Annotated in this window: 46 protein-coding genes, 3 tRNA genes and 1 pseudogene; 20 read left to right on the top strand and 30 right to left on the bottom strand. The window is 72.0% G+C overall.

The annotated features are described in order from the left end of the window. Positions 1 to 988: pseudogene (locus ABT381_RS13435) on the bottom strand (hypothetical protein); the annotation flags it as partial. A gap of 133 nt (positions 989 to 1121) precedes the next feature. On the opposite strand from ABT381_RS13435, the gene lysA reads away from it, so the two are divergent. Continuing rightward, entirely contained in the window at positions 1122 to 2417 is a 1296-nt protein-coding gene (lysA, locus tag ABT381_RS13430) for a diaminopimelate decarboxylase (RefSeq protein WP_351592395.1), read from the top strand. A gap of 73 nt (positions 2418 to 2490) precedes the next feature. Here lysA and ABT381_RS13425 read toward each other — a convergent pair whose 3' ends face one another. From ABT381_RS13425 to ABT381_RS13405, 5 genes are all read right to left on the bottom strand, one after another. Then, positions 2491 to 3444 carry a DUF6801 domain-containing protein gene (locus ABT381_RS13425; protein ID WP_351592392.1) on the bottom strand — a complete coding sequence of 318 codons (954 nt, stop codon included), beginning with the start codon at positions 3442 to 3444 and terminating at the stop codon, positions 2491 to 2493. Between the two features lie 204 nt (positions 3445 to 3648). Further along, entirely contained in the window at positions 3649 to 6567 is a 2919-nt protein-coding gene (locus tag ABT381_RS13420) for an NACHT domain-containing protein (RefSeq protein WP_351592389.1), read from the bottom strand. An 8-nt stretch (positions 6568 to 6575) separates the two neighbouring features. Continuing rightward, positions 6576 to 6875, bottom strand: a complete 300-nt coding sequence (locus ABT381_RS13415) for a trypco2 family protein (RefSeq protein WP_351592387.1) — start codon at positions 6873 to 6875, stop codon at positions 6576 to 6578. Between the two features lie 129 nt (positions 6876 to 7004). Beyond that, positions 7005 to 7970, bottom strand: a complete 966-nt coding sequence (locus ABT381_RS13410) for a cutinase family protein (RefSeq protein WP_351592384.1) — start codon at positions 7968 to 7970, stop codon at positions 7005 to 7007. Between the two features lie 149 nt (positions 7971 to 8119). Further along, positions 8120 to 8797, bottom strand: coding sequence for a GntR family transcriptional regulator (locus ABT381_RS13405; RefSeq protein ID WP_351592381.1), 678 nt, complete (start codon positions 8795 to 8797; stop codon positions 8120 to 8122). A 114-nt stretch (positions 8798 to 8911) separates the two neighbouring features. Between ABT381_RS13405 and ABT381_RS13400 the strand changes: the two genes are divergently transcribed. From ABT381_RS13400 to ABT381_RS13390, 3 genes are all read left to right on the top strand, one after another. Then, positions 8912 to 10078, top strand: coding sequence for a mandelate racemase/muconate lactonizing enzyme family protein (locus tag ABT381_RS13400; protein ID WP_351592378.1), 1167 nt, complete (start codon positions 8912 to 8914; stop codon positions 10076 to 10078). 169 nt (positions 10079 to 10247) lie between these two features. Then, positions 10248 to 11594, top strand: a complete 1347-nt coding sequence (locus ABT381_RS13395) for a cation:dicarboxylate symporter family transporter (RefSeq protein WP_351592375.1) — start codon at positions 10248 to 10250, stop codon at positions 11592 to 11594. 151 nt (positions 11595 to 11745) lie between these two features. Further along, complete coding sequence (locus tag ABT381_RS13390; RefSeq protein ID WP_351592372.1) at positions 11746 to 12447, top strand: hypothetical protein; 702 nt, start codon at positions 11746 to 11748, stop codon at positions 12445 to 12447. A 67-nt stretch (positions 12448 to 12514) separates the two neighbouring features. Here ABT381_RS13390 and ABT381_RS13385 read toward each other — a convergent pair. The 3 genes from ABT381_RS13385 to ABT381_RS13375 form a co-directional block, all read right to left on the bottom strand. Beyond that, positions 12515 to 12591 (bottom strand) — tRNA-Ile (locus tag ABT381_RS13385). 276 nt (positions 12592 to 12867) lie between these two features. After that, positions 12868 to 12940, bottom strand: a tRNA-Asn gene (locus ABT381_RS13380). Positions 12941 to 12945: 5 nt separating this feature from the next. Next, positions 12946 to 13018: transfer RNA gene (locus tag ABT381_RS13375), tRNA-Asn, on the bottom strand. Between the two features lie 219 nt (positions 13019 to 13237). Between ABT381_RS13375 and ABT381_RS13370 the strand changes: the two genes are divergently transcribed. After that, positions 13238 to 13537 carry a YtxH domain-containing protein gene (locus ABT381_RS13370; protein ID WP_351592369.1) on the top strand — a complete coding sequence of 100 codons (300 nt, stop codon included), beginning with the start codon at positions 13238 to 13240 and terminating at the stop codon, positions 13535 to 13537. A gap of 114 nt (positions 13538 to 13651) precedes the next feature. Beyond that, positions 13652 to 15151 (top strand): FGGY family carbohydrate kinase, encoded by a 1500-nt coding sequence (locus tag ABT381_RS13365; RefSeq protein WP_351592367.1) that lies wholly within the window; start codon positions 13652 to 13654, stop codon positions 15149 to 15151. A gap of 47 nt (positions 15152 to 15198) precedes the next feature. Here ABT381_RS13365 and ABT381_RS13360 read toward each other — a convergent pair whose 3' ends face one another. The 6 genes from ABT381_RS13360 to ABT381_RS13335 form a co-directional block, all read right to left on the bottom strand. Then, positions 15199 to 16413, bottom strand: coding sequence for an RNA polymerase sigma factor (locus ABT381_RS13360; protein ID WP_351592364.1), 1215 nt, complete (start codon positions 16411 to 16413; stop codon positions 15199 to 15201). 115 nt (positions 16414 to 16528) lie between these two features. Then, on the bottom strand, positions 16529 to 18439 hold the full coding sequence (dnaG, locus tag ABT381_RS13355; RefSeq protein ID WP_351592361.1) for a DNA primase: 1911 nt from the start codon (positions 18437 to 18439) through the stop codon (positions 16529 to 16531). A 44-nt stretch (positions 18440 to 18483) separates the two neighbouring features. Beyond that, the gene (locus ABT381_RS13350) at positions 18484 to 18933 is read right to left on the bottom strand and encodes a GNAT family N-acetyltransferase (protein ID WP_351592358.1); all 450 of its coding nucleotides are present in this window, start codon (positions 18931 to 18933) and stop codon (positions 18484 to 18486) included. 10 nt (positions 18934 to 18943) lie between these two features. Beyond that, complete coding sequence (locus tag ABT381_RS13345; protein WP_351592355.1) at positions 18944 to 20209, bottom strand: NAD(P)/FAD-dependent oxidoreductase; 1266 nt, start codon at positions 20207 to 20209, stop codon at positions 18944 to 18946. 167 nt (positions 20210 to 20376) lie between these two features. Then, positions 20377 to 21795: a deoxyguanosinetriphosphate triphosphohydrolase gene (locus ABT381_RS13340; protein WP_351592352.1), complete on the bottom strand. Its 1419-nt coding sequence runs from the start codon at positions 21793 to 21795 to the stop codon at positions 20377 to 20379. Continuing rightward, positions 21792 to 22619, bottom strand: coding sequence for a sirohydrochlorin chelatase (locus tag ABT381_RS13335; protein WP_351592349.1), 828 nt, complete (start codon positions 22617 to 22619; stop codon positions 21792 to 21794). The genes ABT381_RS13340 and ABT381_RS13335 overlap by 4 nt, the downstream gene beginning before the upstream one ends. Positions 22620 to 22838: 219 nt before the next feature. On the opposite strand from ABT381_RS13335, the gene ABT381_RS13330 reads away from it, so the two are divergent. Then, on the top strand, positions 22839 to 24923 hold the full coding sequence (locus tag ABT381_RS13330) for a molybdopterin oxidoreductase family protein (protein ID WP_351592346.1): 2085 nt from the start codon (positions 22839 to 22841) through the stop codon (positions 24921 to 24923). Between the two features lie 29 nt (positions 24924 to 24952). On the opposite strand, the gene ABT381_RS13325 is transcribed toward ABT381_RS13330, so the two are convergent. The 3 genes from ABT381_RS13325 to ABT381_RS13315 all read right to left on the bottom strand — a co-directional run bounded on the left by ABT381_RS13325 (position 24953) and on the right by ABT381_RS13315 (position 27026). Then, positions 24953 to 25408 (bottom strand): MarR family winged helix-turn-helix transcriptional regulator, encoded by a 456-nt coding sequence (locus ABT381_RS13325; RefSeq protein WP_351592343.1) that lies wholly within the window; start codon positions 25406 to 25408, stop codon positions 24953 to 24955. Positions 25409 to 25499: 91 nt separating this feature from the next. Next, positions 25500 to 26507, bottom strand: a complete 1008-nt coding sequence (locus ABT381_RS13320; RefSeq protein WP_351592340.1) for an adenosine deaminase — start codon at positions 26505 to 26507, stop codon at positions 25500 to 25502. Between the two features lie 6 nt (positions 26508 to 26513). Continuing rightward, positions 26514 to 27026 carry a gamma-glutamylcyclotransferase family protein gene (locus ABT381_RS13315; RefSeq protein WP_351592337.1) on the bottom strand — a complete coding sequence of 171 codons (513 nt, stop codon included), beginning with the start codon at positions 27024 to 27026 and terminating at the stop codon, positions 26514 to 26516. A 97-nt stretch (positions 27027 to 27123) separates the two neighbouring features. Between ABT381_RS13315 and ABT381_RS13310 the strand changes: the two genes are divergently transcribed. Then, the gene (locus tag ABT381_RS13310; protein ID WP_351592334.1) at positions 27124 to 27825 is read left to right on the top strand and encodes a SanA/YdcF family protein; all 702 of its coding nucleotides are present in this window, start codon (positions 27124 to 27126) and stop codon (positions 27823 to 27825) included. 19 nt (positions 27826 to 27844) lie between these two features. Here ABT381_RS13310 and cutA read toward each other — a convergent pair whose 3' ends face one another. Then, the gene (gene cutA, locus ABT381_RS13305; protein ID WP_351592331.1) at positions 27845 to 28189 is read right to left on the bottom strand and encodes a divalent-cation tolerance protein CutA; all 345 of its coding nucleotides are present in this window, start codon (positions 28187 to 28189) and stop codon (positions 27845 to 27847) included. A 168-nt stretch (positions 28190 to 28357) separates the two neighbouring features. On the opposite strand from cutA, the gene ABT381_RS13300 reads away from it, so the two are divergent. Continuing rightward, a complete protein-coding gene (locus tag ABT381_RS13300; RefSeq protein ID WP_351592328.1) occupies positions 28358 to 28687 on the top strand; it encodes a cupin domain-containing protein in 330 nt (109 codons plus the stop codon). 101 nt (positions 28688 to 28788) lie between these two features. After that, the gene (locus ABT381_RS13295) at positions 28789 to 29454 is read left to right on the top strand and encodes a hypothetical protein (RefSeq protein ID WP_351592325.1); all 666 of its coding nucleotides are present in this window, start codon (positions 28789 to 28791) and stop codon (positions 29452 to 29454) included. A gap of 70 nt (positions 29455 to 29524) precedes the next feature. On the opposite strand, the gene ABT381_RS13290 is transcribed toward ABT381_RS13295, so the two are convergent. After that, positions 29525 to 30307, bottom strand: a complete 783-nt coding sequence (locus ABT381_RS13290; RefSeq protein WP_351592322.1) for a TSUP family transporter — start codon at positions 30305 to 30307, stop codon at positions 29525 to 29527. Positions 30308 to 30371: 64 nt separating this feature from the next. Here ABT381_RS13290 and ABT381_RS13285 point away from each other — a divergent pair, with 64 nt between their 5' ends. Next, on the top strand, positions 30372 to 31223 hold the full coding sequence (locus ABT381_RS13285) for an aldo/keto reductase (RefSeq protein WP_351592319.1): 852 nt from the start codon (positions 30372 to 30374) through the stop codon (positions 31221 to 31223). A gap of 44 nt (positions 31224 to 31267) precedes the next feature. Here ABT381_RS13285 and ABT381_RS13280 read toward each other — a convergent pair whose 3' ends face one another. Further along, positions 31268 to 32284: an Lrp/AsnC family transcriptional regulator gene (locus ABT381_RS13280; protein ID WP_351592316.1), complete on the bottom strand. Its 1017-nt coding sequence runs from the start codon at positions 32282 to 32284 to the stop codon at positions 31268 to 31270. Positions 32285 to 32461: 177 nt separating this feature from the next. Between ABT381_RS13280 and ABT381_RS13275 the strand changes: the two genes are divergently transcribed. The 6 genes from ABT381_RS13275 to ABT381_RS13250 all read left to right on the top strand — a co-directional run bounded on the left by ABT381_RS13275 (position 32462) and on the right by ABT381_RS13250 (position 40483). Further along, complete coding sequence (locus tag ABT381_RS13275; RefSeq protein ID WP_351592313.1) at positions 32462 to 33790, top strand: MFS transporter; 1329 nt, start codon at positions 32462 to 32464, stop codon at positions 33788 to 33790. Between the two features lie 31 nt (positions 33791 to 33821). Beyond that, positions 33822 to 35015, top strand: coding sequence for a M20 metallopeptidase family protein (locus tag ABT381_RS13270; protein ID WP_351592311.1), 1194 nt, complete (start codon positions 33822 to 33824; stop codon positions 35013 to 35015). A gap of 129 nt (positions 35016 to 35144) precedes the next feature. Continuing rightward, entirely contained in the window at positions 35145 to 36395 is a 1251-nt protein-coding gene (locus tag ABT381_RS13265; protein ID WP_351592308.1) for an NAD(P)/FAD-dependent oxidoreductase, read from the top strand. 2 nt (positions 36396 to 36397) lie between these two features. Next, a complete protein-coding gene (gene nirB / locus ABT381_RS13260) occupies positions 36398 to 39007 on the top strand; it encodes a nitrite reductase large subunit NirB (protein WP_351592305.1) in 2610 nt (869 codons plus the stop codon). Continuing rightward, positions 39004 to 39390 carry a nitrite reductase small subunit NirD gene (nirD, locus tag ABT381_RS13255; RefSeq protein WP_351592302.1) on the top strand — a complete coding sequence of 129 codons (387 nt, stop codon included), beginning with the start codon at positions 39004 to 39006 and terminating at the stop codon, positions 39388 to 39390. Before nirB ends, nirD begins: the two co-directional genes overlap by 4 nt. A 154-nt stretch (positions 39391 to 39544) precedes the next feature. After that, a complete protein-coding gene (locus ABT381_RS13250; protein WP_351592299.1) occupies positions 39545 to 40483 on the top strand; it encodes an oxidoreductase in 939 nt (312 codons plus the stop codon). Here ABT381_RS13250 and ABT381_RS13245 read toward each other — a convergent pair. The 5 genes from ABT381_RS13245 to ABT381_RS13225 form a co-directional block, all read right to left on the bottom strand. Beyond that, complete coding sequence (locus ABT381_RS13245) at positions 40461 to 41846, bottom strand: FAD-binding oxidoreductase (protein ID WP_351592297.1); 1386 nt, start codon at positions 41844 to 41846, stop codon at positions 40461 to 40463. The genes ABT381_RS13250 and ABT381_RS13245 overlap by 23 nt on opposite strands. Next, positions 41827 to 42987 carry a catalase family protein gene (locus ABT381_RS13240; protein WP_351592294.1) on the bottom strand — a complete coding sequence of 387 codons (1161 nt, stop codon included), beginning with the start codon at positions 42985 to 42987 and terminating at the stop codon, positions 41827 to 41829. Before ABT381_RS13240 ends, ABT381_RS13245 begins: the two co-directional genes overlap by 20 nt. Positions 42988 to 43043: 56 nt before the next feature. After that, positions 43044 to 44396 carry a Dyp-type peroxidase gene (locus ABT381_RS13235; protein ID WP_351592291.1) on the bottom strand — a complete coding sequence of 451 codons (1353 nt, stop codon included), beginning with the start codon at positions 44394 to 44396 and terminating at the stop codon, positions 43044 to 43046. A gap of 98 nt (positions 44397 to 44494) precedes the next feature. Next, a complete protein-coding gene (locus ABT381_RS13230) occupies positions 44495 to 45034 on the bottom strand; it encodes a hypothetical protein (RefSeq protein WP_351592288.1) in 540 nt (179 codons plus the stop codon). Positions 45035 to 45250: 216 nt separating this feature from the next. Continuing rightward, on the bottom strand, positions 45251 to 45673 hold the full coding sequence (locus ABT381_RS13225; RefSeq protein ID WP_351592285.1) for an ATP-binding protein: 423 nt from the start codon (positions 45671 to 45673) through the stop codon (positions 45251 to 45253). A gap of 197 nt (positions 45674 to 45870) precedes the next feature. On the opposite strand from ABT381_RS13225, the gene ABT381_RS13220 reads away from it, so the two are divergent. Beyond that, complete coding sequence (locus ABT381_RS13220; RefSeq protein WP_351592282.1) at positions 45871 to 46698, top strand: helix-turn-helix domain-containing protein; 828 nt, start codon at positions 45871 to 45873, stop codon at positions 46696 to 46698. After that, the gene (locus ABT381_RS13215; RefSeq protein ID WP_351592280.1) at positions 46695 to 46880 is read left to right on the top strand and encodes a DUF397 domain-containing protein; all 186 of its coding nucleotides are present in this window, start codon (positions 46695 to 46697) and stop codon (positions 46878 to 46880) included. Before ABT381_RS13220 ends, ABT381_RS13215 begins: the two co-directional genes overlap by 4 nt. Here ABT381_RS13215 and ABT381_RS13210 read toward each other — a convergent pair. Further along, positions 46870 to 47481: a TetR/AcrR family transcriptional regulator gene (locus ABT381_RS13210; RefSeq protein WP_351592278.1), complete on the bottom strand. Its 612-nt coding sequence runs from the start codon at positions 47479 to 47481 to the stop codon at positions 46870 to 46872. The genes ABT381_RS13215 and ABT381_RS13210 overlap by 11 nt on opposite strands. Positions 47482 to 47628: 147 nt before the next feature. On the opposite strand from ABT381_RS13210, the gene ABT381_RS13205 reads away from it, so the two are divergent. Next, the gene (locus ABT381_RS13205; RefSeq protein WP_351592276.1) at positions 47629 to 49221 is read left to right on the top strand and encodes an APC family permease; all 1593 of its coding nucleotides are present in this window, start codon (positions 47629 to 47631) and stop codon (positions 49219 to 49221) included. 31 nt (positions 49222 to 49252) lie between these two features. On the opposite strand, the gene ABT381_RS13200 is transcribed toward ABT381_RS13205, so the two are convergent. The 3 genes from ABT381_RS13200 to ABT381_RS13190 all read right to left on the bottom strand — a co-directional run. After that, a complete protein-coding gene (locus ABT381_RS13200; protein ID WP_351592274.1) occupies positions 49253 to 49513 on the bottom strand; it encodes a hypothetical protein in 261 nt (86 codons plus the stop codon). 72 nt (positions 49514 to 49585) lie between these two features. Next, the gene (locus tag ABT381_RS13195; protein WP_351592272.1) at positions 49586 to 49906 is read right to left on the bottom strand and encodes a hypothetical protein; all 321 of its coding nucleotides are present in this window, start codon (positions 49904 to 49906) and stop codon (positions 49586 to 49588) included. A 169-nt stretch (positions 49907 to 50075) separates the two neighbouring features. Beyond that, a partial coding sequence (locus ABT381_RS13190; protein WP_351592270.1) for an acetate--CoA ligase family protein occupies positions 50076 to 51694 on the bottom strand: 1619 nt, incomplete at its 5' end.

Genomic DNA, 51694 nt, shown 5'->3' with positions numbered 1-51694 from the left:
GCACGGCGCGGAAGGTGTCCCGGCGCAGTCGGCGCTCCGTCTCCGGCGAGTGCAGTGCGCGCAGCAGGTGCGGCGCGGCGAGCCGGGCGGCGTCCTGGAGGGCCGCCGCGGCGTCGTCGGACAGCCCGCCGGCCGGTTCGATCGCCCAGAGCGTGCCGAGCGGCAGCGCCCCGGCCCGTACGGTGACGGCGGCCCGCGCCAACTCGTCGCCCTCGGCCGGGAAGCGGACGACGCCCGGCGCGGCGAGCACCTCGCGGTACTGGCGGCGCTGTTCGGGGATGTCGGGGACCCGGCGCTGGAGGATGCCGCGCTCGCGCAGGGCGTCGATGCGCTGGCCGGGAACCTTGGAGTACGCGACGACGTTCTGGTCCAGGTCCTCGATGGCCACCGAGCCGCCGGCCACGGCCGCGAGGGTGTCGGCGAGCGCGAACAGTTCCTCGCCGCCGGCCGGTGACGCGCCCGCCGCGCCGCCGATCCCGTACGCCGCGAGCGCGCAGCTCAGCTCCGCGTCCACCTGCCGCCACGGCACCGCGTCCCCGGCCGCCAGTACCGCGATCCCGCAGCCGGCCGCCGCCTCGACCAGCCGCGCCGGGTCCTGGCCGCGCTGCTTGACGACGACGGCGGCGAACCCCAGTGCCGCCGCCCGCCGCAGCACCGCGCACGCGTCCGGGTCCGTCACGTCGGTACCGACGAGCAGCAGGACCGCGGCGGGCGAGGGCGGCAGCGGGTCGCCCGGGTCGTGGATCACCGTGCCGCGTACGGGGGCGTCCAGGCCCGCGGGCGCGGCCAGCACCCGCACGAGGACGCCGGGCGCGCCCTCCACGAGCAGCCGCAGCGTGCCGGCGGCCCGCTCCCCCAACGGCCCGCCCGACGCGACGACGGGCCCGGGAACCGCAGGTCCCGACGCGGCGGCCGGCACCGACGCGGGCGCGGCGGCCGACGCGGAGGCAGGCCCGGACGCGGGCCCGGAGGCCGAGCCGGAAGCCACCGTCGTCACCCTTGTCGAATCGGACAACCGGGGCCTCGTTTCCTGCGTCGATCGGCCGGGGTGCCGGCCCGTGCGGGCTGCCACGATAGCCGCGCAGCCCGCCGCCGCAGTGACAGGAGCCGCATCCGTGACCATGACCGCCCGACCGGCCCCGGCCCCCGCCGCCGACCTCGTAGGACTCTTCCCGCCCGGCTCCCACCTGGACCGGGACGGCGAGCTGGTGGTCGGCGGCTGCCGGCTGACCGACCTCGCCGAGCGCTTCGGTACGCCCGCCGTGATCGTCGACGAGGCCGCCCTGCGCGACCGCGCCCGGCAGTACGTACGGGCCCTCGCCGCCCATTGGCCGAACAGCCAAGCCGCCTTCGCCTCCAAGGCGTTCCCCTGCACCGCGGTGATCCGCGTGCTCACCGAGGAGGGGCTGGGGGTCGACGTCGCCGGGGGCGGCGAGCTGGCCGCCGCGCTCGCCGCCGGCGCCGACCCGGCCCGCATCGTCGTGCACGGCAACGCCAAGACCGACGAGGAACTGGCCATGGCCGTCGAGGCGGGCGCCGGGACGGTCGTGGTGGACAACGAGGACGACATCGACCGCCTGGAACGCCTCGTACCCAAGGGCGCCGAGCAGCGCGTCCTGCTCCGCGTCATCCCGGAGGTCGAGGCGGACACGCACGAGGCGATGGCCACCGGGCAGCGCGGCTCCAAGTTCGGCCTGGCGGTCCCGGACGCGGTCCGCGCGGCCGCCCGGCTGCGGGCGAGCGACCGGCTGCGCCTGGAGGGCCTGCACGTCCACGTCGGCTCACAGCTGCTGGACACCGCACCGTTCGCGCGCGCCGTGGAGGCGCTGGGGGCGCTCGGCGAGCTGGGCGAGCACGCGGTGTACGACCTGGGCGGCGGCCTCGGCGTGCGCTACACCTACGACGACCGCCCGCCGAGCATCGAGGAGTACGTCCGCACCCTCACCGACGCGGCCCGCACCCGGCTCCCGGCCACCGCCCGCCTGATCATCGAGCCCGGCCGCTCCCTGGTCGCCGGCGCCGCGCTCACCCTCTACCGCGTGGTGACCGTGAAGCCGGGCCCGCGCACGCTGGTGGCAGTCGACGGCGGCATGGGCGACAACCTGGAGCCGATGCTCTACGGGCAGCGCTTCGAAGCCACGGTCGCCGCGCGCGTGGGCGGCGGCGAGCCCTGCGACCTGGTCGGCCGGCACTGCGAGTCCGGCGACACCCTGATCCGCGACGTCCCGCTGCGCGCTCCCCGGGTCGGCGACGCCATCGCCGTACCGGTCACCGGCGCGTACTGCTACTCCCTCGCCAACAACTACAACGGCGCCCGCCGCCCACCCGTCGTCTTCTGCCACCACGGCACGGCCCGCGAGGTCGTCCGCCGCGAGACGTACGAGGACCTCCTGCGGCGGGACGTACGGGAGGCGTGATGCCCGGACCGCAAGCCCGTGGAACGGGCCAGGAGCGGTGACAGGGCCGAACCCCGCCCAGTTTCCGGGTGGTTCACCGTGCGTCCTTGCGGATGCGGAAGGCGATGGCGAGGGCGACGAGGAGAGCGGCGCCGACGGTGACGGCGCCTGCGGTGAGCAGGACTGGAGTACTGGAGTCCTGGTCGGCGGTCGGAGCGGCGTGCACGGACGGGTCGTCGGTGGGGTCGTCGGAGCGGGCGGCCGAGCCGGGTGTGGTGCCGTTTCCCTTCGCGCTGTCGTCGCTGTGGCGTGCCGGGTCCCGTGCTCCGTGTGCCGCGTCGGCGGGGTCCGATCCGTTGTCGGAGCCGGACGCGGGCGGGCGGCGCGTGCCGTCGTTCGCCGATCCGGCACCCTCCGAGGTGCCGGGCCGGGCGGTGCCGGCGGGGGCCGTACCGTCGCTCCCGCCGCTGTTTCCGTCGTTGTTTCCGGAGGGTGTCGAGCCGGACGGCGCCTTTGACCGAGTGATGTCGAACGACGCCAGTACCGCGTTCTGGCCGGGGTCCAGCGTGCACGGCACCTCGGTCTCGCCCGGGTTCACCTTGCCGTCCGCGTCCTTCGGGACGACATGCAGCGTGAGGTCACCAACGGTGATCTTCGCCTTCCCCGGATGGTGGAAGGTACGCGCCGGTGCGTAGCCGGCGCCCTTGACGTCGAACGGGCCGGACTCCGGGACGCTGGTCCTGGGCACGGTGAACGGCACGACGACCTCGGCGTCGTCCCGGGGCGCGGTCACATGGACCCGCGCGTCCACCCGGCCTTCGACGGTTTTGACGCCGATCCAGTTCAGGCCGCTCGTCCCGGCGCCGCTGACCCGCGACCTCGCGTGGATCGCGAATCGGCGGGTGGGCTTGCCCACCACGGCCGACCTGGTGACGTCCGCGTCGATCGTCACCGCGGCGTGCTGGCTGACCGACTGCAATGAACAGGTGTAGTTCAGCGTGCGGGAGACGGGGGCCGCGGCGGCCGGGCCGGCTCCCGTCGCCCCCACGAGTCCGCCTGTGACCCCTGCGACCGTCACCAAGCCCGCGGCTCCCCGGGCCACTCGGCCGTTCAGGGCGGGACGGCGCCTCCGGCCCGTCCCGATCCCGTACCGGTGGTGCATGCGCTTGCCAGTCGTCATCTTGCCTCCCCCGTTGTACGTGTGTACGTGTGGGCCTATGAGACAGGATGCAACCGCCGTGTACGGGGTTTGTCACTGTCCGGGTCCAGCTTCATCACCGGGCCGGCCGGCGCTCGCGTCACTTACCAACTCAGTTGCTCTTGATGGTGTGTTGGTGCGTTGCTGCTCGCGCGCCGAGTACGTCTGGGCCAAGTGGTCCCGGAGTTCGGCATGCCGGAACTGATAGACCGCACCGGCCTGACGCAGCACACCCCGTTCGCAGGCGTCGTCGAGGAAGGAGATCAGCGCCCAGGGCAGCCGGCCGGTCAGCGGCAGCCAGATGCGTGACAGCGCTACCCACTGCCCCCAGGCGGTGAAGCTGAGCCCGTAGCCGAACCCGCCCGCGAAGGCCGCCTCGACCGCGAAAACCAGGCCGGCCAGGAGCCCGACGACAAGGCCCTCCCCGAGGCCGGGCGCCGGACTGTCCATGAGCCCGACGCCGATTCCGGCCGGAATTCCGAACACCAGCCCCGAGACGAGCATCTGGAAGAGCACGTTCCTGCGGTTCTCGTTCAGCAGGACAGAGGGGCTGACGGTGTCCGTGATCTCGCTGGGGACTTCGAGCCAGGCCATGATCGACAGCACCAGCCCGATCCCGAGCCCGACCACCAGCACGAACAGGACCGCCCCCGCCGGCCCGCCGTCGAGCCCGTCCCCGAGTCCGATCGGCTCGACCACTCCCCTGTCCACGAGTACCAGCGCGAGCGCACCCGGCGTACCGAAGGCGACACCGACCATGAAGCGGCGGAGGAAGCTCCCGCGATTCTCCCGCGTCCTGCTGAAGACCTTCACGCGCACGCGCGACGGCTTCGCCTCGGCGCGCCGGGAAACGAACGCGTAGAGGCAACCGAAGCCGAGGCCGGCCACGAGCCCGTGCAAGAGCCCGACCACGAGCCCCCGTTCGACCGCGAACCCGAGTCCGTAATGCGTCCCGATCAGGTCCACGGGAAGGTTGCCGATCGCGGTCGGCACCCCGAAGGACAGTGCGGCCAGGAAAGCGATCATGAGAATGCGAGCAGGCCGGCTGATGGTGGTGGTGCCCAGCTGCCACCAGGCGAGGTTGTACGTCCTGCGTTGGACGAGGTGTGTGGCGAGATAGCCGAGCCAGTGCTCGGCACGATTCCGGTCCCACTTCCGCCGGCCGCGGTGGCCGGAACCGCGGGAGTCGCCCGCCGGCCCGTCATCGTAGGCGGCGGGCGTGAACGCGGCCAGGAGGTGCTTCCGCAGGGCATCGGGGCCATCGAAGTCAGTGGTGTCCAAGAGATCCGAAGGCTCGCGGCCGGCGGTGTCGCTGTAGATGGTGCGAGCCATCGCGACCATCAGCGGGGTGGTGAACACCTTGGCGAGGTTGTCCGCACCCGGGCTCCGTGGCTGTGCGTGCAGGGCGTCCAGGACGGGTGCCCACACCGTGTTGTGCAGGCCGCCGCCCTCGCCGGGTCGACTGGAGCGAGGCAGGTAGTCGGCGAGGTCGCTCAGGGTCAGGTCGTCCAGCTCCACGACAGCGGCGCCGGTGAGCACGTCGGAGTCCGCCACGGCACGGGCGTACTCCTTGGGGCGGCTGGTCAGCAGGAACGGCAATTTCGTGGCGTTGAGCGAGGTGAGCGCGCGGTCCTGCAACCCCTTCGCGATCTCGTCGAACCCGTCGAAAACAGGCAGCAGCCAGTCCGCGTCGATCAGGGCATGGGCCAGGTCCCGTTCCGGTGCGTCCGGGTCCGGGGCCGCGAGGCCGGGATGGTCGCGTACCAGTTGATCGCGCATCCAGTCGCGCAGGGAGGTGGTCTTCGGGTTCCAGGAGACCAGGCCGAAGATCACCGGTATCCGGCCGGGGACGCGGGCTTCCAGCCAGTCCAGCACGAAGCGCATGGTCAGAATCGTCTTGCCCGACCCGGCCGCGCCGAGCACCACCAGTCGACGGGACGGGATGGACAGATACTTCCGTACGATGCCGCCGAGCCAGCCGGCCAGCGGGAGCGGGCCGGGGTCCGTTCCGGGCGGGGCCTTGCGGATGTTGGCCCAGTGATCGGACACCGGCCTGTCGGTGAGGCGGTAGCGTACGGCGAGCGGACGCGGGTCGTGCACCCTGCGCCGCCGCTCCTCGTCATCCCACTGGCCGTAGACCGCTTCGACGAACTTCCCGGCCGCTGCTCTCAGGTTCGGCTTTTCGGCGGCCCCCAGCAGCTCCGGCAGGCCGACGGGCTGTTGCGGGGCCGAGGAACGCGGAAGCTCGTCGAGTCCGTCGGGATCGAGCGGCAGGCCGGTCAAGTCGGCCAGTTCGCCGATCCGTTCCGGAGTCAGGGACTTGTACCAGAGGCTCACCGGGCTTGCCGTGAGCCTTCCGAGCCCGTCGGACCGCTGGTGCTCACTGATGATCCCGATCAGGCACCCACCGCTCCACACCGCGGCCCCCGACATGCCCTCCCAGGGAGAACGGTTCGGATCGGGGTCGTACTCCGGAGCCTGCAGCCTGGAGATCTCCAAGGTGCCTCGACGCAGGTACGCGAGCGGGTCGGCCTGGCCGAGCGCGTGGTGCGTATCCCGGTACGAGGTGAGCACATCGCTGCCCGGCGACGCGACGCCGCGCCGCAGCCTGAATCTCGGGAAGCCGAGCGCTTCGCAGTCCACCACGCGCGCGACGCGGCCGAACCGCACCGGTGCCGTCTCGGCGGCGTACCCGCCGCCGGCGCTCGGCCCCTCCGCGATCTCCAGCAGCGCGACATCCACAGCGAAGTCCATCCAGACCGGCTCGCCGGGCACCTCCCGTACGCCGCCGTCTTCCATGACGAACCGCACCTGCACGGACGTCGCGTCGCCCACCACATGCGCGGCCGTGAGCACCACCCCCGCGCTCACGCGGTAACCCGATCCGCGCCGGCCCGCGCCCGCGCGGCGCGAGGTGATGATCTGGACCGCTCGCCCGGGCTGGAGCCCCTCGGGCTCCGAAGTCCGGCCCACGGCCGGGTTCACTGCTCGTCGGCCTCAGCCGGACCGGCGACGAACGGCGAGGCGTCGGATCCGCTCAGGGTCGGCTGCAACGTCAGTTTGAGGTGCTGGGTCGACACGGTGCCCCTCGTCGCTTCCGCCCCCGACTCCACGACCCAGAAACGTACTTTGCCTCCCGCCTGCCCCGTCCGCTCCAGCGCGACCGACACCTCCAGCTCGATCGGCCCCAGTTCAAAACGCAGCGCTTCGCCCTCCGCCGCAGTGATCGACTGCTCCAGCTCCTGCCGTAGGTTCCTGATCACATTGGCCAACTCGATCACACCAGGCCCCTTTGCCATACACCCGTCACTGATTACCCAGGACTGTAGGCCGAACGATGCGCCAGCGGCGCCGAGTTGACACAGATCAGCGGGAGTACGTCCGCCGCCGGCTGTCGCGCCGCCGGCCGGTTACGGGAGCCAGGGAAAGCGCGCCAGTCGGCCACGCACGTCGGCGGACAACAGCGGTGCGACCGCCGTGCGGTACCTCTCCGCCGCCTGCCGCGGCCCCGCTTCGGGGTCGTTCCCGGACAGTGCGTCGGGGTCCCCGTTCAAGCTCCGGGCCGGCGCCCCCGAGCGGCAGAGCGGAATCTTCGGTGCCTGGCGGATGAGCTGGTCGCCGCCGCCCGAGACGGCATACGGATCGATGTCGTAATCGTGGTCACCGGTGAAGTATCCGACCACGCCATTGGCGAAGCATGCCGGGTTCCTGATCATGTTCTCGGAGTAGCAGATGCCGTCGTTGGTATGGCAGATCTCCTTGACCGTCAGGTCGCCGAAGCCGCGCGGCCCCTTCATGGTCATGCCGGGCAGGAACGTGGGCAGGTTCGTCTCGATGCCACCGGGGCCGCCGTCCGCACCGGGACGCCGGGGGTCGCCGTAGAGCACTCCGCTGATCCGGTCGTGCGGGACGGCATCGCTGCCGGAGAGGGCGGCCAGCTCGTCGCCGGCGACGAGGGCGCCCTGCGAGTAGCCGGCGATGGTGAGGTGGCTGGCGGGGCACGTGCCGTGGAACTCTTCGACGGCCGCGTCGAGCTTGGCGATGCCTTCGGCCACGGAGTCGTCCAACGACACGGGGTCGCCGGGGTAGGGAGCGATCGACGCCGAGTAGTGGATCTTCGTGTACGCCACGCCTTCGGGGAGCGTGGCGTTGCTGCGGTCGTACACCGTGGCATCGCCGTCGAGATGCCCGCCGACCTCGAAGATCATGGTGCTCGGACAATCGGCCCGAGTCTGTGTCGGGGTCTGCGCCTGCGCCTGTGCCTGTGCTTGTACCTGCGTCGGCGTCTGCGGGGAGGCCGCGACGGCGTGCGGCGCGCTCAGCGCCAAGGCGGGCAGCGCCACGCACATCGCCAGTAACGATCGCGCCTGTCTCATGTGCACCTCGTCTCGAATCCGCCGGGGAGGAACGGGTGTTCCGCCCCCGATGCGCCGCCAAAGCTAGCGTGAGAGAGGTATGGCGAACAGAGGTGTTCGTGAGCGTAGGGGGTTCCTGACAGTGCCGTGACGCGCGTTCCGCGGACGGCTCAGGAGCGCCTCTCGCGTTCCTCGAGCGCGCTGATGGCCGTGGCGGTGAGGCTGTTGGCGATGTGGTCGCGCATGAGCCGCCCGGCCCGGTCCGCCTCCCCATCGACGATCAGGTCGACGAGGCGACGGTGTTCCTCGAGGTCGCGGGTGCGCGGTTCATCGCCGGGCGGCAGGTCGAGGCCGAGGCGGCGGTAGCGGTCGGACTTGTCCCACAGGTCGTCGAGCATCTTGATGAGGACGTCGTTGCGTGAGGCCCGGTAGAGGGTCCGGTGAAAGACGCGGTGGGCGGTGAGGGCGTCCTCGCCCCACTGCCGGGTCACGGGCAGCAGTTGCTCAACCGCCGCACGCATGGCCGCGATGTCCTCTTCGGTGCGGCGCCTGGCGGCGAGTTCGGCCGCTGTGGGGTCGAGGGAGAGGCGGACCTCGAAGAGTTGGCGGGCCTCGTCGGCGGTCATGGTCGACACCCGCACGTCGCGGTGGGTCTCGACGGTGAGCAGCCCCTCGCTGCTGAGGCGCCGGATGGCTTCGCGCAGCGGCGTGATGCTCATGTTCAGGGAGTCGGCGAGGTCGTACTGGGCCAGCCGTGAGCCGGCCGGAAGGCTGCCGGTGAGGATCTGGTCGCGCAGTTCCGCGTAGGCGAGGTCACTCTTGCTGAGGAACATGTTCGGACTTGCCATTGCCCCCTGTGAGTCCCTTCCGGGCTTTCCCGACCCCTTGACACTTCCAGCCTGTTCGCCTCAGCCTAACACCCTCGCAACTTGCAACTTATAAGATACAAGGAGGATGCGGCGATGAAGATCACCAACGTCTACGAGGGTGTCGTCCCGATCAGCTCCTCGATCCGCAACGCGTGGATCGACTTCTCCTCGATGGACTGCTCGATCGTGGCGATCGAGAGCGATGTCATCCGGGACGGCAAGCCGGTGGTCGGCTACGGCTTCAACTCCAACGGCCGCTACAGCGCGGGCGAGATCCTGCGCCGCCGGATCCTCCCCCGCCTGACCGCGGCCGAGCCCGGCAGTCTCCTCGACGAGCAGGGCGACCTCGATCCCGCCAAGGCGTGGGACATCATGATGCGCAACGAGAAGCCGGGCGGTCACGGCGAGCGCTCGGTCGCGGTCGGCGTCGTGGACATGGCGCTGTTCGACCTGGCGGCCAAGATCGCGGAGAAGCCGCTGTACCGCTACCTTTCGGAGCGCCACGGCGACGGTGAGCCCGACGACTCGGTATTCGTCTACGCCGCCGGCGGCTACTACGCCCCCGGCAAGACCCTTGCCGACCTGCGGGCCGAGATGCGTGGCTTCCTCGACCAGGGCTACGACGTGGTCAAGATGAAGATCGGCGGTGCCGACCTGGCCGAGGACCTGCGCCGCATCGAGGCCGTCATCGAGGTTCTGGACGGTGCCGGCTCCCGCCTCGCCGTCGACGTCAACGGCCGCTTCGACCTGGCCACCGCGCTCGAGTACGGGCGGGCCATCGAGCCGTACAACCTGTTCTGGTACGAGGAGATCGGCGACCCGCTGGACTACCACCTCAACGCCACCGTGGCCGAGCACTACGCAGGCCCGATCGCCACCGGCGAGAACCTCTTCTCCCTCCAGGACGCCCGTAACCTGATCCGTTACGGCGGCCTGCGCCCCGACCGCGACACCCTTCAGGTCGACCCCGCGCTGTCGTACGGTCTGACCGAGTACCTGCGCATTCAGGACATGCTCCGGCAGCACGGCTGGTCCTCGCGCCGCTGCATCCCGCACGGCGGCCACCAGTTCTCCCTGCACATCGCCGCCGCCCTCAAGCTCGGCGGCAACGAGTCCTACCCGGGCGAGTTCCAGCCCACCGGCGGTTTCGCCGACGACGCGGTCGTCGAGAAGAGCCGCGTCGGGCTGACCGACATCCCCGGCATCGGCTTCGAGGGCAAGGCCGCCTTCTACAAGGTGCTGCGCGCCCTGCACAGCTGACCCCTCCGCGACGCACCGCGACGCGCCCGCCTCGGTGCGGGCGCCGTCCAGTCGGCGCGGCTCCACCCACGCGCCACGTACGACCCCTGGGACCACGAGCCGCCGAGCGCGGCCCCGGCCCCTTACGGAACAGGGCTACACAAGATCGTCGTGCAAGGGAGCACCAACGATGACATCCACTGCCGCCGCCGGCCCACCCCAGCGGTCGAGGCTCAACCGTCTGCTGCGTGAGCTGTGGTTCCAGGTCGTCCTGGCCGCCGTCCTCGGCATCGCCGTGGGACTGGCCGCACCGGGATTCGGCGAGGCGCTCAAGCCGCTCAACGACTGGTTCATCGCTCTGGTCAAGATGATCGTGATCCCGGTCGTCTTCTGCGTGGTCACCACCGGCATCGCCGCCATGGACAACCTGCGCAAGGCGGGCCGCATCGGCGTCAAGGCGATCGGCTACTTCCTCGTACTGTCGCTGGTCTCGATGCTCATCGGCCTGGTGGTCGCCAACATCTTCCACCCCGGCTCCGGCCTCGACGTGGACCCCTCGACGCTGCGGGCCGAGGACGTCCCCGAGACCGCCACCGAACACGCCACCTTCACCGGTTTCGTCTCCTCCCTCATACCGACCTCACTGCTGGGCGCGATCACCGGCGACGCGATCCTGTCCGCGCTCATGGTCTCCATCGTCTTCGGCGTGGCCCTGAACATGGCCGGCGAGGACGGTGCCCCGCTCACCCGCGGCATCAAGGCGCTGTCGGACGTCGTGTTCCGCATCGTCGGCTGGGTCATGCGCCTGGCCCCGGTGGGCACGTTCGGCGCCCTGGCCACGGTGGTGGCCACCTACGGCGCCGAGAGCCTCAAGCAACTCGCCTACCTGATCATCCTGTTCACCGCGACCTGCGTCCTCTACGTCCTCGTCGTCCTCGGCGCCGTCATGCGCGCCTGCCGCCTGAGCCTGTTCGGCCTGATGCGCTTCCTCAAGGCCGAACTGCTCGTCGCGCTCAGCACCTGCTCCAGCGAAGCGGTCCTGCCGCAGCTCGTGCGCAAGCTGGAGACCCTCGGCATCGGACGGCCGGTGGTCGGCATCGTCATCCCCTCCGGGTTCTCCTTCAACCTGGACGGATCCGCCGTCTACCTCACGATGGCCTCCCTGTTCCTGGCCCAGGCCATGGGCATCGATCTGTCCTGGCAGCAGCAGCTCGTCATGGTCGGCGTCATGATGCTCACCAGCAAGGGCACCGCGGGCATCGCCGGCGGCGCGTTCATCGTGCTGGCGAGCACCGTCACCGCCGTCGGCCACATCCCACTGGCCGCCCTCTCGCTGATCGTCGGCATCGACCGCATCCTCAACGAGGGCCGCGTCTTCATCAACGTCCTCGGCAACGCGGTGGCCACCATCGTGATCGGCAAGTGGGAGAACGACTTCGACGCCGAACGCGCGCACGCCGTGCTCCACCCGGGCAAGACCCCGCCACCGCCGCCGCCGGCCCCGCTCGACACCACCAAGGTCGGCGCCGACAGCTGACCGGCCGGCCGATGGGGCGCGTGGCTTCTTCCCCCTGCTCACACCCGCGTTAGCCGGTCGTTAGCGGAGCACCAGCTCCGCGATAGTGGCCCCGATCAGAGTGGGTGACGTACCGAGAGACAACGCCACCGACTGCCCCGGGGAACCCGAAATGAGCTCCAGCACCACTCGCCGCACCGCCCGTCGTCGCGCTCTGCGCATTGCCGCCGCGGCCCTGACCGCAGCCGCCGGCCTCACCCTGACCGCCTGCTCCGGCTCGGACGCCGCCGACGCGAAGTCCGCGGGCCACACGAGCACGAGCGCAGCCGCCACCAAGTCCACCACCAAGGGCGGGTCCGGAGGACAGAGCTCCGATGCCGAGATCGGCACCGAGTCGGGCGCCGCAGCCAAGCCGTCGGGCAGCAAGCAGGCCACCGGAGGTGGCGAGACGGCATCCCCGGTCCGCACCCAGCGCTTGGCGGACGGCATCAGCAAGGCCGAGATCTACAAGCTCGACTCCCAGCACTACCGCGCCAAGATCGTCGCCCGCGGTTCGGTCGTGGCCACGATGGAGACGACGGGCCAGGACGCCGACGCCGGGCTCGACGCCAACGACATGTTCGTCGTGCTCACGATGGGCGGCGAGGTCCATTCCTGGATGGGCGGGGGGCACCAGGGACCGGGCACCTTCAAGCTCGCGGGCGGCTGGACGGCCAAGGTCACGAAGGTCGGCGAGCTGCGGTACCGCGCGCAGATCATCGGCTCCGAGGGCGTGGCCGCCACTCTGGAGACGAAGGGGCACGACGCCGGGGTCGACGCCAACGGCGTGTACATCGTGCTCAGCAACGGCGGCGTGATCAGCGCCCACGAGTAAATGACCGACCACCACGCGCCTGGGCGGGGCTCCCTCGCCCAATGCGCAGGTCAGATCGATTTTGCTGTGGTGGGGCGGGTGGGACTCGAACCCACGGCCGACGGATTATGAGTCCGCTGCTCTAACCGGCTGAGCTACCGCCCCCGTCACGGCGCGCCGCGCACATTTGTGCGCGCCGTCTGCCGCAGCATAGCCGCTCATACGATCTGCTGCCCGTGAGGGTGGGCGTCGAGCGCGGAGCGGTCCGCCGCGTGCGATCGTGAAGACTGCGATCACCCACTGTTCGGTTCCACCCAGAGGATCACTCTTTGGAGTGGTCCGAGTGTTCGATTCCCAGCGGGGTCCGAGCGGCTTCCGAGCGAGGTGCCCAGCGGGGTCCCGGGCACGAAAAAGGACCCCTCGCGGGGCCCTCTTCCTCTGCTCCCCCGACTGGACTCGAACCAGTAACCCTCCGGTTAACAGCCGAATGCTCTGCCAATTGAGCTACAGGGGACTGCGCTCCCCCGACTGGACTCGAACCAGTAACCTGCCGGTTAACAGCCGGCTGCTCTGCCAATTGAGCTACAGGGGATTGCTCTGTGTGCCACGAATGCACTCCGGTCCGGGCTTCCGGACGGCGTGCGCTCGCTGCGACACATACATTAGCGCAAGCAGGGGGGTGCTTTGCCAATCGGTATGCCCATGGGTGATCACCCGGGCCCCGGGTACCGGTGAGAGCAGTACAGCCAGCGGCTCGCCGCTTCGACGGGAAGTACCCGGGAGCGGGACCGACAGACAGAGAGGTGGAGCGATGCGCTACCGGCTCACGTTCATCGCGGGACTGGCCATCGGATACGTGCTCGGCACCCGGGCCGGGCGGGAGCGGTACGAACAGCTGCGCAAGAGCGCGCAGCGGGTCGCGCAGAACCCCGCCGTCCGCAACACCGCCGAGTCCGCCGCGCAGACCGGCCGGCAGGCCGCGAACAAGGCGTACGACGCGGTATCGGCCAAGGTCGGCGACAAGATTCCGAACTCCGTCCAGGACCGCGTCCGTTCGCTGCGCGAGCAGCGTTCCGGCACGGAGGACGACTGGGGCACCAGCAACACCTAGCGTGCCGCGCCGGGCGGACCCGGCCGGACCCGCCGGTCTCCCCGGCCGCCGCGGCGCGGCCCCGGGGAGACCGGCTTTCCGTACCCGCCCCCGCATGCGGCATCATCAGGCCCTATGGGGATAGTCGCCGGGTTGGACAGCTCGTCCGCAAGCACACGCATCGTCGTCTGCGACACCGAAACGGGTGCCGTCGTCAGGCAGGGGTACGCCCCGCATCCCGACGGGAAGGGGCCCGACGTCGATCCGCAGACGTGGCTGATGTCACTCGGCGACGCGGCCGCCGGCGGGCTCCTGGAGGGTGTACAGGCCATCGGGGTCTCGGCGCAGCAGCACGGCCTGCTGCCGCTGGACACGGACGGGGCGCTGGTCCGGCCGGCCCTGATGGGCAATGACAAGCGGGCGCAGAGCGCGGCGGCCGACCTGATCGACGCGCTCGGGGGGCGCTCGGCGTGGGCGCAGGACGTGGGTTCCGTACCGCACGCCGCGCAGCCGGTGGCGAAGCTGCGCTGGCTGGCGCGCGCGGAGCCCGAGCACGCCGCCCGCGTGGCCGAGATCCTGCAGCCGCACGACTGGCTGGTCTGGCAGCTGCTGGGGCGGCCCGCGCGGCGCACGACGGACCGGGGCGGCGCCTCGGGCACCGGCTTCTGGTCGGCGGCGAGCGGCGCGTACCGCCCGGACCTGGTCGAGCTGGCGCTCGGGCACCAGGTGCGGCTCCCCGAGGTACTGGGCCCGGCCGACGCGGCCGGGGTGACGCCGGAGGGGCTGCTGATCTCCGCCGGTACGGGCGAGACGATGGCCGCCGCCTTCGGGCTGGGCGTGGGGACCGGCGACGCCGTGGTGTCGCTGGGCGCCTCCGGGTCGGTCTTCGGCATCCACCACGAGGCGCTGGCGGACTCCACCGGCACGATCACCTCCTTCGCCGACGCCACCGGCATGCACCTGCCGGTCGTCCACACGAGCAACGCCGTACGGGTGCTGCGCGGCATGGCCGAGGCGCTGGGCACGGATCTGGAGGGCCTGTCCGACCTGGCGCTGAAGTCGACGCCGGGCTCGTACGGGATGGTGCTGCTGCCGTACCTGGAGGGCGAGCGCACCCCGAATCTGCCGCACACCGCGGGCTCGCTGCACGGGCTGCGGCGGGAGAGCATGAAGCCCGAGCACATGGCGCGGGCCGCGTTCGAAGGCATGCTGTGCGGGCTCGCGGACGCGCTGGACGTACTGCGCGGCCGGGGCGTGCCGGTGCGCAGAGTGTTCCTGCTGGGTGCCGCCGCCGAGCTGGGCGCCGTACAGGCCGCCGCGCCCGCGCTGTTGGGCGCGCAGGTCGTGGTGCCGCAGCCGGCGGACTACGCGGCGGTGGGCGCGGCCCGGCAGGCGGCGTGGGCGCTGGGCGTCGCGCACGGCACGCACACGACCCAGGAGCCCCCGCGCTGGCCGGCCGCCGCCTGCCAGGTCTTCGAGCCGGGCGACGAGCTGGCCGTGGGGCAGGCGGTGCGGCAGCAGTACGCCTCGGTACGGGAGGAGACCCACCCGGGCGCGTTCGAGGAGGCGACGGGCGGCCAGGAGACGACAGGGAACCCGGAGGCCGCCGAGAGCCAGGAGGCCGCCGAAGGCTGAGGGCCGCGGCAGGCGCCCGGCCCCGGGGGCACGGACCGGACCGGCCCTCAGTCGAGGTAGCCGCGCAGCTGGTCGGCGAAGGCGTGGTCGCGGAGCTTGTTCAGGGTCTTGGACTCGATCTGGCGGATGCGTTCGCGGGTCACGCCGAAGATGCGGCCTATCTCCTCCAGCGTGCGTGGCCGGCCGTCGGCCAGGCCGTACCGGAGCTGGACGACCTTGCGCTCGCGCTCGCCGAGGGTGGAGAGCACCGCTTCGAGGTGCTCGCGCAGCAGCAGGAAGGCGGCGGACTCCACGGGGGACGCGGCGTCGCCGTCCTCGATGAGGTCGCCGAGCGCGACGTCGTCCTCCTCGCCGACCGGGGCGTGCAGCGAGACCGGCTCCTGGGCGAGCCGCAGCACCTCGCTGACCCGCTCCTCGGGCAGGTCCAGCTGGGCGGCGACCTCTTGGGGGGTCGGTTCGTAGCCGCGCTCCTGGAGCATCCGGCGCTGGACCCGTACGACGCGGTTGATCAGCTCGACGACGTGCACCGGCACCCGGATCGTGCGGGCCTGGTCGGCGAGCGCGCGGGACATGGCCTGGCGGATCCACCACGTCGCGTACGTGGAGAACTTGTAGCCGCGGGCGTAGTCGAACTTCTCGACCGCGCGGATCAGTCCGAGGTTCCCCTCCTGTACGAGGTCGAGCATGGTCAGGCCCCGGCCGACGTACCGCTTGGCGACCGAGACGACCAGGCGCAGATTCGCCTCGATCAGGCGGCGCTTGGCCATCCGGCCCAGTACCACCAGCTTGTCGAGGTCGAGCGCCAGCTGGGAGTCCAGGTCGGGGGTGCCCGCGAGCTTCGCCTCGGCGAACAGGCCGGCTTCCACGCGGCGGGCCAGCTCGACCTCCTCGGCCGCGCTGAGCAGCGGGATGCGGCCGATCTCCCGGAGGTACTGCCGGAAGAGGTCGGAGGACGGGCCGCCCGCCTCGGGCCTGGACCGCCGCTCCGGCGGCGGCTCGGGTGCCGGGTCGGGCTCTTCGGACAGCATCTCGGGGGCGGGCGGCTCGGCCTGCTGGGGCACGGTGGCGGCCGCGGCGGCCGGCGCGTCGGCGAGGCTCCGTGTCTGCACGGGGGCGACCTCCAGGGTGATCGCTGCTGAGGCGGCACAAAGGTCGGGTACGGCTGCGGCCGAGCCGCCGTCCGTCCCGTACATCAGAAGCGGGTTGGCGTCGGGCTCCGGCTCTGTGCGTCCGGATCCGTCGCGCTCCGAGGACTCTGGCACCGTTCTCAGTGTGGAGTACGACACACTCCCGCCACGAGGGGCGTGCGGTGACTTTTTGCCTTCAGTGGGTGACCGGGTGATTACACAGAACGAGCCGGTCCGGTCGCGGGGCGGCTCAGAGGGCCGCGGCGCCGCGCTCGCGGAGGGCCTGGGCGTACTGCTCCAGCACCCAGAGCTCCTGCTGCAGGGCGGTGTACTGCTCGCCGCCGGTGCGCGGGTCGTGGCGCTGCAGGGCGCCGTGGATCTCGCCGCAGCGCTGCCGGACGGCGGCCAGCCGGACGGCGACGAGCTGCACGCCCGCGTACAGCTCGTCCGGATCGCGACGGGTGTGCAGCGGCTCGACGGCCAGCTCCGTGACCATCGAGCGGACCGTGTCGTCGGGCGCGGCCTCGCGGACGCGGGTGAGGAAGCCGGCGTCCGCGGCGGCCGTGCCGCCGGCGTCCTCGATGCAGCGGCGGACCACGGCGTACGGCGGCGCGGTGAACTCGTCGACGCCGTACGCGTCGAACGTCGGGGCCACCAGGTCGGGGCGCTGCAGGGCGAGCTTGAGCAGCTCGCGCTCGACGCGGTGCGCCGGGCTGCGGAGGTTCAGCGCGGGGCCCCGGGGGGCCTCGGGCGCGGTGGGCTGCGCGGGCTCGGTGCCGCGCCGCTGCGGCCTGCCCTGGCCGCCCGCCTCCCGGGCGTCCCGGCCGCGCTCGCGGGCCCAGCGGGCCAGCTGGGAGACCCGGCGGACCACGAACTGGGTGTCCAGGATGCCGAGCAGCCCGGCCAGCTGGACGGCGCTCTCGTGCTGGATGGAGCTGTTCTTGATGTTGGCGACGATGGGCGCGGCCTCGTCCAGGGCAGCGGCCCGGCCGACCGGGGTGGCGAGGTTGTGCCGGGCGACGAGCTGGCGCAGCGCGAACTCGAAGAGCGGCGTACGGGACTCCACCAGGTCGGCGACGGCCTCGTCGCCCTTGGCGAGGCGCAGCTCACAGGGGTCCATGCCGCCGGGCGTGATCGCGATGGAGGTCTCGGCGGCGAACTTCTGGTCGTCCTCGAAGGCGCGCAGCGCCGCCTTCTGGCCCGCCGCGTCGCCGTCGAAGGTGAAGACGACCTCGGAGCCGCTGTTGTCCATCAGCAGCCGGCGGAGGATCTTGATGTGGCCCTCGCCGAAGGACGTGCCGCAGGTCGCGATGGCGCTGCGGACGCCGGCCAGGTGGCAGGCCATGACGTCGGTGTAGCCCTCGACCACCACCGCGCGGTTCCCCTTGGCGATCTCCTTCTTGGCGAGGTCGATGCCGTACAGCACGTGGGACTTGCGGTAGATCGGGGTCTCGGGGGTGTTGAGGTACTTCGGGCCGTTGTCGTCGTCGCGGAGCTTGCGGGCGCCGAAGCCGACGACCTCGCCCGCGATGTCGCGGATGGGCCACATCAGGCGGCCGCGGAAGCGGTCGATGGGGCCGCGGCGGCCGTCCTGGGAGAGGCCGGAGAGGATCAGCTCCTTGTCCGTGAAGCCGCGGCCGCGCAGGAAGCGGGTGAGGTGGTCCCAGCCGGCCGGGCTGTAGCCCACGCCGAAGTGCTGGGCCGCGGCCTGGTCGAAGCCGCGCTCGGCGAGGAACTTCCGGCCGATCTCGGCCTCGGGGCTGTCCAGCTGGTCGATGTAGAACTGCGCGGCGGCCTTGTGCGCCTCGACGAGGCGGGTCCGCTCGCCCTGCTGGCGCCCGGGGGCGTACCCGCCCTCTTCGTACCGCAGGGTGATGCCGGCCTGGGAGGCGAGCCGCTCGATGGTCTCGGCGAAGGAGAGGTGGTCGACCTTCATGACGAAGTCGACGGTGTCGCCGCCCTCCTGGCAGCCGAAGCAGTGGTACAGCCCCTTGGCGGGGCTGACGTGGAACGAGGGGGACTTCTCGTCGTGGAAGGGGCACAGGCCCTTCAGATTGCCGCCGCCGGCGTTCCGGAGCTGGAGGTACTCGGACACGACGGCATCGATCGGGACCGCGTCCCGGACCGCCCGCACGTCGTCATCGTTGATCCTGCCTGCCACGCGAGAATTCTACGGGGAACCAGTGACAGTCCCCGGCCCGCTCCTCAGCCCGCGGCGATCTTGAGGACGAAGCGGTGATGCGCGCCACTCGGCGCGATCTCGAAGGTCTCGCCGTCCGTGGTGAAGCCCATCCGCTTGTAGAAGCCGCGGGCGGCCACCCGGCCGTTGCACCACACGCGCTCGGCGCCGCGCCGGGCGGCCTCCTCGACGCCGGCGCGCAGCACGGCGGCCCCGAAGCCCCGCCCGCGCGCCTCGGGCGAGCTGGCCATGCCCCGGAAGCGGTACGCGGGAACGGCCTCCTCGCCCGGCACCGGGTCGGGGAAGAAGGTCGCGCAGGCCGCCACGGCGTCCCCGTCGTAGGCCGCCATGTGGAAGACGCCGGGGTCCGCGTCCTCCGGGTACAGCGCGGCCTCTGCGGGCAGCCCGGGGCGGAGCACCGACCTGCGCAGGTCGAAGATCTCCGCCCGCGGGACCGCGTTCGTACGGATCGCCATGGGGCGCACGCTACGCGAGGAACGACTCCAGCGGCACGGTCGGGTCGGCCAGCGCCTCCGCGTCCAGGGGGCGCCCGGAGCGGATGATGGCCTGGAGCGGCTCGGTGACGTCCCACACATTCACGTTCATCGCGGCGAGCAGCCGGCCGCCGGCGTCCAGCCAGCAGGCGATGAACTCGCGCTTGCCGACGTCACCGCGGAGGACGACCTGCGCGTAGGAGCCCGGTGGCGCGTATCCCGAGTACTCCATGCCGACGTCGTACTGGTCGGAGAAGAAGTACGGGACGCGGTCGTAGCTGACCTCCTGGCCGAGCATGGCGCGGGCCGCCGCGGGGCCGCCGTTGAGCGCGTTGGCCCAGTGCTCCACGCGCAGCCGGGTGTCCAGGACCGGGTGCGCGGCCGCGGCCACGTCGCCCGCCGCGAAGATGTGCGGGTCGGACGTGCGCAGCGAGGCGTCCACGACGATGCCGCCGCCCTGTGCGCGGTCCACGAGGGCGAGCCCGGCCTGCTCGGCGAGGGCGGTGCGCGGCGCGGCGCCGATCGCGGCGAGCACGTCGTGCGCCGGGTGCTCCTCGCCGTCGTCGGTCTGCGCGGCCAGGACCACGCCGTCCTGGCCGGTGATCTCGGTGAGCTGGGCCCCGAAGTGGAAGCGGACGCCGTGCTCGCGGTGCAGGTCGGCGAAGATCCCGCCGAGCTCGGGGCCGAGCACGCCGAACAGCGGGGTCGGCGAGGGCTCGACGATGGTGACCTCGGCGCCGTAGGAGCGGGCTGCGGCGGCGACCTCCAGGCCGATCCAGCCGGCGCCGGCGATCACGAGGTGGCCGTTGTCCCGGCCGAGGGAGGCCAGCACGCCGCGCAGCCGTTCGGCGTGCGCGAGGCGGCGCAGGTGGTGGACGCCGGCCAGGTCGGTGCCGGGGATGTCCAGACGGCGCGGCTCGGCTCCGGTGGCCAGGAGCAGCTTGTCGTACGCGATGAGGGCGCCGTCGCCGAGCCGTACCGTGCGGGCCACCGGGTCCAGGGCCACGGCGGGCTGGCCGAGGTGCAGTTCGATGTCGTGATTCGCGTACCACGTCGGCTCGTGCACGAAGACGCTGTCCCGCTCCGCCTTGCCGATCAGGAAGTCCTTGGAGAGCGGCGGCCGTTCGTACGGGTGGTCGCGCTCGTCACAGATGAGGATCACGCGGCCGTTGAACCCCTCCGACCGGAGGGTCTCGGCTGCCTTTGCCCCGGCCAGGCCACCGCCGACGATGACGAACGTCTGGTGTGCGTCGACCACTTGCTTCCTCCTCGCTGCGGCGCAGTGCGTCTGCGCCTTGAACGCCCCCGCCTGGGTCCCCGTTCGAAAAAGCCTTACCCCCGTTCGAGCCCCTCCGCACTGCGGGGGTTCGAGCGTCCCGCACAGAGCGTGATGGGGGAAGAGGGTAGGCCCTTGCTACGTCACCCTTAGTTGTCACGCGCGGGCGGGCGATGCCGTTCTGTGTGGCCCGAGGGACGGGTGAGGCGGGCGTGCAGGGTGCGCGCCGAGGCGTCCGTGAGGGCCGCGATCTGGTCGATGACGGCGCGCATCCGGGCGGTGTCGTCCCCGGCCCCGTCGAAGAGCGACCGGAACTGCGGGTCCAGGCCGTCCGGGGCGCGCGCGAGCAGCGCCTCGGCCAGCTCGGCGATGACCACCCGCTGGTCGGCCCGGAGCGCTTCCTGGTCGGGACGCTGCATGACGTACCGGTCGGCGACCGCCTTCAGAACGGCGCATTCGAGGCGGGCCTCCTCGGGGACGACCAGCTCGGCCCGGTAGCGGGTGAGCCGCCCGGTGCCGTACGCGGCGCGGGTGGCGGCCTCGGCGGCGAGACAGAACCGGCCGATCAGCTGGCTGGTGGCGTCCTTCAGGCGCGCCTGGGCGACCGCCGAGCCGTCGTAGCCGTGCGGCCACCACTCCTGCGCCAGCAGCCGGTCCAGGGCATCGCCCAGCTCCGCGTCGCCGGCGCCGGGCGCGTACCGGTCGGCGGCCACCGCGAAGATCTCGGCGCGCTCGGGGTCCGCGTACAGCACGGCCGGGTCCAGGTGCCCGGCGTGCAGCCCGTCCTCCACGTCGTGCACCGAGTACGCCACGTCGTCGGACCAGTCCATGACCTGCGCCTCGAAGCTGCGCGCGCCTTCGGGGGCGCCCTGCCGCAGCCACCGGAAGACGGGCAGGTCGTCCTCGTACACACCGAACTTGCGCGAGCGCGGGTCCTCGGGGTGGCCGCCGCGCCTCCAGGGGTACTTGGTCGCGGCGTCCAGGGCGGCGCGCGTGAGGTTGAGGCCGACGCTGACGATGCTGCCGTCGTCGGCGGTGACGAACCGTTTCGGTTCGAGCCGGGCCAGCAGCCGCAGGGACTGCGCGTTGCCCTCGAAGCCGCCGCAGGGCGCGGCGACTTCGTTCAGCGCCTGCTCGCCGTTGTGCCCGAAGGGCGGATGGCCCAGGTCGTGCGCCAGACACGCCGTCTCGACCAGGTCCGGGTCGCAGCCGAGCGCCGCGCCCAGCTCCCGCCCGACCTGCGCGCACTCCAGGGAGTGGGTGAGCCGGGTGCGCGGGGTGGCGTCCCAGGCGTGCACACCGGTACCGGACGCGGCGACGCCGGGCGTGACGACCTGGGTCTTGCCGGCCAGTCTGCGCAGCGCGGCGGAGTGCAGCACCCGCGCGCGGTCCCGCTGGAAGGCCGTACGGCCCGGACGCTTGTCCGGCTCGGACACCCAGCGCTCGGCGTCGGCGGGTGTGTAGCCGGTGGACTCCGCGCCGCCCGGCGCCGCGGCTGCGTGCGGCACCGGGGCGGCGCCGTTCTCATGGGTCGGACGGCCGGTGGGCTGAAAGGGCGTACCCGTCATACCGCGACGGTAGCCGCACCGGCCCCCTCTCGGTCGGAAGCGGTACGCGAGCGCAGCGACTGGTCGTAACGGTGCAGGACGAGCCGGGCGAGGGCCGGGTGGTCGCCGAGGGGCGCTGCGGCGGGCCCCAGGACGGCGGCGGAGGCGGTGGCGAAGCGGCCGGGCGCGGTGAAGTACGAGGCGAGGACGGGTCGCAGCCCGCGCGTCCGCAGGGCCGCGGCGGCCTCCTCCACGGTGGCGCCGGCGCCCGCCGCGTACCCCGGTACGACGGGCACGCCGCCCAGCCGTACGGAGAGCAGCCGGGCGGTGCGCTCGGTGTCGGTGGCCGAGTCCGGGTCCCGCGAGCCGGCCGCGGCCAGGACTATCCCCGTGCCGGGCGCCTCCGGCCGCGTACCGGCCTCCGTCAGCCGTGCGTGCAGCGCCTCGGCGAGCAGCGAGTGCGGCCCGAGCGGCGCCGCGAGACGGGCCCTGACCCGGGGCGCGGCGTCGGCCATCGCCGGTATGTCGGACTTGGTGTGGTAGCCGCGGCTCAGCAGCAGCGGTACGAGGACCGCGTCGCCGTCCAGCCCCGCCAGCGTGTCCGGCAGCAGCGGCTCGTTCAGTTCGATGTGTCCGAGGCGCACCGGGAGGCCGGGGCGCAGGGCGCGTATCCGGTCCAGCAGCGCAGTGACGGTCTTCAGAGCGCGGGGATCACGGCTCCCGTGGGCGACCGCGACGAGCATCGGTGGCGTCGGTGGCTTGGCAGCGCCGCCCGGCAGAGTGCGGCGGCTGTGGAGTCTGACCCGGCTGAGCTGGGTGCTGAGCTGTGTGGTGATCTCTGTCATGAGCTGCGCCGTACTGTCGAAGGGAACCGCTGCGGGAAGGTGCGCGTTCGACGCCGTCATGGAGGGAGCCTGGCAGCGGAGAGTTGCCGGAGCGTTGCGCAGGGGTGACGAGTCGTTTCTCCGCCCTCACGGTTTCCGCGCCGCTCCGGGGAGGGACCCGTGCCGGGCATGTAACACCAGCGGGCGGCACCGGAAACGCGCACGTTGCACCGTGACCGTATGAACGCCGACGTCACGACCGGCACGGTCGACACGCACTGTCCGTACTGCTCCTTGCAGTGCGGAATGTCGCTGCGCCCGGAGCGGGGCCGGGTACAGGTGGTCGAGCGCCCGGACTTCCCCGTGAACCGCGGGGCGCTGTGCGGCAAGGGCCGTACCGCCGCCGAGGTGCTGGACCAGCGGGTACGGCTGACGGAACCGCTGGTCAGGGACGGTGGGACGCTGCGGCCCGCCACCTGGGACGAGGCCCTGGACCGGGTCGCGGCGGGACTGGAGAGCGCCCGGACCGTATACGGGAACGACGCGGTGGGCGTCTTCGGGGGCGGCGGCCTGACCAACGAGAAGGCGTACGCGCTGGGCAAGTTCGCCCGGGTCGCGCTCGGCACCTCGCAGATCGACTACAACGGCCGGTTCTGCATGTCGTCGGCCGCCGCCGCACACGGGCGCGCGTTCGGCCTCGACCGCGGCATGCCGTTCCCGCTGGCGGATGTGGCCCGTACGGGGTGCGTGATCCTGGTGGGCTCCAACCTCGCCGAGACCATGCCGCCCGCGCTGCGCTACCTCACCGAACTGCGCGAGAACGGCGGCAAGCTGATCGTCGTCGACCCGCGCCGCACGAAGACCGCCGAGGTGGCCGACCTGCACCTCGCGCCGCGCCCCGGCACCGACCTGGCGCTGGCCCTCGGCCTGCTGCACCTCGTCGTCGCGCAGGGCCGTACGGACGAGGCGTTCATCGCGGAGCGCACCACCGGCTGGCCCGAGGCGCGGGCCGCCGCGATGGCCCACTGGCCGGAGCTGGTGGAGCGGATCACCGGCGTGCCGGTGCCGGAACTGCGGGAGGCCGTCGCGCTGTTCTGCGACGCCGGCTCCTCGATGGTGCTCACCGCGCGCGGCCCCGAACAGCAGGCGAAGGGCACCGACACGGTGGGCGCGTGGATCAACCTCTGCCTGGCCACCGGACGCGCCGGCCGCCCGCTCTCCGGGTACGGCTGCCTGACCGGCCAGGGCAACGGCCAGGGCGGCCGCGAGCACGGCCAGAAGGCCGACCAGCTGCCCGGCTACCGCAAGCTCGACGATCCGGCCGCCAGGGAGCACGTGGCGGCCGTCTGGGGCGTCGCCCCGGACAGCCTGCCGGGTCCAGGGCGCAGCGCGTACGAACTGCTGGACGCGCTCGGCACCGACGTACGCGCCCTGCTCCTGATGGGCTCCAACCCGGTCGTCTCCGCACCCCGCGCCGCGCACGTGGAGGACCGCATCCGCTCGCTGGACTTCCTGGCCGTCGCGGACGTGGTCCTCTCGGAGACGGCCGCGCTGGCCGACGTGGTGCTGCCGGTGACGCAGTGGGCGGAGGAGACCGGTACGACGACGAACCTGGAGGGCCGCGTACTGCTGCGCCGGCGCGCCGTGGACCCGCCGCCCGGCGTCCGCACGGACCTCGCGGTGCTCAACGGGCTGGCGGCGCGGCTGGGCCACGAGAAGGGCTTCCCCGCCGACCCGGAAGAGGTCTTCGAGGAGCTGCGCCGCGCCTCGGCGGGCGGCCCGGCGGACTACGCCGGGATCAGCTACCGGCGCATCGCCTCGGAGGACGGCGTCTTCTGGCCGTGCCCCGACGAGGCGCACCCGGGCACCCCGCGCCTCTTCCACGACCGGTTCGCCACCCCGGACGGCCGGGCCCGCTTCGTACCGGTCTCGCACCGCGCGGCGGCCGAGGAGGCCGATGCGGAGTACCCGGTACTGCTGACCACCGGGCGGGTGCTGGCGCAGTACCAGTCGGGCGCGCAGACCCGGCGGGTGGCCGAGCTGAACGCCGCGGCGCCCGGCCCGTTCGTGCAGATCCACCCGCTGCTGGCGGAGCGGTACGGCATCGGCGAGGGCGACCGGGTCGCGGTGGAGTCGCGGCGCGGCCGGGCGGTGGCGCCCGCCCGGCTGACTGGCACCATCCGCTCCGACACGGTCTTCATGCCGTTCCACTGGCCGGGCGAGGGCCGCGCCAACACCCTCACGAACCCGGCCCTGGACCCCACCTCCCGGATGCCGGAATTCAAGGTCTGCGCGGTCCGGCTGTCCCGGGTCACGGACGCTTAGAAGCAACCGACGCCGAGAACCACTGGCCCTCAGTGGTGCCAGGCCGAGCCGCCGGTGTTGTGGATGAACCGCTGCAGCACCTTGAGCGTGCTCAGGTACTCCTCGTCGGTGATGCCTTCGTGGCGCTCGGCCCGCAGCTCCTGTTGGAGGGCGGCGGCCTTGGCATAGAAGGCCGAGCCCTCCGGGGTGATCCGCAGCGTGGCGCGCGCGTCCTGGGTGATCCAGCCGCGCGCGACCGTCGTGTCGATCTCCTCCCCCAGGGCGTCGCCGACATCGAGATAGCCCTTGAGCACCTCGGTCACCTCCGCGCGGGACCGGCCGTCCGGCGCGGCGGCGACCTGGTGCAGCACCCACCACTGCGGCTGGGTGATACCCAGCTCCGCGAGGGCGCCGCGGGTACGGGTGACGACCGCCTTGTACGCGGCCCAGCTCCAGTACCCGATGGGCTGCTCGATCAGCTCGGTGTCGCTGTGGGAGTACTCCATGGCTCCGCCCTCTTTCCGTTCGGCTGAGGACGAAGCTAGGAGCTCAAGCGGACTTGAGGTCAAGCGGACCTGACGTCAAGCGGAGTTGAGATCAAGCGCTCCGGTGCGCGTCGACCTCCTTGAGGTACGCGGCACGCGTCTCCTCGTCCAGGAAGGACGCCGTGAAGGAGTTACGGGCCAGCGTGCGCAGCGTCTCCTGGTCCAGCCGCAGCGCGTCCCGCACGGCCGTGAAGTTGTCGTGCGCGTACCCGCCGAAGTAGGCCGGGTCGTCGGAGTTCACGGTCACCAGCAGGCCCGCGTCCAGCATGGCCGGCAGCGGGTGGTCGGCCAGGTCGTCGATGACCCGCAGGCGGACGTTGGACAGCGGGCAGACGGTGAGCGGCACCTGCTCGGCGACCAGCCGCGCCACCAGGTCCGCGTCCTCCATGCACCGCACCCCGTGGTCGACCCGGTCCACCCCGAGCACGTCCAGCGCCTCCCACACGTACGCGGGCGGCCCCTCCTCACCGGCGTGCGCCACGCACTTCAGCCCGGCCTCCCGCGCCCGCGCGTACACCTCGCGGAACTTCGACGGCGGGTTGCCGACCTCCGCGGAGTCCAGCCCGACGGCGGTGATCCGGTCCAGGTACGGGCGCGCCGCCTCGAAGGTCTCCAGCGCCGACTCCGCGCTCTCGTCCCGCAGGAAGCACATGATGAGCCGGGTCGTGATGCCGTATGTCTCCGGCGCGGCGTCCAGCGCCCGGCCCAGGCCCTCGATGACCGTCCCGATGGGCACGCCGCGCGCGGTGTGCGCCTGCGGGTCGAAGAAGATCTCCGCGTGCCGCACGCCCTGCTCCTGGGCCCGCGCGAGGTAGGCGTGCGCCAGGTCGGCGAAGTCCTCCTCGGTGCGCAGCACGGCCATCAGCGCGTAGTACAGGTCCAGGAACGACTGCAGATCGCTGAACGAGTACGCGCGGCGCAGCTCCTCCTCGGAGCCGTACGGCAGCTCAACACCGTTGCGCGCGGCAAGCGCGAACGCGAGCCCGGGCTCCAGCGTTCCCTCGATGTGCAGGTGCAGTTCGGCCTTGGGGATCGGGGGGTGGGGGTGGGCGGTGGTCATACCGGCTCACTCACCTTCCTGTGCAGTGGCCGCGAAGGGGCGGCCCTCGTTGGCGGCGACGCCCGGGCCCACCGGGGCGCCGGAGCGGCCGGCGGTGGCGAGCCAGTCGCCGCCGGGGATCGGGGTGGCGGTGGCCCGGAGGCGACCGGCCAGGGGGTCGGCGGCGAGGTAGACCCAGGCGCGGACGGTGGCGCCGTCCGGGAGGACCGCCGCGCACGCGACGCGGTCGTAGTCGTTGTCCGGCGGGCCGGGGGTGTAGCCCTCCAGCCGGTCCAGGACCGCCAGGACCTCGTCGTACGCGCCCTCGGCGGGCGTGACGACATGACCGTGCACCACCGCGTCGGCGGGGCCGTGGATCGCGTACGGGTAGCCGGGCCCGTCGTACAGCAGCGCCCCGTGGATCAGCGCCGGCCGCTCCACCGCGGTGCGGCCGCGCAGCGCCCAGGCGTGATTGGCCTCTCCGGGGCGCAGCGTCCCGTAGACGAAGAAGGGCAGCCGCTCGGCGGGCCGGTCGTTCATGGGTCGGTTCTCCTCGTGTTCGTACTTCCCGCTTGCAACCATGCCAGGCCACGACGCGTCGCTGACGGGGAGGTCGAGGGGAACGGGGGCGGACGGTATGCACGGCAGGTGGCCGGGACGGGCCGCGGTGTGGGTACGGGAGCGGGTGCGGCTGCCGCGGACGGTGCGGGGGCGGCGGCGGGCCGTGCAGGCCGTCATGGCCGTGTGCGTGCTGGCACTGCTGCCCGCGACGTGGCTGCGGCTGGCGTCCGGTGACCGGGTGCGGACCGTGGACGACGTGCCGGCGGCGCCGGTCGCGCTGGTCTTCGGCGCGGGCCTGTGGAACGGCGAGCCGTCCCCGTACCTCGCGCACCGGCTGGACGCCGCCGCCGCACTGTACGACGCGGGCCGGGTCCGCGCGGTCCTGGTGACCGGCGACAACAGCACCCGGGACTACGACGAGCCGGACGCCATGCGCCGGTACCTGACCGCGCGCGGGGTACCGGCGCGGAAGATCGTCAGCGACTACGCCGGCTTCGACACCTGGGACTCCTGCAGCCGCGCCCGCCGCGTCTTCGGAGTGCACCGGGCGGTGCTGGTGAGCCAGGGCTTCCACGTCCGGCGGGCGCTGGCGCTGTGCGACGCCGCGGGGATCGACGCGTACGGCGTCGGGGCCGCCGACCCGCACGATGCGACCTGGTACTACGGCGCCGTCCGGGAGGTCTTCGCGGCCGGCAAGGCGGCGGCCGACGCGTCCCTCCGCCCCGACCCGCACTTCCTCGGCCCGCACGAGGGCGGGGTGGCGCGGGCGCTGCGGTGAGGACCTGCGTCCTCGGCGGCTAGCGGGTCTCCGCCTGGATCCAGGCCAGGTAGTCGGCGCCGCCGTGGACGACCGGCGTGGCGATGATCTCCGGGGTGTCGTAGTCGTGCGCCCCGCGGAGGTACTCCTCCAGCTCCTGGTACCGGTGACCGGTCGTCTTGAGGAGCACCTGCCACTCCTGGCTGGTCTCGATCCCGCCGTCCCATCGGTACACCGAGGTGACCGGCGCGCTGACCTGGGCACACGCCGCCAGGCGGGCCTCGATCGCGCCGCGGGCCAGCGCCTCGGCCTTCTCCGCTGCGTCGGTCGTCGTCAGCACGGTCAGGAATGCGGGCGGAGCGGTCTGCTCGGGCTGGTCGGTCACGGCAACGATCCTTTTAGCTCGCGGGCGGGCGGGTACCTGATCCTTCCGCATCCACGGGTACCACGGCGCGCCGATGACTTGCGGCGCCCGGCGCACCCGCGAGGATGGGGAAAGGAGACAGGACCACGCCACGGACCGCCGGCACGTCCGCGACCGAAGGGCCCCCTCATGGACGACCTCACCGCCCTCGCCCGCCAGCAGCTCGACGACGCCAAGGCCGACCCGCACGGCCGCAGCGCGCGGCTCTTCCTGCACGACGGGCCGCTGCGGCAGACCGTGATCGCGCTGGTCGGCGGCGCCTCGCTGGACGAGCACGTCTCGCCGCCGGCCGGCAGCATGCAGATCCTGCACGGGCATGTACAGATCACGACCGGCAGCGGCAAGCAGGACATGATCGCCGGGCAGGTCGCACAGATCCCGCGCGAGAAGCACGGCGTGACGGCCGTCGAGAACTCCGCCCTGCTGCTGACCTCGGTGACGCACGTCGACGGCATGTGAGCACCGCGGGCGGCACAACCTTCACCCCGTTCCGGCGGTCCGACTGACGAGAGTTCCGTTACGTACCGCATACGTACCGCCACGGGGGAAAGGTCTCGTCCATGCGTATCCGTTCCGTACGCCGTCGTACCGCGCTCACCGCCGCCCTTGCTCGCCGTACCGCACTCGCCGCCGCCCTTGCCGTGCTGGCCGCCACCGCCGTCGGCACGACCGCGGCCACGGCATCGGCCACGGCGTCCGCCACCGTCACTCCGCCGCGCTTCCTCTCGCCGAGCGAGCTCCCGCCGCACGCGTCCTCGCCCTGGTACGCCTCCAAGGTCACTCCCGGGCTGCCGGACCCGGAGCCGTTCTGCCTCGAAGGGGGCGTGGTGCCCGGCGGCGCCGGCACGTACCACCGCAGCTACTGGACCGAGTACGACACCGGCGCCGGGCAGGTCGGCGTGGTGACGTCCGACGACGACAGCGCGCGCCGGCTGGCGGCGAAGCTGCGCGAGAAGGTCGCGCGCTGTGCCGGCGACTGGCTGCACGACAAGCCCGGCGGCACCGCGTCCTGGAAGGACTACGGCACGGTCACCGCGGCGGACGGCGGCCGGGTGTACGGCATCCACACCTCGATCCCGGAGTCCGAGCCGGGCGTGCACCTCTTCGGCGTGGGCCGGTCGGGCCGTACGGTCACGGTCGTGCAGTGGGGCGAGATGGGCAATCTCGACCAGGCGCCGGTACCGGCCTTCAAGGCCACCCTCCGCCAGGCGCTCAACAAGCTCTGAGCCGACAAGCCCTGAGCCGACAAACTCCGAGCCGACAAGTTCCGAGCCGACAAGTTCGGAGAGCCCCGGCTCAGGCCAGCCACTGGTCGTACGCCATCGAGCACAGCAGCGCCGCGACGACCACGACCAGCACGCCGCGCACGAATCCGGCGCCCTTCTTCAGCGCCATCCGGGCGCCGGCCGTGCTGCCCGCGAGGTTGAACGCCGCGAGCAGCGCGCCCAGCCCCCACAGCACGGTGCCCTGGTAGGTGAACATCGCCAGGGCACCGATGTTGGTGCAGACGTTGACGACCTTCGCCGTCGCCGACGCGGTCACCAGGTCCATGTGCAGGACCGCCGCCAGCGCGATGACCAGGAACGCACCGGTGCCGGGGCCGATCAGCCCGTCGTAGAAGCCGATGCCGAGCCCGGCGATCAGCACGCCGGCGATCACCCGCTGCCGGGTGACCGGGCCCGACGGCGCGGGCGCGGTCCCGAAGGACGGCCGGAGCAGCACGAACGCGAGCACGCCCAGCAGCACGACCATGATCAGCGGGCGCAGCACCGCGCTGTCCAGCCCCGCCGCGAGGAACGCGCCGCCCAGCGAACCGCCCGCGGCGGCGAGCCCGATGCGCACCGCGGACGGCACGTCCAGCGGCGTCTTGCGTACGTAGGTGATGGCCGCGCCCGTCGTGCCGACCACCGCCGCCGACTTGTTGGTACCGAGCACGAAGGCGGCCGGCACGTGCGGGAGGCCGACGAGCAGCGCGGGCAGCAGGATCAGCCCGCCGCCGCCCACCACGGCGTCGATCCAGCCGGCCGCCAGCGCGGCCAGGCAGAGCAGGAGCAGAGTCGTCATGGATATGTCAGGCACCTGGTGATCTTACGGACCACCGGCCGTCAAGGGGCGGGGAGTTATGGATCTATGGTGGGCAGTTATGGACTCCGAGATCTTTTCCCTGGGCGGCGGGCTGCCGGTGCGACGGCTCGGATACGGCACGGCGCAGCTGACGGGGCCGGGTTACTGGGGTCCACGGCACGCCGACCCGCGGGACGCGGTGGCGGTGCTGCGGCGCGCGGTGGAGCGCGGCGTGAACTTGATCGACACCGCCGACAACTACGGCCCCGCGGTGGCCGAGGAGTTGGTCGCCGAGGCCCTGCATCCGTATCCCGAGGGCCTGGTGATCGCCACCAAGGGCGGCGTGGTCCGGACGAGCGCGGACGCCTGGCACATCGACGGACGGCCCGAGTCGCTGCGCGCGATGTGCGACGCGAGCCTGCGACGGCTCCGCCGAGAGACCGTCGACCTGTACCAACTGCACCGGCTGGACCCGAAGGTGCCGCTCGCCGACCAGTTGGGCATGCTGCTGGAGCTGCGGGAGGAGGGGAAGATCCGGCATATCGGGCTGGACACGATCGGGCCGGAGGAGCTGACCGCCGCGCTGGCGCTGGCTCCGATCGCCTCCGTGCAGAACCGGTACAACCTCATGGACCGCGGCTCGGAGGAGCTGCTGGCCCGCTGCGAGCAGCAGGGCATCGCGTTCCTGCCGTGGTTCCCGCTCGGCAACGGCGGGCTGACCGGCGGCGCCGCGCGCGCCCTCGACCTGGTCGCGGAGCGGCACGGCGCGAGCCACGGCCAGATCGCGCTGGCCTGGCTGCTGCACCGCTCCCCCGTCCTGCTGCCCACGCCCGGTACGGGGTCGCTCGCGCACCTGGAGGAGAACCTCGCCGCCGCGGACCTGGCCCTGAGCCCGGCCGACATGAAGCTGCTGGAGGACGCGGCGGGCTGAGCCCCCAGCCTTGAAAATCCCCGGTTCTCCCGAGCCGTCCGGGGTCACGCCCAAGGATCCACCGGCACCACGTCCACCGCCCGCCCCCGGTCGTCCAGCGCGCGCCCCATCAGCTTGGACTGCTTCAGGACGATCGCCCGGTCGTGCAGCTGGAGGTGCGGCAGCCGCTCGCCGAGCTGGATCTCCAGCCGCTGCACGTCCTGGATGGACTGGAGCCAGAGCGTGAACAGGAGGTTCTGCCGCCCGGTGACGGCCGCGCAGAGCCGCACCTCGGGCAGGCCCAGCAGGACCCGTGCGGTCTCCGTCAGGTGGGTGGCCGGCACGCTCGCCCACAGGGTCGCCGAGACCGGCCACTCGGTCAGCTCGCGGGCCACCTCGCAGCGCACCGCGATGTCCCGGTCCCCGAGCAGCCGGCCGAGCCGGCGCCGTACCGTGGGCGCGCTCAGCCCGACCGCGCGCCCGATCTCCACGGCGCTGCCCCGGCCGCCCCGCGACAGCTCGGTGATCAGCGCCCGGTCCTGCGCGTCCAGCGGCGCGGCGACACCCTGCGGCGCCTCGGCCGTGCGCAGCGCCTCGCGCTGCCGGGCGTCCAGGGCCCGCAGCCGCCAGCGGCTGCCCTCGCCGTAGACCCGGGTGGCGATGGCGGCCCGGGTGGCGGTGACGCCCGGCAGTTCGGCGATGCGCCGCAGCAGCAGGTCGGAGAGGGCGGCGAGGCCCGGTACGAAGACGGTGATGACCAGGTCACGGCCGCCTGCCATGTGCTCCACGGTGACCACCTGCGGCAGCCGTACGAGCGTCTCGGTGACCGTCTCGACGCTGCCGGCCACGCAGTCGATCTCCACGAACGCCACGCACATCCGGTCCAGCCGCCGCGCCCCCGGATAGGCGGTGACCCACGCGAGCCCGGACCGCTCCAGGCGGCTCCAGCGGCGGGCCGCGGTGACGGGGTCGATGCCCAGTACCGGGGCGAGCGTCTGCCACGAGGCGCGCGGCGCGATCTGCAGGGCGTGGACCAGCTGGGCATCGAGCCCGCTCAGCTCCAGAGGGATGTTTTCCTGCATGGTCACCGCCTCCTCGACGCTTTCCTGCGTCCTGAGGGTAATCCGTTTCCGTCGGTTCGGCCGCTGGCCAGCATGGCGATTCATTCGAGCCATTCGGCACCGCCTAAGAGCCAGGGTTATGACACCGGCTCTCACACCGGACGTTCGGTCGTCCGGGCCTACGAGACGAGGTCGGCGATGACATCAGCGACATCAGCGGTCGCGGCAAGAGCCGCGGACACCCCACGCACGGCGCACGGCAACGGGCGCAAGGCGCTGCTCGCCGCCACCGTCGGCGGTGTCGTGGAGTCCTTCGACTGGGCCATCTACGCCGTACTGGCCCCGTACTTCGCCGCGGCGATGTTCCCCGGCCACGACCCGGTGACCAAGCTGCTCGCCGCCTATGTGGGCTTCGCGGTCGGCTTCGTCGTACGGCCCTTCGGCTCCTACGTCGTGGGCCGGATCGCCGACTCGCGCGGCCGCCGGTTCGCCCTCACGCTCAGCATGGCGGTCATCTCCGGCGCCAGCATCCTGATCGCGGCGCTGCCCACCGCCGCGCTGATCGGCGCCGCGGCGCCCGTGCTGCTGATCGCGCTGCGGCTGGTCCAGGGCCTTTCGATGGGCGGCGAGAACCCCAGCGCCGCCGCGTACGTCACCGAGACCGCCCCGCGCCACCTGCGCTTCCTCTACAGCTCGATCTCGTACTCGGGCGTGGTCATCGGCAACATCCTCTCCTTCGGCGTGCTGACGCTGCTGCTGGTCGCGTTCGGCGAGGACGGCGTGCGCGGCGGCGGCTGGCGGATCGGCTTCCTGGTCGCGGCGGCGCTCGGCCTGCTGGCGCTGTGGATCCGGCGCGGCGTCGAGGAGAGCGCCGAGTTCGCGGAGGCCGGCGCGGCGGGCCCAACGGCCGCCGAGCGGCGCGTGCTGTACCGGTCGAACCTGCGCAACATGGCGGCGGTCTTCCTGATCTCGGTCGGCGCCACCGTCGGGTACTACTACGGCACCACCTACCTCCCCCAGTACGCGCAGCAGCTCGGCGTCGTCTCCGGCACCGAGTCGGCCGCCTCGATGCTGGGCCCGCTGGTGCTGCTGGTCGCGGCGATGGTCGTGGTCGGCAGGCTCGCCGACCGGCTGGGCGCGCTGCGCACCCTGCGGATCGGGCTGTGCCTGCTGGCCCTCGCCACCGTGCCGCTGATGCTGGCGCTGGCCCACGGGGCGCTGCCGATGTGGCTGGTCACGGTGGTCTACCTGGCGCTGATCGCGGCGCCCATCGGGCTGACCAACGTGCTCTTCGCGCAGCTCTTCCCGGTCGCGGTGCGGGTGGTCGCGATGGGCGTGCCGTACACGATCGCGATCGGGCTGTTCGGCGGCACGTTCCCGCTGCTGGCCCAGGCCATGGCCAAGGCCGGGCAGCTGACGCTGGTGCCCTGGTGGGCCGCCGGGGCCGCCGCCGTCTCCCTCGCGGGCACCTTCCTGATCCGCCCGGCGAAGGCCAAGCTGAAGCCCACCGAGACCACCAGCCGCTGATCTGTTCCACCCCCTCACCGAAGGAGTACAGATGAACCTGCGGGACGACGCCCGTGCCCTCTCGGGCGACCTCGTACAGCTGCGCCGCACGCTGCACCGCATCCCCGAGGTCGGCCTTGACCTGCCGCGCACCCAGGAGACCGTGCTGGCGGCGCTGGACGGGCTGCCGCTGGAGACCAGCACCGGCAGCGGGCTCAGCTCGGTCACGGCGGTGCTGCGCGGCGCGCAGCCGGGCCCGACGGTGCTGCTGCGCGGCGACATGGACGCGCTGCCGGTCGCCGAGAAGACCGGCCTGGACTTCGCCGCCGACTCCGGCCGGATGCACGCCTGCGGCCACGACCTGCACACCACCATGCTCACCGGCGCCGCCAAGCTGCTCTCGGCGCACCGCGACCGCCTCGCGGGCGACGTGGTCTTCATGTTCCAGCCCGGCGAGGAGGGCTTCGACGGCGCCGGGCAGATGCTGGCCGAAGGCGTACTGGACGCCTCCGGCCGGCGCCCGGACGCCGCGTACGCGATCCACGTGATGTCCGCGGGCCTGCCGAGCGGCGTCTTCGGGACCCGCGGCGGCCCGGCGCTCGCCGCGTCCAACGTCCTGAAGGTGACCGTCAACGGCGAGGGCGGCCACGGCTCGATGCCGCACCGCGCCAAGGACCCCGTGCAGGCCGCCTGCGCCATGGTCACCGCGCTCCAGGCGTGGATCACCCGCACCTTCGACGTCTTCGACCCGGTCGTGCTGACGGTGGGCACCTTCCACGCCGGTACCCAGCAGAACGTCATCCCGGACACCGCCACCTTCCACGCGACGGTCCGCAGCTTCTCGCCGGCCGCGCAGCAGAAGGTCAAGGACGGCTCGGTCGAGGTCTGCCGGGGCATCGCGCAGGCGTACGGGGTGGACGTCGACGCGCGGTTCATCGAGCAGTACCCGGTGACCGTCAACGACCACGCCGAGGCGGACTTCGTGGCGCACACCGTCCGGGAGGCGCTCGGCGAGGAGTGCTACGCGCCGCTGCCGCAGCCGCTGCACGGCTCGGAGGACTTCTCCCGGGTGATCGCCGAGGTGCCGGGTGCGATGCTGACGCTGGGCGCTCCGCCCGCCGGGGCCGACCCCGAGACCTCCCCGAACAACCACTCCCCGCTCGCCGTCTTCGACGACGCGGTACTGGCGGACGGCGCCGCGGTCTACGCGGAGCTGGCGGCCCGCCGCCTCGCCAAGGCGGCATAAGACGCTGTCCAGGCTCCTTCAAGGCTCCGCTCTCCTCACACGGCACCCCAGCGTGTGAGGAGAGCAGCGTTCCCTGGGGGAAACGACCGGGATGCGGCCGGGTAACAGCGGCGTCGCACGCTGCTGTGCATGACCTCGAAACAGCGCGTGGTGGTGATCGGCGGCGGAATGGCCGCCGCCCGGCTCGCGCGGCAGCTCGGCACCGGCGACAGCCGGGGGGAAGCCCGGTACGCGGTGACCGTGATCGGCGAGGAGCCGCACGCGCCGTACAACCGCGTGCTGCTCGCCGAGGTGCTGGCGGGCCGCTACACCCCCGAGGTGATCGCGCTGCCGGTGGTGTCCGGCGCGCGGTGGCTGAGCGGGGTGCGCGCGGTCCGGGTGGACCGGGACGCGCGGCGGGTGCTGTGCGACGACGGCCGCACCGTTCCGTACGACACGCTGGTGTTCGCCACCGGCTCCAACCCGGTACTCCCCCCGCTGCGCGGCCTGTTCACGCCCGGCGCCCATGAACTGCCCGACGGCGTCCACCCGTTCCGCACGATGGACGACTGCCAGGCCCTGAGCGCGGCGGCCGAGGGGACCCGTGCCGTGGTCATCGGCGGCGGACTGCTGGGCGTCTCGGCCGCCCGGGCGCTCGCCGAGCGCGGCGCACAGGTCGTCCTCGCCCACCAGGGCGAGCACTTGATGGAACGTCAGCTGGACGCCGAGGCCGGCGCACTGCTCCTCGCCCACCTGAAGGACCTGGGCGTCGAGGTGCACACCGAGTGCCGCGTCCGCGACCTGCACACCGAGGGCGGCGCGGTCCGCGCGGTGGAACTGGCCGACGGTTACGAGCTCAGCGCCGACCTCGTCGTCCTGGCGTGCGGTGTACGGCCCCGCACGGGCCTGGCGCACGCCGCCGGACTGACCGTCCGCCGCGGCATCGTCGTCGACGACGCGCTGCGCACCGACGATCCCCGCATCCACGCGATCGGCGACTGCGCGGAGCACGACGGCGTGCTCTACGGGCTGGCGGGACCGGCCCTGGAACAGGCCGACGCACTCGCCGCCCGGCTGCTCGACGACGCGGGCGCCTACCGCGGCACCCGCGCCCTCACCCGCCTCACCCTGAGTGGCCCCTCCCCCACCGCACAGACCCCCGTCCTCGACCTCGCCGCCTTCGGCGAGACCACCCCGGCACCCGGCGACGACGTCATCCGCCTCAGCGACGCCACCCGCAGCGCGTACCGCCGGGTCGTCGTCCGCGGGGACCGGCTGGTCGGCGGCATTCTTCTCGGCGATCTCGGCACCGTCGGCGCGCTCGCCCGTACCTGGGAGGGCGACGAACCACTGCCCGCCGCTCCCGTGCTCCACCTGCTCACCAACGATGGAGGCCACTGACCATGACTGCCGCACCCACGACCGGCGCACCTACGATCGTGCTCATCGGCCACGGAATGGTCGGCCAGCGCTTCCTGGAGGCCCTCGCGGAGCGCGGGGTGACCGACACCGCCCGCGTGGTCGTCCTCTGCGAGGAGCCCCGTCCCGCGTACGACCGGGTCCAGCTCACCTCGTACTTCTCCGGCCGCAGCCCCGAGGACCTCTCCCTCGTCGAGGCGGACTTCATCGAGAAGCACGGCATCGAACTGCGTCTGGGCGACCCGGCCGAGACCGTGGACCGCGCCACCCGCACGGTGACCGCCCGCTCCGGCTTCACCGTCCAGTACGACCAGCTCGTCCTGGCCACCGGCTCCTACCCCTTCGTCCCGCCGGTCCCCGGCAAGGACAGCACGGGCTGCTTCGTCTATCGGACGATCGAGGACCTGCTGGAGATCGAGGAGTACGCCAAGAATTCCCGTACCGGCGTCGTCGTCGGCGGCGGTCTGCTCGGCCTGGAGGCGGCCGGCGCGCTCACGGGCCTGGGCCTGGACACGCACGTCGTGGAGTTCGCGCCGCGGCTGATGCCGGTACAGGTGGACGACGGCGGCGGCGAGGCGCTGCGCCGCACCATCGAGGACATGGGCGTGACCGTGCACACCGGCGTCGGCGGCAAGGAGATCGTCGCGGCCGCCGACGGCGCGGTGACCGGCATGGACCTGTCCGACGGCGCCCGCATCGACACCGATCTCGTGATCTTCTCGGCGGGCGTCCGGCCGCGCGACCAGCTGGCCCGCGACTGCGGCCTGGAGGTCGGCGAGCGCGGCGGCATCAAGGTCGACGAGCAGTGCCGCACGGCGACCGACCCCGCGGTCTTCGCGATCGGCGAGTGCGCGCTGGCCGTCGACGGCCGGGTGTACGGCCTGGTCGCGCCCGGTTACGAGATGGCCGAGACCGCGGCCTCCGCCATCGCCGCTGTCGAGACGGCCGGCTTCACCGGCGCCGACACCTCCACCAAGCTCAAGCTGCTCGGCGTGGACGTGGCGTCCTTCGGCGACGCGCACGGCACCGCCGAGGGCTGCCTGGACGTCGTGTACGCCGACTCCCGCTCCGGCGTCTACAAGAAGCTGGTGATCGGCCAGGACGGCACGCTGCTCGGCGGCATCCTGGTCGGCGACGCCGAGGCGTACGGCACGCTCCGGCCGCTCACCGGCAGCGTCCCGCCCGTCGCCCCCGAGCAGCTGGTCCTCCCCGCCGGCGCCGGCGCCCCCGTCGCCCTCGGCCCCTCCGCGCTCCCCGACGAGGCGGTCATCTGCAACTGCCACAACGTCACCAAGGGCACCATCCGCGCCGCCGTCACCGAGCACTCCTGCGGCACGGTCCCCGAGGTCAAGAAGTGCACCAAGGCCGGCACCGGCTGCGGCTCCTGCGTCAAGGCGCTGACCACCCTGGTCAACGACGAGCTGGAGCTGAACGGCGTCACCGTCGACAAGGGCCTGTGCGGCTGCTTCCCGCACACCCGCGCCGAGCTGTACGAGATCGTCCGCACCCTGCGCCTCACCTCGTACGAGGAGCTGCTCGCCTCGCACGGCCGCCCCGAGGCCCGCGACGGCGACGGCTGCGAGGTCTGCAAGCCGGCCATCGGCTCGATCATCGCCTCGCTCGCGCCCACCCTCGGCGCCAGCGGCTACGTCCTGGACGGCGAGCAGGCGGCGCTGCAGGACACCAACGACCACTTCCTCGCCAACCTCCAGCGCAACGGCTCGTACTCGATCGTGCCGCGCATCCCCGGCGGCGAGATCACCCCCGAGAAGCTGATCGTCATCGGCGAGGTGGCCCGCGACTTCGGCCTCTACACGAAGATCACCGGCGGCCAGCGGATCGACATGTTCGGCGCGCGAGTGGACCAGCTGCCGAGGATCTGGGCCCGCCTGGTGGACGCCGGATTCGAGTCCGGCCACGCGTACGGAAAGGCGCTGCGCACCGTCAAGTCCTGCGTGGGCCAGACCTGGTGCCGCTACGGCGTCCAGGACTCCGTCCGCATGGCCATCGACCTGGAGCTGCGCTACCGGGGCCTGCGCTCGCCGCACAAGCTGAAGTCCGCGGTCTCCGGCTGCGCCCGCGAGTGCGCCGAGGCCCGCGGCAAGGACTTCGGCGTCATCGCCACCTCCAACGGCTGGAACCTGTACGTCGGCGGCAACGGCGGCGCCGACCCGCGCCACGCCGACCTGCTCGCCCAGGACCTCTCCGACGCCGAGCTGGTCCGCCTGATCGACCGCTTCCTGATGTTCTACATCCGCACCGCCGACCGCCTGGAGCGCACCTCCGCCTGGCTGGAGCGCATCGAAGGCGGCCTGGACCACGTCCGCGACGTCGTCGTCCACGACTCGCTCGGCCTCTGCGCGGAGCTGGAGGCGCTGATGGCCGACCACGTCGCCCACTACCGCGACGAATGGGCCGAGACCCTCGACGATCCCGAGCGCCTGGCCCGCTTCGTCTCCTTCGTCAACGCGCCCGACGCGCCCGACCCGTCCGTCCGCTTCGTCGCCGAGCGCGACCAGATGAAGCCGGACCTGGACCTGCTCGCCGGCCCCACGCTCCCCGTACGCACCCTGGAAGGGACTGTCGCCCGATGACCGAGACCCTCGAACGCCCGCTGACCACCGGCACGATCGAACTGCGCACCGACCGCGGCTGGCTCTCCGTCTGCGCCCCCTCCGGGCTCGTCCCCGGGCGCGGCGTGGCCGTGCTGCTGCCCGACGGTGGTCAGGCGGCGGTCTTCCTGGACCGCGCCGGCCGTCCGTACGCGATCGGCAACCGCGACCCCTTCACCGGCGCCTACGTCCTCTCCCGCGGCCTCACCGGCTCCGCCGACGGCCGCCCGTATGTCGCCTCCCCCCTCCTGAAGCAGCGCTTCGACCTGGAGACGGGCGCCTGCCTGGACGACGCGGCGGTCTCGGTCCCGGTGTACGAGACCCGCGTCGCCCCGGAGACGGCGGAGACCGCGGCGGCCGCCTGACAGCCGACCGCTCCCCCAACCCGGCCGCCCCGCCCGCGCCTTCCCTGCCCTGCCCGGCGCGCGGCGGGGCGGTCGCACGCGGACCGCCCTGTGTACCGGCGTACGCTGGCAAGAGCGCTACGGACGAGTACATACGTACCGAAAGGTTCAGGCAATGGCCCGCCGCTGGAACACGTCCCACATTCCCGACCAGACCGGCCGGCTGGCCGTCGTCACCGGGGCCAACAGCGGCCTCGGCTACGTCACGGCCCGGGAGCTCGCCCGCCGCGGCGCCAGAGTGATCCTCGCCTGCCGCGACAAGGACCGCGGCGCCGCTGCCGCCGCCCACCTGCACGCCGAACTCCCCGCTTCCGACATCGAGCTGCGCACCCTCGACCTCGCCGACCTGGCCTCCGTCCGCGCCTTCGCCGCCGACCTGGCCCCCACCCGCCTCGACCTGCTCGTCAACAACGCCGGCGTGATGGCCCTGCCGCACCGCCGCACCGCCGACGGCTTCGAGATGCAGTTCGGCACCAACCACCTCGGCCACTTCGCGCTGACCGGCCTGCTCCTCCCCGCGCTGCTCGGCACGCCCGGCGCCCGCGTCGTCACGGTCTCCAGCGGCTTGCACGCCCTCGCCGACGTCGACCTCGCCGACCTCAACTACGAGCACCGCCGCTACCGCCGCTGGATCGCCTACGCCCGCTCCAAGTCGGCCAATCTGCTCTTCACGCACGAGCTGGCCAACCGCCTCGCCCGCGCCGGCTCCGATGTACTGTCCGTGGCCGCGCACCCCGGCTACGCCGCCACCAACCTGCAGACCGCCGGCGTCCGCATGGAGGGCCGCACCCGCGCCGAGCGCGCCGTCCTCCTCGGCAACCGCGTCATCGCGCAGCCCGCCGAGACCGGCGCGCTCCCGGCCCTGTGCGCGGCCACGGCCCCGCACATGAAGCCGGACGCGTTCCTCGGCCCGCAGGGCGGCCTCCGCGGTGCCCCCGCACCGTCCTTCCGCGCCCCGTGGACGAAGGACGACACCACGTCGGACGCCCTGTGGACCGCCTCGGAACAACTGACGGGCGTGACCTACGACTTCACCCCTGGGTCGCGGGCCTGACGTTCTGGTTCACGTGGAAGAAGTTGTCCGGGTCGTACGTCCGCTTCACGCCCGCGAGGCGGTCGTAGTGGTCGCCGTAGGTGGCCCGGACCCGGTCCTCCCCTTCCCCCTCGCCGAGGAAGTTCACGTAGCCGCCGCCCATCGAGTGCGGGTGCAGCGCCTCCCAGTACCCGACGCTCCACTCCTTGACCGTCCGAGCGTTGGCCGGGTCGGGATCGATCCCCGCGAAGACGCCGGACCAGAGCGCGTCCCGGTAGTTCCACGCGGTCTCGTCGTTCCCGACCCGGTGCGCGGCGCCGTCGACCGGATACAGGTGCATCGTCGACAGCCCGTCCGGCAGCCCTTCCGCGTACGTGAGATGCGCGTCCAGCGCGGCGTCCGGAATCCGGTCGAAGAAATTGCCGCGCCAGTACCACTGCAGTCCGGGCGGCATCAGCTCGTCGAACATGGTCTGCAGCGCGGGATACGGCATCGGCGCCGCGAAATGGAAGGCGGGCTTTCCGGCCTCTCGTACGGCGGCGAGCGCATCGCCCAGCCGCTCCATTTCACCCGTCCAGCACCACACCACGCCGCACATCTTCCGCCCGTGGATCTCTTCGGGGAACGGCGGCCCCGGCGGCACGTTCAGCACCGCGAAGAAGCCGTACAGATCGTCCCCCTGCCGCGGCAGGAATTCCCGGTACCAGGCCAGTACTTCACGCGTCCGCTCGGCCGGCCACACCGTGATCCCGACCCCCACCGTGCTCACCGGATGCAGCCGGTAGGTGAAGGACGTCACCACTCCGAAATTGCCGCCGCCACCGCGCAGCGCCCAGAACAGATCCGCGTGGTTTTCCTCGTCCGCACGTACGAAACTGCCATCCGCCAGTACGACGTCGGCGCCCAGCAGACTGTCCACGGTCAGGCCGTACTTCCGCGTGAGGTACCCGTGCCCGCCGCCGAGCGTCAGCCCGCCGACGCCTGTCGTGGACAGGATGCCGGTGGGTACGCCGAGCCCGAAGGGGTGCGTGGCGTGGTCGAGGTCGGCGAGCAGTGACCCGCCGCCCACCTGCGCGGTCCGCGCGCCGGGATCGACCCGCACCCACCGCATCGGCGCGAGGTCGACGGTAACGCCCCCGTCCACGATCCCGAGCCCGGGCCCGCTGTGTCCCCCGCCCCGCACGGCGAGCTCCAGCCCTTTCTCGCGTACGGCCCGCACCGCGCTCATGACGTCGGCGGCGTCCGAGCACCGCACGACCGCACCGGGACGCTTGTCAATCATCCCGTTGTAGACCTTGCGAGCCTCGTCGTACCCGGAATCCTCCGGCCCGATAACCGGCCCCCGCACCGCATTCCGCAGCCCGTCAAGAATTTCCCTGTCCATGGCGCCTCCAGTGGCGAGCCGGGACAAATACTTCGTCCGCGCTGCGGGGTTCCGTGCGCGGCTGCTGGTTGAGCTTGTGGCGCTCGATGGAGGATTGCCGGTAGACCTCTTTGCGGGCCCGCATGATGTTGCCCAGCGGGGCGTGCTCGGCGGTGACCCGCCAGGGTGTGAAGGACAGCGCGTCCATTTTCTCCAGGTTGTCCTGGCCGGAGATGTCCTGGCGCGGCAAGCGCAGCCTGGCCACGGTGACGAACGGCGAGAGCCGTTCGGGCCACTCCACGGTGGTGTCCTCCACCGGCATCCGCTCCAGGTCGGTGCAGAGCTGTACCTGGATGTCGAAGGCGTAGGGCCGCTCCCGCAGCTCGGCCACCAGGGCCGGCCGGAAGACCTCCGGCGCCGAGGTCGGGTCGATGGCGCGCTGGACCACCGCGGCCGCGCAGCGCGGGTCGGGGGCGATGCGTACCTTGGCGATGTAGTTCCCGTGCCGGACGGCGCCCATCGTCCAGTAGGTCGACAGCAGTACGTTGACCGGGGCGAGGTGTGACAGGCGCAGGAAGGCCAGGAATTCGTCCCAGGCCCAGTCGTCCTGGTCCAGCGTTCCCTTTCCGGTCACGAACTCGGCGAAGAATCGGTGCGCGCCGGGTCGGCCCTGGGAGAAGTACTCCGGTGCGTTCAGGAACAGGTCCTGGATGAACAGGTAGTGCTCGACCGTGTTGCAGAAGAACACCGGCGCGTTGATGTTGGCGTAGTCGAACGTGCCTGTGTCCGGTTCGTCCTCCAACAGGGTCGGGCCGTCGATGCCGAAGATCTTCAGCGCCAGTCCGGTCGCGCTGCCCAGCCGGGCGTCGGCTCCGGCGTGGGGTGAACCGTTGGAGAAGCGGATGAGCGCGTCGTGGGTGCCCGGCGTCGCGTAGATGCCTTGCGCGTACTCGGGAGGGAGCCCGGGCAGGATCTCCACCTGCCCGCGGACCAGCCCGTACCCCTTGGCGTGGGCGTCGCGGACGGCCCGGCCCGTGCCACCGGCCGTGACCGACTCGGCGATGAAGCGCCGTGTCTTGTCGAGCACCGTCTGCAGGTGACGGTCGAAGTGCGGGTCATCGTCCTCGACATCCCGCGTGTAGGGAACGAACCGTGCTGCCATGACGTCGACCTCTTCTCGGGGACCGCGGTGGCGGCTTCAGGGAGCCGGAAAGCCCCTCAGCCCTCCAGCTCGGCGAGCCACCGCAGGGCGCGCAGACCCGGCAGGAAGCAGTACTCACCGCCTCGGGTGACCACGAAGCTGGGCATGTTCCGCAGGCGGCGGCGGATCGGCTGCTCCGGGATGGTGGCGCTGCCGGTTCCGTCGTGGTGCCCGGCCACCGGGTCCTGCTCGCCGGGGTAACCGATGAAGTTGCCGTCGTTGACCCACTCGGCCTTGATGAACTCGAACTGCCGCTCCAGGTGGGCCCCGATGAAGACGCCGATCAGGCCCCGGTCGGCGCCGTCGTCCTCCAGTACGCCCTCCGGCAACGGCGGGCCGTAGGTGGTGCCGCGGCGGATGAGGCGATGCATCCGCGCGTCGCCGATGATGGTGGCGTCGCGGGGGTTCACGCGCCGGATGTGCGCACCGGCGGGGCACCGGAAGCCGCGGTCGTCGTTCTCCCGGTACAGGAAGTCGTTGTTGCGGTGCGGGTCGGTGCCCAGCTCCGCGTCATCGTGCTCCGGGGCCAGCGTCAACGGCGCTCCGCTGGGCCAGCGCCCGACCATCTTGGCCGCCAGGAGCGCTTCTTCCTCGGCGCTGGTGGTGTTCGCGCGCAGGTACCGGCGCCAGGCCGCCACCTTGGTGTGCAGCTTGCGCACCGCCACGTAGGTCCCGTTGCGCCCCAGCACATCGGGGCTGGGCATGGGCGGAAGATTGCCGGTCTCGTCGGGGTAGCCGAGGAGGAACTCGCCCGCTTTGAGGGGGACTTCCTGGCCGTTGGAGCCGGGCAGCCCGAGGCCCTCGATGTTCGGATGGCTGATGCCGTCGCGGAAACCGAAGGTGGTGCGTCCGGTCGGGAGCTGGTGGACCTCCTGCCGCCAGATCACCTTGATCCCCGGCGTCTCCTGGAAAGCGACGCGGGCCTGCTCCAGTGCCTTCTCCAGCCGCGCCGCATCCGGGGAGAGGGCACTCAGCACGACATGGACATCGGCCGTGCCGAACGGCGGCTCCCAGTGGTCCGGGGCACTCTCGCCCACGTCACCGATCAGGTGCGCACGCGCCGCCATGCCCTGGCGAAAAGCCTGCGGAAAGCTTTCCAGCGACTCCTGGGGCACTCCCAGCGCCCGCAGTCCCTGGTAGGTGAAGGCCACCGCCACCCAGGCATCCTGGCTGGGGGCCGCGCTGGGGAGACCGCCCTCGACCGCCGGGAGCAGCCGCCGCAGCAGGGTACGGCCGGCGTGGCGGTCATCGACACGCAGGAAGACGAACCGCCCCTCGTACGGTACCGGCCGTGGATGCAATGCCCCGCTCTGGACATCGTCGATCTCGACGCGCGCTCCGGACCCGCTCGTGCTTGAGGCCGCGTTCATGATCGCCTGCGCCTCCGCATCGGTTTCTGCCTGAACAACCCCGCGGCGGCCGGCTCGCTCCGGCCGGCGCGGGTCCATGAAACGCCGGGGCTCGGGCGCTAGCCTGCGGCTTCCTCCATCAGCTTCCGGAAGGCGGGTGTGGCCACCAACTCCGCGTTGGCCGGGTTGTCCAGCACGGCCCGGAACTCGGGAGTGTCCAGCACCGCCTGGAACGCCTCGCTCACGCGCTGGTCCTTCCAGATCTGCTGCACCGTCAGGTCGGGATAGGAGCTGACGAAGATCCCCGCGGGCGCCTGGTGGGCGATGAACCAGTCCTTCACCCCCGGATCGGTGATGCCGGGGAACCCTTCGGTGTGGGAGAAGACCTTCTCGAAACGGGACCCGATCGACGTCTTGCCGAAGTCGTCGATGTAGGTGTCCCAGGAGCCGTCGAAGACACTGGCGAACATGTGCCGGGTGTCGTTGTCGAACAGCACGTGACGTGCGTCGTGCAGGGTGCCGATCTGCCGCAGCGCCCCGCGGGCGTCCTTGTCGGACGACGCGTCGGCGAGCGTGGCGAGATCCTCACGCATCGCGTCCGCATGACCGGGCTTGATTTTGGTGAAGACGGTGAACTCGCTGCACACCCCGTCCGTCATGCCCGGACGCTCGGGCTGGGCAGCCGACGGGTTTTTACCTGACGTCGCAGCCATCGTGAATCACTCCTGCCACGGATACGTCCAAGGGTCGCCAAGCGCTCCAGAATGACGCGCCATCGCCCTCCTCCCCCATTCTGAGCACATGGCCTGCGCCCGCACAGCCCAGAATTCGCCACCGCAGGAATTAGGACGGAAACGCTTCACAGAAAGCAGGAATTATCGTCCGGCCAAGCTCAACTCCGCGCGGACGGTTTTACCGATCGAGGGACGGTCCAGCACCGTCCAGTAGGTGGCGAGGGCGGCAACGAGCAGCAGACCACGGCCGGTTTCGGCGTACGGGGGCGGGGGTGCGAGGACGGGCGCTGGACGGGATTCGGTACGGGTGTCGCTCACTTCGATGCGAAGGGTCGCGGGGGCGGTCCGGTGGTCCGGGAGCAGGAGGGTGAGGGAGAGCTCGAAGTCGCGGCCGGGGACGCGGCCATGGGTCACGGCGTTGGTGGCGAGTTCGGCGACGATCAGGGTGGCGGAGAAAGCCGCGTCACTGCCGTAAGGGATGCCCCATTCCACGAGCCGCCGCTCCGCCAGGAGGCGGGCCAGCCGGGCGCCGCGGGGCGTGGAGCTGAAACGCTGCGTGAACATACGTACGGTGACGGGCGACCGGGGAAGCCGATGGGCCGGCGGGATGACCATGGGCCAACGATTGCGCCTGGTCGGGACGTTGGCCACGCTTTGGACTCGTACGCCGGGTCAGCGTACGAGTCCGGAGTATGGACAGTACGCATCACAGCGCGTAACCATGTGCGCGTCGGGGCGGGCGATACCGGAGGTGACCGGGCATGGCGATGACGTACGGCGGGGAACCGGAGTCGTCGGACAGTTTGAAGGGGTTCGGCGCGGTCGCGAAGGCGTTCCGCGAACGCGCCGGGCTGACACAGGAGGAGCTGGCCCCGTTGGTGCGGTACGCCCCGCACACGGTGGCGTCGATCGAGCAGGGAAGGCGGTTTCCTCCGGATGATTTCGTGGAGACGGCGGAAGAAGTACTCGACGCCTTCGGCGCGTTGAGAGCCGCCGCACGATATCTGTCGCGGCAGCCGGGCCTCGCAGCGTGGTTCCGCCAGTGGGCGAAGCTGGAGGAACAGGCGGTGAGCCTGTGTACGTACGAGTGCCGGGTGGTTCCGGGGCTGCTTCAGACGAAGGCGTACGCGGAGGCCGTGACGGTGAGCGTCCCCCCTCCGCCCACCGAGGAGGAGGTGGAGCAGCGCGTCGCCGCGCGGCTGGCTCGTCAGGCATTGCTCACTCGCAAGCCGCCGATCGCCTTCAGCTTCATCATCGAGCAGGCGCTGCTGGAGCGGCGCACCGGTGGCGATGAGGTCACCAGGGAGCTCATCGACCACCTGCTCAAGTGTGGCGAGCTGACCAACGTCGAGTTGCAGATCATGCCGCTCAAACAACCGGACCACTGCGGGCTCGACGGCCCGATGCAGCTTCTGGAGACGCCGGAGCACCAGTGGCTCGCGTACTGCGAAGGCCAGCAGACGGGGCAGCTGGTCTCCGGCCGCAAGGACGTCAGCATGCTGTTGCAGCGCTATGCCAAACTTCGCTCACAGGCTCTGTCCCACGCAGACTCCATGAGCCTGCTGAAGCGAATGCGAGGAGCGCTATGAGCAATACCGAACTGGCGTGGTTCAAGAGCAGCTACAGCGGCTCGCAGGGCGACAGCTGCGTCGAGGTCGCGACCTCCCCCGGCACCGTGCGCATCCGGGACTCCAAGGCCCCGGAGGGGCCCCAGCTCGCGGTCACCGCGCACGCATGGGCGGAATTCGTCGCGTACGCGACTACCCGCTGAGGGAGTCGCGGGTCAGGCCCAGCTCCTGGGCCAGCGCGCCCTCCGCCCACTGGAGCATCGACGTACGTGACAGCGGGCCCTCGTAGGAGGTCATCTGGACGGCGAGGCCGTCCAGGAGGGCCGTGAGGCGCCAGGCCGATGCCTCGGGGTCGGGGCAGTGGAATTCGCCGGCCGCCGCGCCCTCGGCCATGACATCCGCGAGGGCGCGCTTCCACTGCTGGTCCAGGCCCCCGGCCGTCTCCCGCAGGACCGGGTCGCGCAGGGCCGCCGCCCAGCCCTCGATCCACAGGCGCCAGCCCTTCGCCTGGCCGGTCGGCGCGTACCACCGCACCGCCGCGCGCAGTCGGCGGACCGCCGTCGTGCGGCGCCCCAAGAGGCGCCGCAGATGCGCGAGATCGGCCTCCGCGGCATGCGCGAACGCCGCCGCGACGAGCTTCTCCTTGGTCGAGAAGTGGTAGAGGACGAGGGCGTTGGAGACGCCCAGCGCCGAGGCCACATCGGAGACGCGAACGGCCGCGACACCACGCGCCTCGATCTGCTCAATCGCGGCGCGCAGCAGCTCTTCGCGCCGCTCCGCCACGTTCAACCGGACTCTTGCCACGCCGTCAGCCTACAGGCGGGCCGGACTGCTGCCGGAAGTCTTGACACCGGGTCGCGGCGGGTTCACAGTCACCGACTACTGACTGTGCATTCAGTTAGTTGGAGCGCTCCACGTCCGTTCGCACCCGCGCCGTCGCAGGAGTTCGTCGTGAGACATACAGAAACCCCGCAGCCGTCCGCGCCACCGGGCCACAGCGGCCACCGCGGCCACCGCGGCCACCGCGGGGCGGACGCCCCGGATCTCTCCGAGGGCTGGGGCGAGCAGCGGGGGCGGCTGCGGAAGGATCTGCGGCGGCTGGACGTGCTGTTCTTCCTGATCTGCACGCTGGTCGGGCTGGACACGATCGGGTCGGTCGCGGCGCAGGGGCCGCAGGGGCTGACCTGGATGGCGATCCTGGCCGTCGCCTTCTTCCTGCCGTACGGGCTGCTCGTCGCGGAATTGGGTTCCGCCTTTCCCGTGCAGGGCGGGCCTTACGTCTGGACGCGGCTCGCTTTCGGGCGGCTGACGGCGGGGCTGAATCAGATCCTGTACTGGATTTCCAATCCGGTGTGGGTCGGCGGCAGCCTGTGCATCATCGCGCTGACGACGTGGGAGGAATTCTTCACGCCGCTGCCGGGGATGTGGAAGTACGCGGCCGGGCTGGTCTTCATCTGGGGCGGGGCGCTCGCCGTCGTACAGGCCGTACGGTTCGGGAAGTGGGTGCCGATCGCGGGAGCGGTGGCGCGGATCGTACTGCTGGGCTTCTTCCTGGTGTCCGTGGTCGTCTTCGCGGTGGAACACGGAGTGCACGCGCTGCCGGCGGGCGAATTCGCGCCGACGTACGCGGGATTCATCGCGCTCGTGCCCGTACTCATCTTCAATTACGTGGGATTCGAGCTGCCGAGTTCGGCGGCCGAGGAGATGGCCAATCCCCGACGGGACATTCCGCTGTCGATCCTGCGGTCGGGGCTGGCGTCGCTGGTGCTGTACGGCGGCCCGATTCTGGGAATCCTGTTTGTTCTGCCGGGGAAGGAGATCGGGAGCCTCGGCGGATTCATCGACGCGTGCAAGGCCGTTTTCACCGTGTACGGAGGTCATATCGCGGCCGACGGCACCGTCACGCTGAGCGGGGCGGGGTCCGTCTTCGGCGGCATCGCGGCGGCCGGACTCATCATCGGTCTGCTGACCAGCGGCGTCACGTGGGCGATGGGGGCGCACCGGGCACAGGCGGTGGCCTGCGCGGACGGCGTGGGACCGGCCTGGCTCGGGAAGATCGACGCGAAGCGCGGGACGCCGGCGCGGGTGAATCTCCTGTCGGCCGCCCTCGCCTCGGTCCTTTTCGTACTCGCGCTGAATCTGACCGAGGGGGACGGGGAGAAATACTTCGCGGCGGGGCTGGGGCTGACGATTTCCACGACGTTCATCTCGTACGTGATCACGTTCCCGAGCCTGCTGGTGCTGCGGCGGAAGTACCCGGACACGCCGCGCCCGTACGCCGTACCGGGCGGGCGCGTCGGGGCGTGGGTGGTGACCGCGCTGGCGACGGGGCTCGTCGCGTTCACGGTCGTGGTGCTGGTCTGGCCGGGCTTCGGGGTGGGGTGGTTCGGTACGGCCGGTTCGGCGGGTGACTCGCTGCCGGAGTCCTTCGCGGGCCAGCGGCTGGCCTACACGCTCAGCCAAGTCGTGCCGCTGGCCCTTTTCCTGGCCATCGGGCTGGTCTTCTACGCGCTGGGGGCGAAGACGCGCCGGGCCAAGGGGTAGCGAAGGACGGGAGAAGGGCCGCCGGATTACTTCACCGTACGGTGAAGTAATCCGTCCAGGCGTCGACGAGCAGCTGGCGGATCCCAGGGTCCGCCTGCTGGGCGGCCGGGCTGAAGGTGCCGGTGACACCGAAGTAGTAGAGATTCCCGCCATTGATCGCCGAATGGTCCTGGGCGGGATTGTCGACGCTTCGGCTCAAGTGGACGTTCGCGAAGGCCGCGATGGTGGTGCACACGTAGTACACCCAGTCGTTGGGGGCGGCGTTGTTGGGCCGCCAATCGCTCATGGCCATGCCGTTCGACTGCCTTTCGAAGTGGATCGGACTTCGGCGAGGAATCGGACTTCGGGGTCAGACCCTTCGGGGTCAGACCGCCTTGAGCGAGATGTCTCCCGTGAGGCTGACCGTCATCTGGTAGTCCTGCGGGCTGCTGTCGACGGCGGCGAGCTTGAACTCACCCTTGCCGTCGTCCCACTGCCCCATGACCTTCCAGTCGCTGTCCCAGATGATGCAGCGCCCGCGCCCCGTCTGGACGCTTAACGGCTTGTCCTTGTGCTGCGAGATCCAGGCATAGGCGCCGCTGAACGACCTGGGGTCGACGGTCTGGCTGTCGCCGGGGTGCTCCTCATTGAGGAAGGACACATGGGCGTTGGACTGGTTGTCGCATCCCCTGATACCGGTCGTCATGTCGGTCTCCCTTTCGGTGCGCGTTGGGCTTTCCTGACATGAACGAATCTAGGGAGCGCCGATCAACGTCCCGTAAATCTGCGTGTTTATAGCACCTAACGGCCGCTTTTACGCCTTGACCTCGATTGATACAGGAAACGCTATCGATCGAATGCAAACTTGCATCAACTCAGAACTCTCCGAGGACCGCGTGGGCGTCCAGGGCGAGGGCGCCGCCCGGGTGGACGAGGAGCGGGTTGATCTCGATCTCGGCGAGTTCGGGGTGTTCGGCGGCGGCCCGGGCGAGGGCGCACAGGGCGGCCGCCGCGGCGTCCAGGTCGACGGGCGGGGCGCCGCGCCAGCCCGTGAGCAGGGGCGCGTGGCGCAGGGAGAGCAGCAGGTCGCGGGCGTGGGCGGCGGTGAGCGGGGCCAGGGCGAGGGCGGTGTCGGCGAGGAGTTCGGCGCGTACGCCACCGATGCCGGCCATGAGGACCGGGCCGAAGGCGGGGTCGCGCCGTACGCCGGCGATCAGTTCGACCGCGTACGGAGGTGTGGCCATGGCCTCGACGGCGTACCGGCCCGCGCCGGTCGCGGCGGTCGCGGCGGTGGCCGCGCGCATACGGGCGAAGGCGGTGCGCAGCGCGGGCTCGTCGGCGAGGCCGAGCGCCACCCCGCCGGCCTCCGTCTTGTGGGCCAGACCCATCGCCTTCAGGGCGAGCGGAAAGCCGATGCGGTGGGCGGCCGCCGCGGCCTCGTCGGCGGTACGGACGAACTCGGCGGCGGGGAACGTCAGTCCGTACGAGCAGAGCAGGTCGCGGGTGGTCTCGTAGTCGCCGTCGGGGGCGCGGTACGGGGACGGGGGCGGGGTGGGCAGGGGCGGTCTGGGGTGTGCCGTACGGAGGCGGGCCAGGCCGGACAGGGCCGCGGCGGCCTGCTCGATCCGTTCGTGGACCGGGATGCCGCGCTGCCGGAGGACGGCGAGGGCGGGGGTGTCGCGGGCCATGGTGTGGACGAGGAGCGGGCGGCCGGACGACGCGGCGGCGTCGGCGAGGTCCCGCGCCACGTCGGTCTCGCGCGCGGCCTGCGCCGGATTGCCGGTGGCGTAGTCGCCGAAGTAGCCGGTGAGGACGACGGCATCGGCTTCGCCGCAGGTCAGGAGGGTGCGGGCGAGGCGCGCGTAGGTGCCGAGGTCGGCTTCGCCGGCGCCTGCGAGGTCTACGGGGTTGGCGGAGGCGGCGGTGGGTGGGAGGTGGGCGGCGAGCGTCGCCGCGGTGGCGGCGGAGAACGCCGGTACGTCCAGGCCGCGGGCGGCGAATGCGTCTGCGGCCAGGGCGCCTTGGCCTCCGCTGTCGGCGAGGATGGCGATGCGTGATGGCTGTCGGTGGCTGGGGTGCGCGGTGGCGGCTTCCCGCCGCTGGGGTGCCGCTGCGCCCACCCGTGCCGCCCCAGCGGCACGACTGCCCGCAGCTGGGTGGGGAGGGGTGGCACGACTGCCCGCAGCTGGGTGGGGAGAGGAGCGCCCCGCCAGGGGCGCGGGGAACTGCGCGAGCGGCCACGACGGCGGAGAAGTCGCCAGCGGTGGGGCAGGGGCTGCCCCTGCAGCGCGACCGCGCGCAGCCAGCAGGCACAGGGCCGTGTCCACCACCTCGCCCGCCGTATCCAGCAGCAACGCGCCGGCGTCCCGGCAGACGGCGGCGACCGTGGCGCGGGCGCTTACCAGGGCGCCCGTGTGGGAGGCCGCGGCGCGGCCGGACGCGGCGCTGCGGCCGACGGTCAGCAGCAGGACCGGTTTGCCGGCCGCGTGCGCCG

It is taken from the genome of Streptomyces sp. NPDC000151, from assembly GCF_040301705.1.
In the GTDB taxonomy this organism is placed as follows: domain Bacteria; phylum Actinomycetota; class Actinomycetes; order Streptomycetales; family Streptomycetaceae; genus Streptomyces.
The sequence above is the reverse complement of the archived record's forward strand: the minus strand, read 5'-3'. Positions and strand labels throughout refer to the sequence as shown.

Coding starts and splice junctions, on each gene's coding strand:
- lysA (WP_351592395.1), top strand. CDS start 1,122: ATGACCGCCCGACCGGCCCCGGCCCCCGCCGCCGACCTCGTAGGACTC.
- ABT381_RS13410 (WP_351592384.1), bottom strand. CDS start 7,970: ATGAGACAGGCGCGATCGTTACTGGCGATGTGCGTGGCGCTGCCCGCC.
- ABT381_RS13405 (WP_351592381.1), bottom strand. CDS start 8,797: ATGGCAAGTCCGAACATGTTCCTCAGCAAGAGTGACCTCGCCTACGCG.
- ABT381_RS13400 (WP_351592378.1), top strand. CDS start 8,912: ATGAAGATCACCAACGTCTACGAGGGTGTCGTCCCGATCAGCTCCTCG.
- ABT381_RS13395 (WP_351592375.1), top strand. CDS start 10,248: ATGACATCCACTGCCGCCGCCGGCCCACCCCAGCGGTCGAGGCTCAAC.
- ABT381_RS13390 (WP_351592372.1), top strand. CDS start 11,746: ATGAGCTCCAGCACCACTCGCCGCACCGCCCGTCGTCGCGCTCTGCGC.
- ABT381_RS13370 (WP_351592369.1), top strand. CDS start 13,238: ATGCGCTACCGGCTCACGTTCATCGCGGGACTGGCCATCGGATACGTG.
- ABT381_RS13365 (WP_351592367.1), top strand. CDS start 13,652: ATGGGGATAGTCGCCGGGTTGGACAGCTCGTCCGCAAGCACACGCATC.
- ABT381_RS13350 (WP_351592358.1), bottom strand. CDS start 18,933: ATGGCGATCCGTACGAACGCGGTCCCGCGGGCGGAGATCTTCGACCTG.
- ABT381_RS13340 (WP_351592352.1), bottom strand. CDS start 21,795: ATGACGGGTACGCCCTTTCAGCCCACCGGCCGTCCGACCCATGAGAAC.
- ABT381_RS13335 (WP_351592349.1), bottom strand. CDS start 22,619: ATGACAGAGATCACCACACAGCTCAGCACCCAGCTCAGCCGGGTCAGA.
- ABT381_RS13330 (WP_351592346.1), top strand. CDS start 22,839: ATGAACGCCGACGTCACGACCGGCACGGTCGACACGCACTGTCCGTAC.
- ABT381_RS13325 (WP_351592343.1), bottom strand. CDS start 25,408: ATGGAGTACTCCCACAGCGACACCGAGCTGATCGAGCAGCCCATCGGG.
- ABT381_RS13320 (WP_351592340.1), bottom strand. CDS start 26,507: ATGACCACCGCCCACCCCCACCCCCCGATCCCCAAGGCCGAACTGCAC.
- ABT381_RS13315 (WP_351592337.1), bottom strand. CDS start 27,026: ATGAACGACCGGCCCGCCGAGCGGCTGCCCTTCTTCGTCTACGGGACG.
- ABT381_RS13310 (WP_351592334.1), top strand. CDS start 27,124: ATGCACGGCAGGTGGCCGGGACGGGCCGCGGTGTGGGTACGGGAGCGG.
- ABT381_RS13300 (WP_351592328.1), top strand. CDS start 28,358: ATGGACGACCTCACCGCCCTCGCCCGCCAGCAGCTCGACGACGCCAAG.
- ABT381_RS13295 (WP_351592325.1), top strand. CDS start 28,789: ATGCGTATCCGTTCCGTACGCCGTCGTACCGCGCTCACCGCCGCCCTT.
- ABT381_RS13285 (WP_351592319.1), top strand. CDS start 30,372: ATGGACTCCGAGATCTTTTCCCTGGGCGGCGGGCTGCCGGTGCGACGG.
- ABT381_RS13280 (WP_351592316.1), bottom strand. CDS start 32,284: ATGCAGGAAAACATCCCTCTGGAGCTGAGCGGGCTCGATGCCCAGCTG.
- ABT381_RS13275 (WP_351592313.1), top strand. CDS start 32,462: ATGACATCAGCGACATCAGCGGTCGCGGCAAGAGCCGCGGACACCCCA.
- ABT381_RS13270 (WP_351592311.1), top strand. CDS start 33,822: ATGAACCTGCGGGACGACGCCCGTGCCCTCTCGGGCGACCTCGTACAG.
- ABT381_RS13265 (WP_351592308.1), top strand. CDS start 35,145: ATGACCTCGAAACAGCGCGTGGTGGTGATCGGCGGCGGAATGGCCGCC.
- nirB (WP_351592305.1), top strand. CDS start 36,398: ATGACTGCCGCACCCACGACCGGCGCACCTACGATCGTGCTCATCGGC.
- nirD (WP_351592302.1), top strand. CDS start 39,004: ATGACCGAGACCCTCGAACGCCCGCTGACCACCGGCACGATCGAACTG.
- ABT381_RS13250 (WP_351592299.1), top strand. CDS start 39,545: ATGGCCCGCCGCTGGAACACGTCCCACATTCCCGACCAGACCGGCCGG.
- ABT381_RS13245 (WP_351592297.1), bottom strand. CDS start 41,846: ATGGACAGGGAAATTCTTGACGGGCTGCGGAATGCGGTGCGGGGGCCG.
- ABT381_RS13240 (WP_351592294.1), bottom strand. CDS start 42,987: ATGGCAGCACGGTTCGTTCCCTACACGCGGGATGTCGAGGACGATGAC.
- ABT381_RS13235 (WP_351592291.1), bottom strand. CDS start 44,396: ATGAACGCGGCCTCAAGCACGAGCGGGTCCGGAGCGCGCGTCGAGATC.
- ABT381_RS13230 (WP_351592288.1), bottom strand. CDS start 45,034: ATGACGGACGGGGTGTGCAGCGAGTTCACCGTCTTCACCAAAATCAAG.
- ABT381_RS13225 (WP_351592285.1), bottom strand. CDS start 45,673: ATGTTCACGCAGCGTTTCAGCTCCACGCCCCGCGGCGCCCGGCTGGCC.
- ABT381_RS13220 (WP_351592282.1), top strand. CDS start 45,871: ATGGCGATGACGTACGGCGGGGAACCGGAGTCGTCGGACAGTTTGAAG.
- ABT381_RS13215 (WP_351592280.1), top strand. CDS start 46,695: ATGAGCAATACCGAACTGGCGTGGTTCAAGAGCAGCTACAGCGGCTCG.
- ABT381_RS13200 (WP_351592274.1), bottom strand. CDS start 49,513: ATGGCCATGAGCGATTGGCGGCCCAACAACGCCGCCCCCAACGACTGG.
- ABT381_RS13195 (WP_351592272.1), bottom strand. CDS start 49,906: ATGACGACCGGTATCAGGGGATGCGACAACCAGTCCAACGCCCATGTG.